The 57293-nt window shown below is 51.1% G+C and carries 60 protein-coding genes, 3 tRNA genes and 5 pseudogenes (2 of these 68 only partly in view); 10 read left to right on the top strand and 58 right to left on the bottom strand.

Annotated elements, in window-relative coordinates; all coding sequences use genetic code 11:
- The 5 genes from CXB77_RS08900 to CXB77_RS08920 form a co-directional block, all read right to left on the bottom strand.
- Window positions 1-3848, bottom strand: partial view of a glycosyltransferase gene (locus CXB77_RS08900; protein WP_105073604.1) — the 5' portion only. The gene continues 1507 nt to the left of window position 1, outside the view; 3848 of the gene's 5355 nt are visible here — the first part of the coding sequence; its start codon is at window positions 3846-3848; the stop codon falls past the left edge of the window.
- 20 nt (window positions 3849-3868) lie between these two features.
- A complete protein-coding gene (locus CXB77_RS08905; protein ID WP_105073605.1) occupies window positions 3869-5215 on the bottom strand; it encodes an ABC transporter ATP-binding protein in 1347 nt (448 codons plus the stop codon).
- Entirely contained in the window at window positions 5205-6008 is an 804-nt protein-coding gene (locus CXB77_RS08910; RefSeq protein ID WP_242445590.1) for an ABC transporter permease, read from the bottom strand. The genes CXB77_RS08905 and CXB77_RS08910 overlap by 11 nt, the downstream gene beginning before the upstream one ends.
- A 4-nt stretch (window positions 6009-6012) precedes the next feature.
- A complete protein-coding gene (locus tag CXB77_RS08915; RefSeq protein WP_105073606.1) occupies window positions 6013-6828 on the bottom strand; it encodes a SapC family protein in 816 nt (271 codons plus the stop codon).
- A gap of 80 nt (window positions 6829-6908) precedes the next feature.
- Window positions 6909-8537, bottom strand: a complete 1629-nt coding sequence (locus tag CXB77_RS08920; RefSeq protein ID WP_105073607.1) for a hypothetical protein — start codon at window positions 8535-8537, stop codon at window positions 6909-6911.
- Window positions 8538-8792: 255 nt separating this feature from the next.
- On the opposite strand from CXB77_RS08920, the gene rluB reads away from it, so the two are divergent.
- The gene (gene rluB / locus CXB77_RS08925) at window positions 8793-9602 is read left to right on the top strand and encodes a 23S rRNA pseudouridine(2605) synthase RluB (protein ID WP_105073608.1); all 810 of its coding nucleotides are present in this window, start codon (window positions 8793-8795) and stop codon (window positions 9600-9602) included.
- Window positions 9603-9645: 43 nt separating this feature from the next.
- On the opposite strand, the gene pdxJ is transcribed toward rluB, so the two are convergent.
- The 50 genes and pseudogenes from pdxJ to bchF all read right to left on the bottom strand — a co-directional run bounded on the left by pdxJ (window position 9646) and on the right by bchF (window position 44897).
- Window positions 9646-10377, bottom strand: a complete 732-nt coding sequence (gene pdxJ / locus CXB77_RS08930; RefSeq protein ID WP_105073609.1) for a pyridoxine 5'-phosphate synthase — start codon at window positions 10375-10377, stop codon at window positions 9646-9648.
- A 53-nt stretch (window positions 10378-10430) separates the two neighbouring features.
- Window positions 10431-10967 (bottom strand): zinc ribbon-containing protein, encoded by a 537-nt coding sequence (locus tag CXB77_RS08935; RefSeq protein ID WP_105073610.1) that lies wholly within the window; start codon window positions 10965-10967, stop codon window positions 10431-10433.
- Window positions 10968-10991: 24 nt separating this feature from the next.
- Window positions 10992-12569 (bottom strand): annotated as a pseudogene (locus tag CXB77_RS08940) (peptide chain release factor 3).
- Window positions 12570-12696: 127 nt separating this feature from the next.
- Window positions 12697-12772: transfer RNA gene (locus CXB77_RS08945), tRNA-Lys, on the bottom strand.
- A 117-nt stretch (window positions 12773-12889) separates the two neighbouring features.
- A complete protein-coding gene (gene rplQ / locus CXB77_RS08950) occupies window positions 12890-13282 on the bottom strand; it encodes a 50S ribosomal protein L17 (RefSeq protein WP_105073611.1) in 393 nt (130 codons plus the stop codon).
- An 80-nt stretch (window positions 13283-13362) separates the two neighbouring features.
- A pseudogene (locus tag CXB77_RS08955) lies at window positions 13363-14371 on the bottom strand (DNA-directed RNA polymerase subunit alpha).
- A 22-nt stretch (window positions 14372-14393) separates the two neighbouring features.
- On the bottom strand, window positions 14394-15014 hold the full coding sequence (rpsD, locus tag CXB77_RS08960) for a 30S ribosomal protein S4 (RefSeq protein ID WP_105073613.1): 621 nt from the start codon (window positions 15012-15014) through the stop codon (window positions 14394-14396).
- 26 nt (window positions 15015-15040) lie between these two features.
- On the bottom strand, window positions 15041-15430 hold the full coding sequence (gene rpsK, locus CXB77_RS08965) for a 30S ribosomal protein S11 (protein ID WP_105073614.1): 390 nt from the start codon (window positions 15428-15430) through the stop codon (window positions 15041-15043).
- A 37-nt stretch (window positions 15431-15467) separates the two neighbouring features.
- On the bottom strand, window positions 15468-15824 hold the full coding sequence (gene rpsM, locus CXB77_RS08970; protein WP_105073615.1) for a 30S ribosomal protein S13: 357 nt from the start codon (window positions 15822-15824) through the stop codon (window positions 15468-15470).
- A gap of 82 nt (window positions 15825-15906) precedes the next feature.
- The gene (gene rpmJ / locus CXB77_RS08975; protein ID WP_105073616.1) at window positions 15907-16020 is read right to left on the bottom strand and encodes a 50S ribosomal protein L36; all 114 of its coding nucleotides are present in this window, start codon (window positions 16018-16020) and stop codon (window positions 15907-15909) included.
- 31 nt (window positions 16021-16051) lie between these two features.
- On the bottom strand, window positions 16052-17404 hold the full coding sequence (gene secY, locus CXB77_RS08980; RefSeq protein WP_105073617.1) for a preprotein translocase subunit SecY: 1353 nt from the start codon (window positions 17402-17404) through the stop codon (window positions 16052-16054).
- Window positions 17405-17424: 20 nt separating this feature from the next.
- Window positions 17425-17859 (bottom strand): 50S ribosomal protein L15, encoded by a 435-nt coding sequence (gene rplO / locus CXB77_RS08985; RefSeq protein WP_105074010.1) that lies wholly within the window; start codon window positions 17857-17859, stop codon window positions 17425-17427.
- On the bottom strand, window positions 17849-18052 hold the full coding sequence (gene rpmD, locus CXB77_RS08990; RefSeq protein WP_105073618.1) for a 50S ribosomal protein L30: 204 nt from the start codon (window positions 18050-18052) through the stop codon (window positions 17849-17851). The genes rplO and rpmD overlap by 11 nt, the downstream gene beginning before the upstream one ends.
- 3 nt (window positions 18053-18055) lie before the next feature.
- The gene (gene rpsE, locus CXB77_RS08995; protein ID WP_105073619.1) at window positions 18056-18562 is read right to left on the bottom strand and encodes a 30S ribosomal protein S5; all 507 of its coding nucleotides are present in this window, start codon (window positions 18560-18562) and stop codon (window positions 18056-18058) included.
- Window positions 18563-18572: 10 nt separating this feature from the next.
- The gene (rplR, locus tag CXB77_RS09000; protein WP_105073620.1) at window positions 18573-18929 is read right to left on the bottom strand and encodes a 50S ribosomal protein L18; all 357 of its coding nucleotides are present in this window, start codon (window positions 18927-18929) and stop codon (window positions 18573-18575) included.
- 13 nt (window positions 18930-18942) lie between these two features.
- Window positions 18943-19476: a 50S ribosomal protein L6 gene (gene rplF / locus CXB77_RS09005; RefSeq protein ID WP_105073621.1), complete on the bottom strand. Its 534-nt coding sequence runs from the start codon at window positions 19474-19476 to the stop codon at window positions 18943-18945.
- Between the two features lie 16 nt (window positions 19477-19492).
- Window positions 19493-19888, bottom strand: coding sequence for a 30S ribosomal protein S8 (rpsH, locus tag CXB77_RS09010; protein WP_105073622.1), 396 nt, complete (start codon window positions 19886-19888; stop codon window positions 19493-19495).
- Window positions 19889-19984: 96 nt separating this feature from the next.
- Window positions 19985-20290: a 30S ribosomal protein S14 gene (rpsN, locus tag CXB77_RS09015; RefSeq protein ID WP_105073623.1), complete on the bottom strand. Its 306-nt coding sequence runs from the start codon at window positions 20288-20290 to the stop codon at window positions 19985-19987.
- A 24-nt stretch (window positions 20291-20314) separates the two neighbouring features.
- Window positions 20315-20854, bottom strand: a complete 540-nt coding sequence (gene rplE, locus CXB77_RS09020) for a 50S ribosomal protein L5 (RefSeq protein WP_105073624.1) — start codon at window positions 20852-20854, stop codon at window positions 20315-20317.
- Window positions 20855-20868: 14 nt separating this feature from the next.
- The gene (gene rplX / locus CXB77_RS09025) at window positions 20869-21186 is read right to left on the bottom strand and encodes a 50S ribosomal protein L24 (RefSeq protein ID WP_105073625.1); all 318 of its coding nucleotides are present in this window, start codon (window positions 21184-21186) and stop codon (window positions 20869-20871) included.
- A 12-nt stretch (window positions 21187-21198) separates the two neighbouring features.
- A complete protein-coding gene (gene rplN, locus CXB77_RS09030) occupies window positions 21199-21567 on the bottom strand; it encodes a 50S ribosomal protein L14 (protein ID WP_014780406.1) in 369 nt (122 codons plus the stop codon).
- A 99-nt stretch (window positions 21568-21666) separates the two neighbouring features.
- Window positions 21667-21933 (bottom strand): 30S ribosomal protein S17, encoded by a 267-nt coding sequence (gene rpsQ, locus CXB77_RS09035; RefSeq protein ID WP_105073626.1) that lies wholly within the window; start codon window positions 21931-21933, stop codon window positions 21667-21669.
- Window positions 21930-22130 (bottom strand): 50S ribosomal protein L29, encoded by a 201-nt coding sequence (rpmC, locus tag CXB77_RS09040; RefSeq protein ID WP_105073627.1) that lies wholly within the window; start codon window positions 22128-22130, stop codon window positions 21930-21932. Before rpmC ends, rpsQ begins: the two co-directional genes overlap by 4 nt.
- Window positions 22130-22543, bottom strand: a complete 414-nt coding sequence (gene rplP / locus CXB77_RS09045; protein WP_105073628.1) for a 50S ribosomal protein L16 — start codon at window positions 22541-22543, stop codon at window positions 22130-22132. The genes rpmC and rplP overlap by 1 nt, the downstream gene beginning before the upstream one ends.
- Before the next feature lie 3 nt (window positions 22544-22546).
- A complete protein-coding gene (gene rpsC, locus CXB77_RS09050; RefSeq protein ID WP_105073629.1) occupies window positions 22547-23224 on the bottom strand; it encodes a 30S ribosomal protein S3 in 678 nt (225 codons plus the stop codon).
- 18 nt (window positions 23225-23242) lie between these two features.
- Window positions 23243-23575 carry a 50S ribosomal protein L22 gene (gene rplV / locus CXB77_RS09055; protein ID WP_105073630.1) on the bottom strand — a complete coding sequence of 111 codons (333 nt, stop codon included), beginning with the start codon at window positions 23573-23575 and terminating at the stop codon, window positions 23243-23245.
- A 14-nt stretch (window positions 23576-23589) separates the two neighbouring features.
- Complete coding sequence (gene rpsS / locus CXB77_RS09060; RefSeq protein ID WP_014780400.1) at window positions 23590-23868, bottom strand: 30S ribosomal protein S19; 279 nt, start codon at window positions 23866-23868, stop codon at window positions 23590-23592.
- Window positions 23869-23886: 18 nt separating this feature from the next.
- Window positions 23887-24714, bottom strand: a complete 828-nt coding sequence (gene rplB, locus CXB77_RS09065; protein ID WP_105073631.1) for a 50S ribosomal protein L2 — start codon at window positions 24712-24714, stop codon at window positions 23887-23889.
- A gap of 32 nt (window positions 24715-24746) precedes the next feature.
- Entirely contained in the window at window positions 24747-25043 is a 297-nt protein-coding gene (gene rplW / locus CXB77_RS09070) for a 50S ribosomal protein L23 (RefSeq protein WP_105073632.1), read from the bottom strand.
- Window positions 25040-25651 (bottom strand): 50S ribosomal protein L4, encoded by a 612-nt coding sequence (gene rplD, locus CXB77_RS09075; RefSeq protein ID WP_105073633.1) that lies wholly within the window; start codon window positions 25649-25651, stop codon window positions 25040-25042. Before rplD ends, rplW begins: the two co-directional genes overlap by 4 nt.
- 6 nt (window positions 25652-25657) lie before the next feature.
- The gene (rplC, locus tag CXB77_RS09080) at window positions 25658-26308 is read right to left on the bottom strand and encodes a 50S ribosomal protein L3 (RefSeq protein WP_105073634.1); all 651 of its coding nucleotides are present in this window, start codon (window positions 26306-26308) and stop codon (window positions 25658-25660) included.
- 10 nt (window positions 26309-26318) lie between these two features.
- Window positions 26319-26630: a 30S ribosomal protein S10 gene (rpsJ, locus tag CXB77_RS09085; protein WP_014780395.1), complete on the bottom strand. Its 312-nt coding sequence runs from the start codon at window positions 26628-26630 to the stop codon at window positions 26319-26321.
- Between the two features lie 6 nt (window positions 26631-26636).
- Window positions 26637-27827 (bottom strand): elongation factor Tu, encoded by a 1191-nt coding sequence (tuf, locus tag CXB77_RS09090; RefSeq protein WP_105073635.1) that lies wholly within the window; start codon window positions 27825-27827, stop codon window positions 26637-26639.
- 19 nt (window positions 27828-27846) lie between these two features.
- Complete coding sequence (gene fusA, locus CXB77_RS09095) at window positions 27847-29943, bottom strand: elongation factor G (RefSeq protein ID WP_105073636.1); 2097 nt, start codon at window positions 29941-29943, stop codon at window positions 27847-27849.
- A gap of 45 nt (window positions 29944-29988) precedes the next feature.
- A complete protein-coding gene (gene rpsG / locus CXB77_RS09100) occupies window positions 29989-30459 on the bottom strand; it encodes a 30S ribosomal protein S7 (RefSeq protein ID WP_105073637.1) in 471 nt (156 codons plus the stop codon).
- A 56-nt stretch (window positions 30460-30515) separates the two neighbouring features.
- Window positions 30516-30890, bottom strand: coding sequence for a 30S ribosomal protein S12 (gene rpsL, locus CXB77_RS09105; RefSeq protein WP_014780392.1), 375 nt, complete (start codon window positions 30888-30890; stop codon window positions 30516-30518).
- Window positions 30891-31298: 408 nt separating this feature from the next.
- Window positions 31299-32057 carry a queuosine precursor transporter gene (locus CXB77_RS09110; RefSeq protein WP_105073638.1) on the bottom strand — a complete coding sequence of 253 codons (759 nt, stop codon included), beginning with the start codon at window positions 32055-32057 and terminating at the stop codon, window positions 31299-31301.
- Window positions 32054-32272, bottom strand: a pseudogene (locus CXB77_RS21705) (dCTP deaminase); the annotation flags it as partial. The pseudogene CXB77_RS21705 and the gene CXB77_RS09110, both read right to left, overlap by 4 nt.
- A gap of 6 nt (window positions 32273-32278) precedes the next feature.
- Window positions 32279-32974: pseudogene (locus CXB77_RS21710) on the bottom strand (hypothetical protein); the annotation flags it as partial.
- Window positions 32975-32983: 9 nt separating this feature from the next.
- A pseudogene (locus tag CXB77_RS21715) lies at window positions 32984-33331 on the bottom strand (dCTP deaminase); the annotation flags it as partial.
- A 45-nt stretch (window positions 33332-33376) separates the two neighbouring features.
- Window positions 33377-34153, bottom strand: a complete 777-nt coding sequence (puhE, locus tag CXB77_RS09120; RefSeq protein ID WP_105073640.1) for a putative photosynthetic complex assembly protein PuhE — start codon at window positions 34151-34153, stop codon at window positions 33377-33379.
- Window positions 34154-34246: 93 nt separating this feature from the next.
- A complete protein-coding gene (gene puhC, locus CXB77_RS09125; protein ID WP_105073641.1) occupies window positions 34247-34705 on the bottom strand; it encodes a photosynthetic complex assembly protein PuhC in 459 nt (152 codons plus the stop codon).
- Window positions 34706-34731: 26 nt separating this feature from the next.
- A complete protein-coding gene (gene puhB / locus CXB77_RS09130) occupies window positions 34732-35355 on the bottom strand; it encodes a photosynthetic complex putative assembly protein PuhB (RefSeq protein WP_105073642.1) in 624 nt (207 codons plus the stop codon).
- Entirely contained in the window at window positions 35352-36131 is a 780-nt protein-coding gene (puhA, locus tag CXB77_RS09135; RefSeq protein WP_105073643.1) for a photosynthetic reaction center subunit H, read from the bottom strand. The genes puhB and puhA overlap by 4 nt, the downstream gene beginning before the upstream one ends.
- A 60-nt stretch (window positions 36132-36191) precedes the next feature.
- Window positions 36192-36896: a magnesium protoporphyrin IX methyltransferase gene (gene bchM, locus CXB77_RS09140; RefSeq protein WP_105073644.1), complete on the bottom strand. Its 705-nt coding sequence runs from the start codon at window positions 36894-36896 to the stop codon at window positions 36192-36194.
- Between the two features lie 36 nt (window positions 36897-36932).
- Window positions 36933-37829: a ferredoxin:protochlorophyllide reductase (ATP-dependent) iron-sulfur ATP-binding protein gene (gene bchL, locus CXB77_RS09145; protein WP_105073645.1), complete on the bottom strand. Its 897-nt coding sequence runs from the start codon at window positions 37827-37829 to the stop codon at window positions 36933-36935.
- The gene (locus CXB77_RS09150; RefSeq protein ID WP_105073646.1) at window positions 37829-41557 is read right to left on the bottom strand and encodes a magnesium chelatase subunit H; all 3729 of its coding nucleotides are present in this window, start codon (window positions 41555-41557) and stop codon (window positions 37829-37831) included. Before CXB77_RS09150 ends, bchL begins: the two co-directional genes overlap by 1 nt.
- Window positions 41532-43103: a ferredoxin:protochlorophyllide reductase (ATP-dependent) subunit B gene (gene bchB, locus CXB77_RS09155; RefSeq protein ID WP_105073647.1), complete on the bottom strand. Its 1572-nt coding sequence runs from the start codon at window positions 43101-43103 to the stop codon at window positions 41532-41534. Before bchB ends, CXB77_RS09150 begins: the two co-directional genes overlap by 26 nt.
- 4 nt (window positions 43104-43107) lie before the next feature.
- Window positions 43108-44376, bottom strand: coding sequence for a ferredoxin:protochlorophyllide reductase (ATP-dependent) subunit N (locus tag CXB77_RS09160; protein ID WP_105073648.1), 1269 nt, complete (start codon window positions 44374-44376; stop codon window positions 43108-43110).
- On the bottom strand, window positions 44373-44897 hold the full coding sequence (gene bchF / locus CXB77_RS09165; protein WP_105074011.1) for a 2-vinyl bacteriochlorophyllide hydratase: 525 nt from the start codon (window positions 44895-44897) through the stop codon (window positions 44373-44375). The genes CXB77_RS09160 and bchF overlap by 4 nt, the downstream gene beginning before the upstream one ends.
- Before the next feature lie 706 nt (window positions 44898-45603).
- Between bchF and ppsR the strand changes: the two genes are divergently transcribed.
- The 4 genes from ppsR to CXB77_RS09190 all read left to right on the top strand — a co-directional run bounded on the left by ppsR (window position 45604) and on the right by CXB77_RS09190 (window position 49292).
- Entirely contained in the window at window positions 45604-47043 is a 1440-nt protein-coding gene (gene ppsR / locus CXB77_RS09175) for a transcriptional regulator PpsR (protein ID WP_242445591.1), read from the top strand.
- Between the two features lie 12 nt (window positions 47044-47055).
- On the top strand, window positions 47056-47967 hold the full coding sequence (gene chlG / locus CXB77_RS09180) for a chlorophyll synthase ChlG (RefSeq protein WP_105073650.1): 912 nt from the start codon (window positions 47056-47058) through the stop codon (window positions 47965-47967).
- Window positions 47968-47998: 31 nt separating this feature from the next.
- The gene (locus tag CXB77_RS09185) at window positions 47999-49192 is read left to right on the top strand and encodes a geranylgeranyl diphosphate reductase (protein WP_105073651.1); all 1194 of its coding nucleotides are present in this window, start codon (window positions 47999-48001) and stop codon (window positions 49190-49192) included.
- A gap of 23 nt (window positions 49193-49215) precedes the next feature.
- Window positions 49216-49292: transfer RNA gene (locus tag CXB77_RS09190), tRNA-Arg, on the top strand.
- 57 nt (window positions 49293-49349) lie between these two features.
- Here CXB77_RS09190 and CXB77_RS09195 read toward each other — a convergent pair.
- A tRNA-Ile gene (locus CXB77_RS09195) sits at window positions 49350-49425 on the bottom strand.
- Between the two features lie 16 nt (window positions 49426-49441).
- The gene (rpoD, locus tag CXB77_RS09200; protein WP_105073652.1) at window positions 49442-51298 is read right to left on the bottom strand and encodes an RNA polymerase sigma factor RpoD; all 1857 of its coding nucleotides are present in this window, start codon (window positions 51296-51298) and stop codon (window positions 49442-49444) included.
- A gap of 84 nt (window positions 51299-51382) precedes the next feature.
- Between rpoD and CXB77_RS19705 the strand changes: the two genes are divergently transcribed.
- The 4 genes from CXB77_RS19705 to CXB77_RS09215 are packed head-to-tail and all read left to right on the top strand — an operon-like array spanning window position 51383 to window position 55474.
- Window positions 51383-51550, top strand: a complete 168-nt coding sequence (locus tag CXB77_RS19705) for a hypothetical protein (protein ID WP_172452610.1) — start codon at window positions 51383-51385, stop codon at window positions 51548-51550.
- Window positions 51551-53710 (top strand): alpha-amylase family glycosyl hydrolase, encoded by a 2160-nt coding sequence (locus tag CXB77_RS09205; RefSeq protein ID WP_105073653.1) that lies wholly within the window; start codon window positions 51551-51553, stop codon window positions 53708-53710.
- Entirely contained in the window at window positions 53707-54633 is a 927-nt protein-coding gene (locus CXB77_RS09210; RefSeq protein ID WP_242445592.1) for an alpha/beta fold hydrolase, read from the top strand. The genes CXB77_RS09205 and CXB77_RS09210 overlap by 4 nt, the downstream gene beginning before the upstream one ends.
- Window positions 54626-55474 (top strand): HDOD domain-containing protein, encoded by an 849-nt coding sequence (locus CXB77_RS09215; RefSeq protein ID WP_105073654.1) that lies wholly within the window; start codon window positions 54626-54628, stop codon window positions 55472-55474. Before CXB77_RS09210 ends, CXB77_RS09215 begins: the two co-directional genes overlap by 8 nt.
- Window positions 55475-55519: 45 nt before the next feature.
- Here CXB77_RS09215 and CXB77_RS09220 read toward each other — a convergent pair whose 3' ends face one another.
- Entirely contained in the window at window positions 55520-56500 is a 981-nt protein-coding gene (locus tag CXB77_RS09220) for a transglycosylase SLT domain-containing protein (RefSeq protein ID WP_242445593.1), read from the bottom strand.
- 322 nt (window positions 56501-56822) lie between these two features.
- On the opposite strand from CXB77_RS09220, the gene CXB77_RS09225 reads away from it, so the two are divergent.
- On the top strand, window positions 56823-57293 hold the 5' portion of the coding sequence (locus CXB77_RS09225; RefSeq protein WP_105073655.1) for an IS607 family transposase. The gene runs 144 nt beyond the window's last position; the window shows 471 of its 615 coding nt (coding positions 1-471); its start codon is at window positions 56823-56825; its stop codon lies beyond the right edge, outside the window.

A 57293-nucleotide genomic window follows, 5' to 3' on the forward strand; every position in this document is an offset into this window, starting at 1 on the left:
GCCCAAATAATGCCGCCCGCTTCCTGTAATCGTCCGTCAGGATAAATCAGTTTGCTGCCAACTAAACCAGCATCAGGAAAATCAACGAAAGTCTGCACCAGCGCATCTAGCCAGCCGCTCAAAACCACCGTGTCGTTATTGAGAAAGAATAAAAACTCACCTCGCGCCTCGGCAGCAGCGCGATTGCAAGAGCCGACAAAACCGAGATTGTGCGGATTGCGCAGATAACGAATGTCGTCGCGGGCGGAAAGCTCGCGCTCGGTGTCATCGCTCGAACCATCGTCAATCACTAACACTTCAATTGCCACTTGCGGCAACTGTTCTGCAATCGAATCTAAACATGCCAGCGTGTAATCAAGTTTGTTAAAAACCGGAATAATTACCGACACTTGCGGCGTTATGGCGTTGCCACCAGCAATGCGCAGATTTTTTACCAGCGGCGCGGCGTCCATTTGTTGAAGCGGCGAGATTAACGGGGATTGTTCCGCCCAGCGGGATTGCTCGATCCACGCGGTATATGCAGTCGTTCCGCGAAACAGCGGCGCAGCGGCACGAAATATCGCGCTTTTCAACCGATACCGCGCTGCAGTCGGAACTGGCAACCGCTGCCAAATGCGTTGCAACATCGCCACCCAATCTGCTCGAGTTGCCCGCAATGCCCGCCCCAAACCGCGCACCGGTCGCGTCAGTCGCCACGACCGTGAACGGTAAATTTGCGCAATTTCAGCATCACGCCGCGCTACTTCCGCTGTTAATTCAACATGTTCAGTGCGATGTTGTCCGATCACATCGCCCAGCTCGGTGCGATGGTGCGCCAGCAGTTCCTCCCGCTCGGCGCGAGATTGCGCAATGACGTCATTTAATTCAGCGCGGTGGTGCGCCAGCAGCGTATGCGTGCGATCGCGATGGTTTGCCAACTCACGCCAAGCGCGATCCGCATCGGCAAGTTGTTGAGAAATAACGGCATCGCGTTCTGCTAACCCGCCGTGCAGCGCAATATTGGCATCGCGCAGGCGCACGAGTTGGTCAGCGAGCGGTTGACCGCTGCTTTGCCACAGTGCGAACGGGCGCGGACGCGGACTGCGATCAATCAGTAATTCTGCTGCAAGCAACGGTGCGCCCGGTTCCCAGCGCGGAGTTGGAATCGCGCTGCGCGGCAGGAAATAGTCGGTTTGGTAAAAAAAGTTGTCAGTTAGCAGTTGGCAGTTGCCAGTGGGAACGTCGGCGCTGAGTTGGGACGGACTGACAATTTGCAGCAGCCGTTCGTTAATCGCTGCCGCACTCAAACCAAGTGGCAGCAGCGTCGCATCGGTTCGCGTCGCCAGCCGTTCGGGAAATGCACCGAGAGTTGGCGCGACTACTGGCAAGCCAGCAGCGAGACAGGCGCTGAGGGTGTAACTCCATGTTTCCGGGCACTGCGCCGGAAACCACGCCAAATGCGGCGCTAAAAAATGCAGCCGCGCCAGCAATTCCGTCTCGGCATACGCGCCGTGCACAAATAGCGGAATCTCGGCGGACGACGGCACTGGCTCCAGCGGTTCGCCGAGTAGATGGAACTCCAGTGGTAACTGGCGCTGTGCAGCATCTTTTGCGCATTCAACCAATAAATTCAAACCTTTCGCCGCTGATAATTGACCGAGCACAACCACGCGCCGCTGCATTTCGGAATGCCAATGCCGAGGATTTGGCGGCGGAAAATCGCTGGGTTTGAGCAGTTGATCGTGTGCAGCAATCCGCACTTCCAATGTCGACCAAATTCGCTGAAGACGGCTGGCGCTGTCGTGGCTGGGCGCGAGCACTCGCGCTGCGCCGCGCAGCCAGCGTTCCTGCTCCGCTCGCCACGCCACAATGTCCCGACTCCGCGCCAGCCGATCCATCGCCAAACAGCGAGTGCATTCGGCTTCCAGCGGTTGATCGCAAAAATAACCGGCGCTGTGCATCAGCGTGATGCGTGGACAAATGAAGAAAAAATCGTGCACAGTCAAATCGTAAGGTACGTTGAGCGCGTCTAAAATTTGCTGCGCAACGTCCGCAATGCCGAGCAAATGTTGAATGTGGATGCGGCTGATGCGCAGCGCCCGCAGCAGTGAACGCAAACGCGGAAAATCCTGCTGGCGCTGAAAATTCAGGCTGGCGTCCTCGCCGCGTCGCTGCCAGTTGAGCGTTAAACCGTCGTCACCGTCCGGGCGCAACACCAGCACTTCTGCTGTGGATTCAAGCCATTGCGCCAGCTCGCGGAGATGTCGCTCCACGCCACCGCCGAGATCGTGGCTGATAAATAACAGACGCGGCAGCGGCGACCGCGCCAGCCGTTGCCAACTGACGCGGTTGCGCAATTCACGCGCCGGATCGTGGCGAATATGTGCTGCAACCATTAAATCGTAGGCGGGATGACGTTCGCGGACGGTGATTTGCGCCTGCGCGATGCGCTCGGCTTTCTCCGCGCCAAAACTGACGCCGCCGTGATGCAGTACGAACACGTCAGCCGCCAGCCGATGTCGCCAGCCGCGATAGTGCGCCCGCAGGCTGAAATCGTTTTCTTCGCCGTAACCGTGCCCGAACGCAACCGCGTCAAACAGCCCGACTTGCGCCAAACAAGCGCGGCGAATGTAGGTGCAATAACCGACTGAAGTCGGCAAATCGACGCCAGCGCCGGCGTTGACGCTCGCTAGCAGCGCATCGAGCGCAGCAACGTCCCAGCCATTTGGCAGCGGATTATCTTGGCAAAACAACGGGTAACTGCAAATCGTCGCGCCGCTATTGGCGAACGGTGTGACGGTGCCGACATCTGGCGCGAGGTACGCAGCAGCACGAAGGCGGTCGAGCCAATCGTTGGCAACTTCAGTGTCGCTATTCAGCAACACGACATCGCGGTCGGGATGCAACGCCATGCCGCGATTGACGGAAACGACGTAGCCAACATTTTCTTCATTTTCTAATAAAGTGAATTGATTATGCGCAGTAAGCTGGCGCAACCACTCGCGCAGCTCCGGTTCGGGGCTGGCGTCATCAATCACGATTAATTCAAACGGCGTTTTCACTGGCGCAGATAACACACTTTCAATACAACGTTGCGTCAGCGCGAAATTGGCATAAACCGGAATGATCACATCAATCGGCAAATTCGCAGCATTCAACTCGTCGGTTATTGCCGCTATTGATGGTTGGCTGGCTGCCAATTGGCAGACGACAATGAATTGATAAGTGTCTGCATCTGCATTCGTTAATAAATAATCGCGTACTGGCGCCGCTAAATTGTCCAAAATCACCGGCGAAAATTCGCTATCTTCAATCGGCACGAGCACTCGGTCGAAATGCACGATGTCCCAGCCGCATTCACGCAATAGCCGCTCCAGCGTGGCGCGGGTGAAAAAACGCAGGTGCGTTTGATCCAGCAATCCTTCTTCGCGGTAACGCCATTCGCCGTTTATCAATTCCGCGATCAACCCTGCGTGGGCGACATTTGGTACTGACAGCAACAATTGCCCTTCCGGTTTTAATAATCCGCTAATTTGTTTTAATAAAAGTGCTGGCGCGATTAAATGTTCCAAAATATCAGCACAAATAATCGCGTCATAACGCGCCGCCCCGACCAATGTTGCTGGATCAGTTTGGTTTAAATCTGCCACCCACAATGACCGAAATGCCAATTGCCCAACTTGCGCTGCGGTTGGATTCAACTCAATTCCATCTACTGCGCAGCCGCATTCAGTCGCAAGATATGTTGCCAGCACACCCGGGCCAGCACCTAAATCAAGTACTTCCGATCCAAAGTGAATGAAACGCGCAAGTTGAGCGAGTGAATCGTTAGCGGCTGGATTGAAATGGCGATGATAATGATGTGACATGAATGATGAACTGTGAATAATTAACTGAGGCGTTCCAATGCAATCTGTAGCATTGGAATTCCCACCAAACCGGTGGTTACGCTGCTGGTGTGGGCGCGAAACAATAGCGCGTCGTGCGCCCAATGATGATGAATGTGCGCTGCCTGTACGCCTTCGGCAACGCCGATGTCAATTGAATACTCGCCCGGTGGTAAAATTGGCAGCGCAAATAAAAACTTCGCTTCAAACCGTTCACCGGCGTTGACCGCCAGCGGATTGTCAGCGCGAGTTAAAAAAGTGTTGTCGCCAAATAGCATTTGTCCCAGCCGGTCTTTAACAAAAAAGCCGACAATAACGCGCTCCATCGCAATTAATGCCTCGACCACGACCATTAATTGCACCGTGTGACCGCCGACCGCCCAGCTCAAAGTTGCGCCGTGTTCATCGGCAAGCACCACGTCAATGACTCGTGCGCCGCCTGTGCCATGTGCTGCGGCATCGGGTTGAAAATCAAACAGTTCAATGTCATTGCGGAAGCGACTGTGGTTGAGATAAGGCAGGCGTTGATCGACCGGCGGCAAGGTTGGACGCGGTGGAGTTGGCAGTTTGGGCGCTGGCGCTGCGACGCTGTTCACGCCTAACTCGCGCCGCTGTTGATCAGAAATATCAGCAAGATAGGCTTCACAAACGATTTTTGCTGTGCCTTCTTGCCGCAGTGTTCCGCGCTCCAACCACAGTGCCCGATCGCATAAATTGAGCACGGCGCTAATGTCGTGACTGACAAATAATAGTGTTCCAGTTTCCCGAAATTCGCGCAGAAACCGCATACATTTCTGGGTAAAAAACCCGTCACCAACTGCCAGTGCTTCATCAATAATAAGAATGTCGGCGTCAACATGCGCAATTACGGCAAATGCCAGCCGCACAAACATTCCGCTGGAATAGGTTTTAACCGGTTGGTCAACAAAATCATCAATGTCGGCGAACGCGAGAATTGCGGGCAAACGGGCGTCAATTTCGCTCGGCGTTAATCCCAGTAACGCGGCATTCATCCGCACATTTTCGCGCCCGGTAAATTCAGGATTAAAACCCGCGCCGAGTTCGAGCAACGCCGCGACTCGTCCATTGACATGAATCGTGCCGGCAGTCGGCGTTAACGTGCCGCAAATCATCTGTAATAACGTGGACTTGCCGGAGCCGTTGCGTCCAATCACGCCGACGGTTTCGCCGCGTCGCAAGGTGCACGAAAGATCGCGTAACGCCCAGAATTCACGAAAGAATTTGCGGCGTCCGCGCCACAGCGATTGCTTGAGCCGATCCTGCGGGCGGTCATAAATTTGATAACACTTGCTTAAATGTTCGACGCAAATTGCCAATTCAGAGCACATCAGCAAATCCCCGTCGTGATTTCTGAAACCACGCAAAACCTGCCATTGCTATCATCATTCCCAGCGCCAGCGCCAATAGCCACTGCGACCAATTCGGCGCAATACCAATAATTAAAACGTTGCGCGTTTGCTCAATAAAAAAAGTTAATGGATTGAGATATAGCAAAGTGCGAAATGATTCCGGCAGCGCAGTTGCTGGATAAAATACTGGACTGAGAAACATTAAAATAGTTGTCACCGATCCCATGATTTGCGAAATGTCGCGCAGAAATACACCCAGCGATGCAAGCAGCCACGACAATCCCAACGTTAATAGCGCCAGCGGTAGCCAAATCAATAATACCAAGGGCGCAGTCAATGGCAAATAACCGTTTGAAATAAGAAAGAATAGCAGCAGCACGATAAGGCTAATAAGCGCGTGAAATAATGCCGATCCTAAACTGACCCAGCACAGCAATTCCAATGGAAAAACGACGCGCTTGACGTAGTTGACGTTTTGCAAAATCAATAGCGGTGCACGTTGCAGACATTCCGCCAGCAGCCCGTGTACGATCATTCCGGCAAATAAATTGGTAGCGAAATAAATGCGGCTGGCGTCGGCGCTGTCCCAACGTGCTTTGAAAATAACACTGAATACAAAAGTGTAAATTGCTAGCATTAACATCGGTGTTAGCAGTGACCACAATACACCAAAAGCAGAACCTCGATAACGACTCGCAATATCGCGGCGTACCAAATCACTTAACAGCATTCGCTGCTGCCATGCAGAATTAACGAAAGCGAATGGGCGCAACAACTTATTCCCAGTCAAAACGCAGCGTTTCCTCAGCACTGAATGAAAAACCAATGTCTTTCAACGTGGGGGTGGGCTGGCGAAACAGTGGTGATGGCGGCGGTGGCGCACTGCGCAATTGCTTTTGAGTAACGCTAGCTTGTTCTAATACGCCAATTTGATTCATTGAAAACAATTGCGCGTAAGCAACTGGTAATGCGGCGCTGCGACGCAATGCCAACCATGCAGTTTCATCAAGAGTATTAAGCGTGGCTTCATCAACTCGATAAATACCTGAAACTTGTATTGCGGCTTCATTGTGTTTAACTGTGAGCGCCCATGGTTGAATTAAATTCGCAGATTGCAGTGCATCAACTGTTTTTTGCGTTAATAGGCGATCATGCTCAACTCGCGCTAAAAAATTCATTACATCTTTAATACTTTGCGCTGGCTGTCCATCTTCTTCAAAAAATGCTTCACCAGCGCCCGCAGCCACAATTAAACCGCTCGCTTCATCAATACACAGTACTGCTTCCGTGCCGCCTTCCGGTCGCGCTAAACCAAATGGATGACTGCGCAGCAATGCCGGAACATAACCCGCTAGCCAGCGCCCATCGGGTGCAACGAATAAATTACTATCAGGTTGCAGCGCAGTCAATGCAACCAATTGAAACTGCGCTTCATGTTGAATAAAACCAAGCGGTAATGCTGGGACTAATTTGCTCAATTCAGTGACCAGCGCCGGAATGAAATGCAAATGCGCAGCAAAGGCGTAGCTGTTGTAGCGTTGCCAATTGCGCTGCGCGAAAGCATCTGGAGTAATTGCAGTGAGTTGAGTCATGCTATTGTTTAAAATTCTGTTATTCGTGGATAACCAAACCCCGCAACATCGCGGGGTTTATTGGCGTATTCAAATCTGACTTATTGATACGGATTTGAACGATTCAGAAATTCTTTATACGCATCGGTGTCGTAGGTATTCGGCGGCAGTTGGGTGCTAAACCAAGTGAAGTTGTATTGAGAAGTAATTGCACCATCAGGAACTTCCACTGTTCCGCCAAATTCTGTGCATTGGCAATTTACTGCGCAGGTTGCTTTATCACCACCACCAGTACCGTCAGGACATAACGGATATTGCAGAGTTGGAACTGGCTCTTGTGGATTGGGAATCGTAATGTCGCAACTCGCTAAATTAAATGGACACGCACATTGAATTGGATCATGCCCATCTGTAATACAACCAATTGCTGCACCATTAACATCTGTTGCATCACATTTGCATTTTACAAGACAGGTTGCCGATTTATCAGTTGATCCCGGGCAAGTGGGATATTGTGGTACATCAATTAAACCTGCGGGATTTACAATATCAGTTTTACATGAATAATCACCACCGCTGCAACTGCAATACTGGTCATAGCCTCCATCACCATTTACGTCAGCTTGGTAAACTGCGCAGGGCGCAGAAAACAACCGTTTGTGAAAAACTTGCATGTAATACAAGCCGGGATTTTTCAATCCAAAGCGATAATTAGCAGCTTCCTGATCGCCAGTGTCGGTATTTACGGCTAATAACGGATAAAGCGTTTCGCGGGGTTGACCTGCTTCTAATTGTTTTGCTGTTGCTTCGTCATAGATTTCAACAAACCAGCTTCCGGGACCGCACTTTTCTTTAGCACAAAACGTTAAATCTACAATTTCATTACCCGGCGAACTAAAAACATACCAATCTGGCTCACCTTGTCCCCAAACGAATTGATCACCTTGTGCCACCACACCATTAAACATTAAATTAATCACACCATACATGCTAACGCTGGGTGCTAATGGATTAGATTTGCTGGGTACATCATTCGGTTCCATTTCTGCATCAACAAAACCAACAACTGGTTGTGTAGTTCCTAATCCGCTGTCTTGTAAAACTGCCGCGATTGAATAAGGTGCAAAATTATCTTTAGCGTCTTTTGGTTGTATCATAATGTAGTAGGTTCCAATTAACCCTAAAGTCACGCGATAAGTTCTTGCTTGATCGGTTTCATTGGTTGGCACTTCACCAGCAACTGCGGTATCAAAGGTCGCAAAAATACTACCGGCAGCATCGCGTATTGTAATTAACCAACCCGCTAAATCTCCACTTGACTTAAATGTAATCAACATATTTTGATTAGCAGTTGTAGTTTCGGTATAAAACCAATCTTGGTCATTTACGCTGTAATTTTGTCCCCAAAAACTCGTGTTGGGTAGCAACGGATCGGCAGCAATCATGTTGTCATTCGGTTCAGTTTCGCCGTAGACCGCAGCGGGAATGCAAGAAGCGAGCGTGATATTGCAGCTTTGCGGATCAGAGAAACATTGCGCAGTGCCCGTTGTTGTTCCTTCGCCAATACCACGCAAATAGCCCACTGCATCACCAGCAATTACTCCTGCCTGTTTTTCATCCGCACAAATCGCTGATTTATCGGTATATCCACCCAATGTGGTTTGAGCATTAGCTGTCGTGATAGAACATAAAAAAAACAAACTGAAACCAATATGAATGAGCGTTTTCATCGGAAATTCCTACTCTGTAATTTAGGTGGCAGTGCCAGATGTTTCCGCACTGCTAACACCGGCAAAGTGTAGCTGAATAGCCGTGTGAATCAAGCCAATAATGTATGAATCTTGCCATTAGGCTGTTGCTAAAAAAATACGGCTCTGCGTGTTGTGAATGCAGAAACGACGGCTGATGTTTTCGATGCCAATAGGTCACTCGCGGGCAGAAGCGCATAATGCGCTCAAAATTCGAGTTTAATTAGGAATCAATCAATGAAACATGAGCGCCGTTCACCGCCATTACGTACCACTGAGGAAGCCGTGAGGCTCCAAAAACTGCTGGCTGAAGCCGGTCTTGGCTCGCGCCGTGAGGTTGAACGTTGGATTATCGAAGGGCGAGTGCGCGTGAATGGCAATCTCGCCAAACTCGGCGATCGAGCGACCAGCACCGACCGCATTCGCATTGATAGCCGCGATGTCAAACTCAAACGCCAGCGCGATACTCCGCCGCAAATCATTGCTTATCACAAACCGGAAGGTGAATTGGTGACGCGCCGTGATCCTGAAGAACGCGCCACGGTATTTCGGCGCTTGCCGCGTCCTAAAGATGGGCGCTGGATCGCTGTTGGTCGGCTAGACATCAATACCTCAGGAATTATTCTATTCACTACTGATGGCGAACTGGCGAATCGTTTAATGCATCCATCAGGCGAAATTGAACGCGAATACGCAGTGCGCATTCTCGGCGAACTTCCGCCTAATACATTAGAACGACTTACCACTGGAATTGAATTAGAAGACGGATTAGCCAAGTTTGATCGTGTGAGCGATCAAGGTGGAACAGGCGCAAATCATTGGTTTCATGTGACATTGCGCGAAGGTCGCAATCGTGAAGTGCGGCGATTATGGGAAGCAGCGGGCTGTACCGTGAGCCGACTCATTCGTATTCGTTATGGCAACATTGAATTGGGACGACGGTTATTTACTGGCAATTGGCGTCCATTAACCGATGATGAGCAAGCGACGCTAATGGGATTAGCGGGATTAACTGTTTTGGGAGTGCGTAAACCCGGGTTTAAGTGATACAAAAAATAGTCGCTCGTTATTAATAGCGAGCGACTATATTTTAAATAGGATTGATAAGGCGTTTCATTTCACGCACTGCTTGATCTAAACCAGTAAATAAGGCGCGGGCAATAATGGAATGGCCGATATTCAACTCGCGTAAACCGGCAATTGCGGCGACGGCGCTCACATTATGATAATCAAGACCGTGACCCGCATTGACTTGAAGAGCGAGCGTTTGACCGTGGACAACTGCGTTGCGAATACGCAACAGTTCCGTCGCTCGTGCCTGCGGTGAAGACGCATCTGCATATTGTCCCGTGTGAATCTCAACCACCGGCGCACCAATTGCCTGCGCTGCATCCAGTTGGCGCAGGTCGGCATCAATAAACAGCGAAACACGTACTCCCGCATCAGCAAGATTTGCACAAAAATCAGTCAGATAGGCCTGATTTGCTGCAACATCTAAACCGCCTTCCGTCGTTAATTCCGCCCGACGTTCGGGAACTAAACACACATCCGCCGGTTTTAATTGACACGCCAGCACACCCATTTCGGCAGTTGCCGCCATTTCCAGATTCATGCGCGTGTGCAAAATGTCGCGCAACAGCAACACATCGCGATCTTGAATGTGGCGGCGATCTTCACGCAGATGCAGCGTAATCGCATCTGCGCCTGCCTGTTCCGCAACCAGCGCAGCTTGAATCGGCTCAGGATAACGTGTACCGCGAGCTTGGCGGATGGTGGCGACATGATCGATATTGACGCCGAGCAAAATACAGTTGGTAGACATGAATGTGACTCTTTGCGCAGTGTTATTGAATAACGATGTCGCTAAGTGACTATTTATATTGATTTATCAGCGTGTTCACTATGCCGCCGAAAGCCTGTGTTGCCGCAATCCGCACAAGCTGGGATGCGCCCAGCTTTAACAAAATGGGTCGCAGCACCGCAGCGGTCGCAAATCAACGTCCCAGGCCCGGTGATTTCTCCCGCTTGATACAGGCTCATTTGCCGAGCGTTTTCTGCCCATTGCGCCAGCTGCACACTGGTTTGGTCAGCGACCTGCGTAAACATGTCGAGCATTCGTTTTTCCATCAGTTGCAAATCAAATCGCCACCAGTCACGCATTTCCTGACCAGTTTCAACGATGTAGCTGGCTGCATCTTCAATATCGCGTTTGATGTAATCGGAAACTTTATCCGCTTCTTCGCGGGTTAATTCGCCAAGTGCCACCATGTTGTCGCGGCTTTGTTCGAGCAACTCGCGGAAACGTGGCAGCGATTCCTGCTGCGCCCGCTCAATGGTTGCGTGGGTCTGCTTGAGCATTTGCTCATAAGCCTGAACCAATTTATCAGTGGAATGTTCAGTCACGGGCGTCATCCTCGGTTGATGATGCGATGAAAATTACAGATCGCGGGTAGCGAGAAACCGCACTTCCGGCCAACGTTCTTCCGCCAGACTCAGATTAACTCGCGTTGGCGCAAGATAAACAAGCTGTTCGTCACCATCCAATGCCAAATTTTCATAATTCTTTTCTTTAAATCGCTCCAGCATTTTGGCATCTTCACACACAATCCAGCGTGCTGTTTTCACGCTCACTGCTTCCACAAACGCATCGACGCCGTATTCATCTTTAAGCCGATACGCTGCGACATCGAATTGCAAAATACCAACCGCACCCAGAATTAAATCGTTATTTTTTAATGGGCGAAAGACTTGCGTTGCGCCTTCTTCAGAAAGCTGTACGACACCTTTTTGCAATGCTTTGGTACGCAGTGGATCACGCAATACGACACGACGAAATAATTCCGGCGCGAAATAAGGAACGCCTTCGTATTTCAATTCCTCAGTTTCAGTGAATGTGTCGCCAATCTGAATCGTGCCGTGATTATGTAATCCAATAATGTCGCCTGGCCACGCATCTTCGACCTGACGACGCTCATCAGCCTGAAACGTAATGGCGTTGGCGACCTGAACCGTTTTGCCAATGCGCACATGCCGCATCTTCATGCCTTTTTGATAACTGCCTGAACAAACACGCAAAATGCGACACGATCGCGGTGGGCGGGGTCCATATTGGCTTGAATTTTGAATACAAAACCAGTGAACGCAGTTTCGGCAGGATCAACAAATCGCTGGCGCGTTTGGCGCGGGCGCGGCGGCGGCGCGTATTCCACAAAAGCGTCGAGCAGTTCGCGCACACCGAAGTTATTGATTGCAGAACCGAAAAATACTGGCGTCTGTTTGCCAGCAAGATAATCATCGAGATTTAACGGGTGACTCGCGCCCTGCACCAGCTCCATTTCATCGCGCAATTCCTGCGCTTGATCGCCGAGTACAGCGTCCATGCGCGGATTGTCAAGACCTTCAATAACTTCACCTTCGGCAATACGCCCACCATGTTGCGCACTAAATAAATGGGTACGACCGGAGCGTAAATCGAATACACCTTTAAATCGTTTACCCATTCCAATCGGCCAAGTCACAGGTGAGCATTTAATTTTCAGGATATTTTCAATTTCGTCGAGCACTTCAATAGCATCGCGCCCTTCACGGTCGAGTTTATTCACAAAAGTTAGAATTGGCGTATTGCGTAAACGACACACTTCCATCAATTTGATAGTGCGTTCTTCGACGCCTTTAGCGACATCAATCACCATTAACGCCGAATCAACTGCGGTCAAGTGCGATAGGTATCTTCAGAAAAATCTTCATGTCCCGGCGTATCGAGTAAATTGATAATGGCATCGCCATAGGGAAATTGCATCACCGAAGACGTCACTGAAATTCCACGTTCTTTTTCTAATGCCATCCAATCAGATGTGCATGACGCGCTGCTTTGCGTCCTTTAACTGTGCCGGCAAGCTGAATGGCACCACCGAATAACAGCAGTTTTTCGGTGAGCGTGGTTTTGCCAGCATCAGGATGGGAAATAATGGCAAAAGTGCGGCGTTTTTCAAGTTGCTCTGTAAGCGTGCTCATGGATTGAAATTCAAAACAGAAATGCAGTGATTATACAGAGATCAGGTGTTGCAAAGCGGTTGATTAAATGCACAAACAAAAACACCCTGATATTACTGGTTGATAATATCAGGGTGCTTTTATTTAATGGTGGGTCGTGTAGGATTCGAACCTACGACCGATGGATTAAGAGTCCACTGCTCTACCAACTGAGCTAACGACCCAAACAATAACAGTCAATTTTTTATTAACTACTGTTAATAAATAGTATACCCGAAGTTAATTCGGTTGCAACATAGTAAAAACCGCAATCAATTTTAGATTACGCGGTTAAACACTATTCAATCTTCATCATCCTCAACGGCAACCGCAGTTGCAGGACGACCGACAAGTTCAACATAAGCCATCGGCGCCGCATCACTCGCACGATAACCACATTTAAGAATCCGCAAATAGCCACCTGGGCGATCCTGATAGCGCGTGCCCAATTCAACAAAGAGTTTGCCAATGATGGCTTTATCACGCAACCGCGCAAATGCTAAACGCCGCGTATGTACAGAATCAACTTTTGCTAAAGTGATTAAGGGTTCCGCAATTCGCCGTAACTCTTTTGCTTTCGGTAAAGTGGTTTTAATTAGCTCATGACGAAACAGCGAAGCAGACATATTGCGAAACATTGCTTCGCGGTGCGAACTAGTGCGATTAAGTTGTCTTCCAGCTTTGCGGTGACGCATGATGATAATTCCAAGGTTCTTTTATAGTCGAAATTCACATACGTGACAGTCATCTGATATGACTGCCACAGCGAAGTTTGTTACCGAATACTGAGTTCAGCGATTTTCAGGCGGCCAATTTTCAAGACGCATCCCTAATGACAAGCCACGAGTTGCTAATACGTCTTTAATTTCTGTTAGAGACTTCTTTCCCAAATTAGGGGTTTTTAGAAGTTCAACTTCAGTGCGCTGAATTAAATCGCCAATCAGATAAATGTTTTCTGCTTTCAAGCAATTCGCAGAGCGTACTGTCAATTCAAGATCATCAACTGGGCGCAGCAGAATTGGATCATAAGGCGATTCTTCACGAATCTCTGGCATTTGATCTTCTAACGGACTCGTGCCTTCCAGCGCAATAAAACTGGATAATTGGTCACGTAAAATCGCCGCAGAGCGTTGAATCGCTTCACGAGGATCAATGGTGCCATTGGTCTCTAAATCAATGACGAGACGATCAAGATCAGTACGTTGTTCTACACGTGCAGATTGAACTTCAATAGCAACACGGCGAATTGGACTGAAAGAGGCGTCTATTGGTAATTTACCAATAGGTCGATCTTCAGAAACATCAAGTTCACGTTGCGTGGTTGGTTCATAACCAATTCCACGCCGTACAGTTAACGCCATACTGAGAGTGCCTTCCGAAAGATTAGCAATTACTAACCCGGGATTAGCAATTTCAGCAGTATGGTCAATCATAATATCAGCGGCAGTAACAGTCCCAGAACTGCTTTTATTCAGTGTAAAGGTTGCTTCATCCTTGCCTTTCAGGGAAATCGCTAACTGCTTAAGATTAAGGAGAATCTCAAGTACGTCTTCTTGAACGCCGGGAATGGTCGTGTATTCGTGGAGCACACCCTGAATCTCAACTTCAGTGACAGCACATCCATCCATAGACGAAAGCAATATCCTGCGAAGTGCGTTCCCAAGTGTATGTCCAAAACCGCGTTCAAGTGGTTCTAAAGAAATTCTGGCGCGATTCGGGCTGCCAGAAATAAGTTCAACTTCAACTTTTCGCGGTTTTAGAAACTCGCCAATAGCGTCGTTCATTCAGTGCCTCTCAGGAAACTCCTTACTTGGAGTACAGCTCGACAATCAGCGACTCATTGATATCGGCCGGTAAATCTGAACGGTCTGGAACACGCTTAAAAACGCCTTTCAGTCCTTTAGTATCAACTTCGACCCAATCAGAAAAACCGTATTGTTCGGCAAGTGCTAAAGCGTTTTGAACACGCAGCTGCTTCTTTGCTGGCTCGCGGACTTCAATATGGTCTTCTATGCTTACTTGATAGGAAGCGATATTAACGATGCGACCATTAACTAGAATGCTTTTGTGGCTAACCAATTGACGTGCTTCTGCACGGGTTGCCCCAAATCCCATTCGAAACACCACATTATCCAATCGACGCTCAAGAAGCTGTAATAGGTTTTCACCTGTTGCGCCTTTGCTCTGCGCCGCTTTTTTATAATAGTTGCGGAATTGCTTTTCTAGCAGACCGTAAATACGCCGCACTTTCTGCTTTTCACGCAGCTGTACACCGTAATCAGAAAGACGACGACGACGATCAGTTGTTTGACCGGGTTGTTTTTCCAGATTGCATTTCGTATCTAATGCACGAGCGCGGCTCTTTAATGAAAGATCCGTACCTTCACGTCGTGCCAGCTTGCAGGTTGGGCCTGTGTAACGTGCCATATTGCTTCCTGTTGAACCGTCAGATGTCAGACGCGCCGCTTTTTAGGCGGACGGCAGCCGTTATGAGGAATGGGCGTCACATCAGTGATGCTCGTGATCTTAAAGCCGGCATTATTCAATGCACGCACGGCAGATTCACGCCCAGGTCCAGGCCCTTTGATATTGACATCGAGGTTGCGCAATCCGTATTCCTTAACAGCTTGACCGGCTTTATCTGCCGCAACCTGTGCTGCAAAAGGAGTGCTTTTGCGTGAACCACGAAAACCGGAACCACCAGACGTTGCCCAAGACAGCGTATTGCCTTGCCGATCTGTGATTGTGATGATCGTGTTATTAAAAGAAGCGTGAACGTGGGCAACCCCATCGGCGACCTGCTTCTTAACCTTCTTTTTTGTGTTGCGAATTGGTTTAGCCATTCGTCATTATCCAGCTATCTGCAGCGATCAAACATGTTTAACGTTTAATCGGACGGCGCGGCCCTTTACGAGTCCGAGCATTGGTGCGGGTTCGCTGACCACGCAATGGCAATCCGCGCCGATGTCGGATGCCTCGATAACAACCGAGATCCATCAGTCGCTTGATGCTCATCGATACTTCACGGCGCAAATCACCCTCAACCGTGAATTTAGCAACTTCATTGCGCAGCCGATCTATCTCTTCTTCCGTCAGCTTTTGCATTTTAGTTTCACGCGGAATGCCTGCCGCGTCGCAAATCTTGCCCGCACTTGTGCGGCCAATACCATAGATCGCAGTTAATGCGATCACAGCATGTTTTTTATCTGGGATATTGACACCGGCAATACGGGCCATGTTGACGAACCCCTTAGTCCTAATAGCTTAACGGGTAAACCGTGCAGTATAACAAACGTTTTTTTCAGGTCAATCAAAAAGACTAACCTTGACGTTGTTTGTGGCGAGGATCAGCGCAAATAACGCGCACTGTTCCATGCCGACGGATGATTTTGCAATTCCTGCATAACTTTTTTACTGATGCACGCACTTTCATTCTGTAACTCCTAATTCAAACGCCCGTACAATTAGCGCAACATACCTGCGCTAGGCGATTTCAGGTTAGCCTTCTTCATTAAACCCTCGTATTGATGCGACACGAGATGCGCTTGAACTTGAGCCATGAAATCCATCACAACAACAACCACAATAAGCAAGGATGTCCCACCAAAATAAAAGGGTACGTTATAACCAACAATCAAAAACTCTGGCAATAAACAAACTGCCGTGATGTAAATTGCACCAGCAACTGTTAGTCGCGTCATTACTCCATCAATATAGCGAGCAGTTTGTTCTCCCGGACGGATTCCAGGAATGAAGGCGCCAGAACGTTTTAAATTGTCTGCTGTTTCCTTTGAGTTGAATACCAAAGCAGTATAGAAAAAGCAAAAGAACACAATAGCAACTGTGTAAAACAAAACGTAAAGCGGTTCCCCAGGAGCTAATTTCGACGTGATCGTCGCAATCCAACGCAAATTTTCGTTAGCACCAAAAAATTGCCCTAATGTCCCTGGAAACAACAGAATGCTCGACGCAAAAATCGGAGGAATAACGCCAGCCATGTTCAATTTTAATGGCAGATGTGTACTTTGCGCCTGCATCATTTTTCGTCCCTGCTGACGACGCGCATAATTAACAGTAATTCGACGTTGACCACGTTCAACGAAAATCACGAATGCTGTTACTGCAAGTGCCATTGCAAATAGTGCTAACACCGAAAGTGAATTCATTTCACCAGTTCTTGCCAGTTCTAATGTTCCGCCAAGTGCTGATGGCAAACCCGCAACAATGCCGGCAAAGATAATCATGGAGATGCCGTTGCCAATGCCACGTTCAGTGATTTGTTCACCCAGCCACATTAAAAACATGGTTCCAGTAACTAATGAAATAGCAGCAGTAAAAATAAAGCCAACACCTGCATGAGTGACTAATGCTGAACCGCCAGCGGTTTGTCCTTGCAGTGCCATCGAGATACCAATTGCCTGAAAAGTTGCTAAAAACACGGTTCCATAGCGTGTGTATTGGGTAATTCGGCGGCGTCCTGATTCTCCTTCTTTTTTGAGTTGATCAAGATGCGGAATAACCGAAGTCATTAATTGAATAATAATTGATGACGAAATATAAGGCATCACACCAAGCGCAAATAAACTTGCCCGCTGTAAAGCACCACCCGAAAACATGTTAAACATGTCTAGGATTGAGCCTTGGTGCTGGTCGAAAAGGATGGCCAGTGCCTCTGGATTAACACCGGGGACTGGAACAAAGGTACCGATACGATAAACCAGTAAAGCGCCGAGCAGGAATAACAAGCGGTGTTTTAATTCCGTTAGTTGCCCTGTATTGCTCAGTGCGTTTCCTATAGAACCTGTGTTCTTAACCATCCAATTCGCACCTATTAATTCTACTCTTCGACCTTGCCGCCAGCTGCTTCAATGGCAGTTCGGGCACCCTTGGTCATACCAACGCCCTGAATGGTAAATGCACGCGCCACTTCACCTGAAGCGATGATTTTAGCGAATTTAATCGACTGATTAACAATTCCAGCCGCCATCAGTGCTTTCAAATCAATCACGTCGCCTTCAACGCGGTTTAGCTCTGTTAAACGCACTTCAGCACTCACCAGCGATTTCCGTGAACGGAAACCAACTTTAGGGAGACGCCGTTGAAGTGGCATCTGACCGCCTTCGAAGCCAACTTTGTGAAATCCGCCTTTACGGGACTTTTGCCCCTTGTGACCGCGCCCACAAGTTTTGCCCAGTCCGCTGCCGATACCGCGTCCGACGCGCTTGGCTGAAGGTCGACTGCCTTCGTCTGGTTTCAGATCATTAAGCCGCATCATGGGACTCCTCTACGACTTTCACCATGTAATACACGGTGTTAACCATGCCGCGTGTGCAAGGTGTGTCTTCTACTTCAACGACTTGGTGCATCCGTCGCAGACCCAGCCCGCGCACACAAGCCTTGTGTTTTTCAAGGCGACCACTGGCGCTACGCACCAGTTTCACCTTCATCATTTTTTTATCAGCCATCGCTCACCCCAAAATCTGTTCGACGGTTTTTCCACGCTTGGCGGCGATGGTTTGCGCATCGTTCATGGCACGCAGTCCCTGAACGGTCGCTCTTACAACGTTGATCGGATTATTGGTGCCGATACATTTTGCAAGAACGTTTTGCACTCCCAGCACCTCAAACACGGCGCGCATTGCACCGCCAGCGATGATGCCAGTACCGTCTGATGCAGGCTGCATGAACACCTTTGCCGCGCCATGCTCACCTTGCAAGGGATACTGAAGCGTGGTGCCATTCAGCTTGACTTCGATCATATTCTTGCGGGCACTTTCCATTGCCTTTTGAATGGCAATTGGTACTTCACGGGCTTTACCACGACCAAAGCCAACGCGTCCTTTGCCATCGCCAACCACTGTCAGTGCCGCAAAACCAAATTGCCGACCACCCTTAACAACTTTAGCGACGCGATTAACCGCCACCAGCTTTTCCAGAAGATCATCACCTTCTGGTTTGGGATTGAAGTTCGCCATGATCGAATCCTCAGAATTTCAGTCCGTGCTCACGCGCTGCGTCAGCAAGTGCTTTGAGACGCCCGTGATAACGGAAACCGGAACGATCAAACGCCACCCGCTCCACACCGGCAGACAGTGCGCGTTCCGCAATCGCTTTTCCGATTACAGTCGCTGCGTTGATATTGCCCTTGTGACCGTCAATCGTCAGGCGTAGCTCTTTATCCAAGGTCGAAGCACTGGCGACAACCTTATCACCCGTCGGCGCGATGATCTGGGCGTAAGTATGCTGGGGCGTCCGATGAACGCACAACCGAAACTCACCGAGTTCGCGGATTTTGGCGCGTGCCCGCGTTGCACGACGCAGACGAGCCTGTTTCTTATCCATTGCGTGAAACCCCTTATTTCTTCTTAGCTTCCTTACGCAGGACATTTTCGTCTGCGTAACGAACACCCTTGCCCTTGTAAGGCTCTGGCGGACGGAATCCTCGGATTTCCGAAGCAACCTGACCAACCCGTTGTTTGTCGGCACCTGAAACGAGGATTTCAGTCTGACTCGGCGTCTCGATCGTAATGCCCGCTGGCACTGGATAATCGATCGGATGCGAAAAACCGAGGGTCAGATTAAGCACTTCGCCTTTAGCCTGAGCACGATAACCAACACCGATCAGCGTGAGTTTGCGCGTAAAGCCAATGCTGCAACCGACAACCATGTTATTAAGCAAGGCTCGGGTGGTTCCAGCCATCGCCCATGCTGCATCCTGACCCTCAGCGGGTGCGACCCGAATCTCACCAGCATCTTGGCTAACTCTAACTGTGGGATGAACCAACCAGTTAAGACTGCCTTTTGTGCCTGTGACGGTGACATCCTGACCGGCGATTTCAATGCTGACACCCTGCGGTATCGCAATAGGAGCCTTTGCGACTCGTGACATCTCCGTATCCTCTTAGTTAAGCAACATAGGCAATGATCTCACCGCCATGTCCCGCTTGGCGGGCGGCGCGGTCAGTCATCAAACCTTGCGAGGTGGAGATGATCGCAATCCCAAGACCTGCCCAGACTTTAGGGAGCTGATTTTTGTTGCGATAGATGCGTAGCCCAGGACGCGAGACCCGTTTAATGACCTCGATCACTGGCTTACCACGAAAATACTTGAGCTTGATAATCAGCTCAGGCTTGCCATCATTTGGCTCAACGGACGCTTCAGCAATGTAACCTTCTTCTTTCAGTAGGTTAGCGATAGCAACCTTCTGTTTCGACGATGGCATCACGATGGTGATTTTACCGCGCTGCTGCCCGTTACGGATGCGTGTCAGCATATCCGCAATCGGATCCGACATACTCATAGGAAATTCCTCGGGTCAAACCGCCTGATGGCGCGATACCCTTCAGATTAACTTGGATGGATTCGCTATTTAGAAACAAATCCAAATGGGGTGAGCTTACCAGCTCGCCTTCACTACGCCAGGAACATCCCCGCGCATCACGGCTTCACGCAACTTCATCCGCGCCAACCCAAACTTGCGATAAACCGCATGGGGGCGACCGCTCACTCGACAGCGCCGTTGTTGGCGAGTTGGGCTGGCATCACGCGGCAGTTTTTGAATCTTTTGCAATGCCTCATCAATCTGTTCGGCACTCGCACTGCGATCATTAATGATCGCTTTCAAAGCGGTGCGCTTGGCGCTGAATTGCGCTGCAATCTCAGTGCGCTGACGGTCACGCGCAATCATGCTTTTCTTCGCCATAATGGTGCTATCTCAATACGCGATTTAAGTACGAAAAGGGAACTTGAATGCTTCAAGCAACGCACGTCCTTCTTCATCCGTCCGCGCTGATGTGGTGATCGTAATATCAAGTCCGCGAATAACATCAATCTTATCGTAATCGATTTCGGGGAACATAATTTGTTCGCGCACACCCATCGAATAATTGCCACGTCCATCAAATGCTTTCGCACTTAAACCGCGAAAGTCACGAATACGCGGAATGGCAACACTGACCAAACGATCAAGGAACTCATACATCCGCTCGCGGCGCAGCGTTACCTTGCAACCAATTGGCCAACCTTCACGAATCTTAAAACCCGCAACAGATTTGCGTGCATAGGTTACGATAGGTTGCTGACCTGCAATTGCCCGTAAATCAGCAACGGCGTGATCCATCACTTTTTTATCTGCAATCGCCTCACCAACACCCATGTTGAGCGTAATCTTTTCAATTCGCGGAACCTGCATGACGCTCTTAAAGCCAAAGCGTTCCTTTAATTGATTAATGATTTGCTCTTGGTATTCGGTCTGTAATCTGGTCATTTCACTTCCCTAGATCAGACGTCGACAACTTCGCCGTTCGATTTGAACACGCGAACCTTGCGACCATCTTCAAGTATCTTGAACCCAACTCGATCTGCACCACCTTTTTGAGGATTGTACAGTGCCACATTAGAGAGCTGAATTGGCATCACTTTATCAACGATGCCGCCCGGCTCACCGGCTTGCGGATTGGCTTTAACATGCTTGCGGGCAATGTTGATGTTCTCAACAGTGACGTGATTTTCATCGACGACGCGCAAAACAGTACCGCGCTTACCCTTATCTTTACCAGTGATGACAATGACATCATCACCTTTCTTAATTTTTTGCATGGCAGCGATTTCCTATAGCACTTCCGGCGCAAGTGAAATGATCTTCATAAAACGATCACCACGTAACTCACGCGTCACTGGTCCGAAGATGCGCGTACCAATTGGCTGAAGCTGGTTATTCAGCAACACTGCTGCATTACCGTCAAAGCGAATCAGTGAACCATCTGGACGGCGCACACCCTTACGGGTTCTCACCACGACAGCATTATACACATCGCCTTTTTTAACCTTGCCGCGTGGAATAGCATCCTTAACGCTGACCTTAATGACATCGCCGATGCCCGCGTAGCGCCGATGCGATCCGCCGAGCACTTTGATACATTGCACCCGCTTTGCACCGCTATTGTCGGCGACGCCCAGATTGCTCTGCATCTGAATCATCTTTGTTTACCTAAACCTGTTACTGATTCCGAATGAAATCTGGCTGCTCTGCGAATCACCGCTAGTTTGCGGATGACAGAAACGTATTAAAGCGCAGAATTAACGCGCCTTTTCGATAACTTCAAGCAGACGCCAAGTTTTTGTCTTGGAAAGTGGACGGCATTGTTCAACCCGAACAAGATCACCTTCGCCACAACTATTGGTCTCATCATGTGCGTGGATTTTAGTCGAACGACGCATAAACTTACCGTAAAGCGGATGTTTAACTTTGCGCTCGATGAGAACCGTTACGGTTTTATCCATTGCACTGCTGGTGACGCGACCTTCAAGGGTTCGGTTCGTCTTGTTCTCAATCACATCGCTCATGATTTTGCGCCCTTCGTCAATTCCGCCATGACCGTTTTAATCCGAGCAATATCCCTGCGTCCGGTCTTCATCTGCGAGGGCTTTGACAATTGACCTGTACCACGCTGCATTCGCAGATTGAACTGCTCGCGCAGCAATTCCATCAATTGCTTTTGCAGTTCATCGAGACTGCTTTTTCTCAGTTCATTTGCCTTCATCACAGAATTGTCCGCTTTTCAAAGGTAGTTTGTACGGGCAGTTTTGCCGCTGCCAGCTCAAACGCCTCACGGGCTAATTCTTCACTGACGCCTTCAATCTCATAGAGCACAAAGCCAGGTTGCACCAGTGCGACCCAGTACTCAACATTGCCCTTGCCCTTACCCATACGCACTTCCAGTGGCTTCTTAGAAATCGGCTTGTCAGGAAACACACGAATCCAGAGCTTGCCACCACGTTTGACACTACGTTGAATGGCGCGACGCGCTGCTTCAATCTGACGTGCAGTGAGACGCCCACGCTCAACAGCTTTTAAACCAAATTCGCCAAAGCTGACGCGGTTACCACTCTGCGCAAGTCCGCGATTGCGTCCCTTGTGTTGCTTACGGAACTTGGTACGTTTCGGTTGCAGCATAACTTAGCCCTTCTTTCCGGCCGCTTTCGGCGCTGGTTCTTCGGGGAGCTGGTCACCGAATACCTCGCCCTTGAAGATCCAAACCTTGACGCCAAGGATGCCGTAAGTTGTCTTCGCTTCAGCAAACCCATAGTCAATGTCAGCGCGTAATGTGTGCAACGGTACTCGCCCTTCACGCGCCCACTCGCTGCGTGCAATCTCAGCACCATTCAAACGCCCAGCAACATTGATTCTGATGCCTTCAGCACCGAGCCGCATGGTGTTCTGAATAGAACGTTTCATCGCACGGCGAAACATGATGCGTCGTTCGAGCTGCTGCGCAATACCTTCAGCGACCAGTTGCGCATCAAGCTCAGGCTTACGGATTTCCTCGATGCTGATGTGCACCGGAATTCCCATCATCGCCGACACCTTAACGCGGAGCTTGTCAATATCTTCGCCCTTCTTACCAATTACCACGCCCGGACGGGCAGTGTGAATGGTGATATGCGCATTTTTAGCAGGACGATCAATCTGGATGCGACTGACTGATGCCTTGGAGAGCTCCTTCCGTAAGAAGGCGCGTACTGCAAGATCAGTGTTCAGTAGGTTCGCATAATCTTTAGTGTTCGCGTACCACTTGGATGTCCAGTCCTTGACGATGCCAAGTCGGATACCGTTTGGATGAACTTTTTGTCCCATGCAAGTCCCCTGAATTCCCTAGGCTTCAGCCACAATCAAGCTGATGTGACTGGTGCGTTTTTTAATACGGTTCGCACGCCCTTTGGCGCGTGGACGAATTCGCTTCATGGTCGGGCCTTCGTTAACCTGAACGGCAGCGACCTTCAGCACGTCAATATCCGCGCCCTCATTGTGTTCGGCATTCGCAATAGCGGATTCAAGAATTAACTTGATGATCCCAGCGCCTTTCTGAGTACTGAATGCCAATGTATTCAGCGCCTCTTCGACATGACGACCGCGAATTAAGTCCGCGACCAGTCGCGCTTTTTGGGCTGAGATTCGGGCATATTTTAATGTTGCTTCGGCTTGCATCCGAGAATCTCCGACTAGCGCTTCTTCGCCTTACGATCAGCCGCATGACCGCGATAAGTGCGGGTCATGGAAAACTCACCGAGTTTATGGCCGATCATGTTTTCGTTGACGAGCACCGGCACGTGCTGCCGCCCGTTATGAACTGCAATGGTCAACCCCACCATTTCAGGTAACACCATCGAACGGCGTGACCAAGTTTTGATAGGACGCTTACTGTTTTGGGCGACCGCTTCTTCCACCTTTTTAATCAGATGGTGATCCACGAAGGGACCTTTTCGAATCGAACGTGGCACTTGCTAACCTCGCCTTATTTATTTGCGACCACGACGACGCACAATCATGCCGTCAGTACGCTTGTTCTTGCGTGTTTTATGCCCCTTAGTCGGCACGCCCCAAGGTGTCACTGGGTGGCGACCACCTGAAGTGCGACCTTCACCGCCACCATGTGGGTGATCGACTGGGTTCATGACCACACCGCGCACTGTTGGACGCACACCACGCCAGCGCGTTGCACCCGCTTTGCCAAGTTTCTGCAAACTGTGCTCGGTATTGCCGACTTCGCCAATCACTGCACGGCAGTCAGCGTGTACTTTCCGCATTTCACCGGAACGCAACCGCAACGTTGCTGATGAAGTATCACGCGCAATCAACTGTGCTGAAGCTCCAGCTGCTCGCGCCATTTGCGCACCCTTGCCGGGACGCATTTCGATGCAGTGCACCTGCGTACCAACTGGAATGTTACGCAGCGGCATACAGTTACCAACTGCAATTGGAGCCATTTCACCAGACTGAACTTGAGCGCCAGCACTCAATCCTTTCGGTGCGATGATGTAAGTACGCTCGCCATCCGCATATTTCAGCAGCGCCAAATGCGCGGAGCGATTGGGATCATATTCCAGCCGCTCAACCGTTGCCGGAACGCCTTCTTTATTGCGTTTAAAATCCACCAAACGATAACGCTGTTTGTGACCACCACCTTGATGCCGCACTGTGATGCGCCCAAGGTTGTTGCGTCCACCATTCTTTGATTTCTTTTCAATCAGCGGCTTATAAGGCGCGCCTTTATGCAGTTCTGGCGTCGTGACCTTGACGACAAAACGGCGTCCGGCAGACGTGGGTTTAGTCTTTACGATTGGCATCTTGATCTATCCGTTGCTCTCTGCTGCCGCACTTATGCGCCGCCGCCGAAGTCGATGTCATGACCAGCCTGCAGGCGCACATATGCTTTGCGCCAATCCTGCCGCTTGCCGATCCGCTGCCCAAGCCGTTTGTGCTTGCCTTTCACGTTTAATACCTGAACGGCATCAACCTTGACTTCAAACAGAAGTTCAACGGCGCTGGCAATTTCACGCTTGGTAGCGTTCGTCATCACACGAAAGGTGACATGACGAGATTGTTCAGCAATTCTGGTCGATTTTTCAGAAGTGATTGGCGCAAGCAACACCTTCATCAGACGTTCGTTGTTCATGCTAACCGTTCCTCCAACTTCTTCACCGCTGCCTCGGTCGCCAGCATGATGTCGAAAGCGACCATGCTTACTGGATCAACTTCCTGTGCCGACAACACGCCAACATTAGGAAGGTTGCGTGAAGCAAGATACAAAACGTCATCCATGCCATCGGTCAGAATCAGCACGTTTTTCACGTCGAGCGTTTTTAACAACGCGACCAGTTCTTTCGTTTTTGGTGCTGGCAGCGAAAGCTCAGGAACTACAACCAACCGTTCACTGCGTACCAATTCCGACAGAATCGAACGCACCGCACCGCGATACATTTTACGATTCACTTTCTGGCTGTAGTCACGCGGCTTGGCGGCAAAAGTCACACCGCCAGAACGCCAAATTGGACTCCGTGAACTACCAGCACGCGCCCGACCGGTTCCCTTCTGACGCCACGGTTTCGCACCGCCGCCGGAGACTTCCGAACGTGTTTTCTGAGCTTTTGTACCCGAACGTGCACCCGCCATGTAGGCGGTAATCACTTGATGAATGAGGCCAGGTTTATATTCGACACCGAAAACGGCGTCTGAAACCTGCACACTGGCAGCGCCAGCGTGGTTTCTAATGGCGATTTCCATCTGTGCTTAACCTTTATTCTTCTGCTTTACAGACGGCAGCACGATCAATCGTCCGCCGGTTGGTCCCGGAACTCCACCGCGTACCAGTAGCAGGTTACGGTCAGCATCAACCCGTACCACTTCAAGATTCTGCTGGCAACGATTGGCGGCACCATGATGACCGGCCATTTTTTTGCCTTTCCAGACATGCCCAGGGGTCTGATTTTGACCAATGGAACCCGCTGAACGGTGAGAGCGCGAGTTACCGTGCGTCGCATCCTGCATGGAAAAGTGGTGACGCCGGATAGCGCCCGTAAATCCACGTCCTTTGGTGACGCCGCGAACATCCACTTTCTGCCCCATCTCAAAGATGGAGACCGAAATCTCTTGCCCGACTTCCAGATCAGTGCCTTCGTCGGCTTCTAAACGAAATTCACGCAGCACTTCGCCCGCTTCCACACCTGCTTTCGCGTAGTGACCAGCCATTGGCTTGGTGACACGTGAGGCGCGACGGGTGCCAAAGGCAACCTGCACGGCGCGATAACCATCTGTTTCCGTAGACTTAACTTGACTGACACGGTTCGGCGTCACTTCAATTACCGTCACGGGAATGCTTTCACCATCTTCTTGGAACAGGCGGGTCATGCCGGCCTTGCGCCCGATAACTCCGATCGTCATCGTGTTGTCCTCAGCTCAGCTTGATCTGGACGTCAACGCCCGCTGCCAGATCGAGTTTCATTAGCGCGTCAACCGTCTTATCCGTCGGGTCGACAATGTCCATGAGACGCTTGTGCGTCCGTAGTTCGTACTGATCGCGAGCGTCTTTATTAACGTGTGGCGAAATCAGGATCGTAAAGCGTTCCTTTTTAGAAGGCAGCGGAACTGGACCGCGTACCTGAGCGCCGGTGCGCTTGGCGGTGTCAACAATTTCACGGGCAGACTGATCAATTAAACGATGATCAAATGCCTTTAACCGAATACGGATTCTTTGGCTGCTCATCTGTCCTTACTCAATGATCTTCGCAACGACGCCAGCACCAACGGTGCGACCACCTTCACGGACTGCGAAGCGTAATCCTTCTTCCATAGCAATTGGTGCAATCAACTTAATCGTCATCTTCAGGTTATCACCGGGCATCACCATTTCGACGCCTTCAGGTAATTCGCAAGCACCAGTCACGTCCGTCGTGCGGAAATAAAACTGTGGACGATACCCGTTGAAGAACGGTGTGTGACGTCCGCCTTCATCTTTACCCAGAACGTAAACTTCTGCTTCAAAATGGGTGTGCGGATTGATTGATTTCGGCTTGGCTAACACCTGACCACGCTCAACATCTTCGCGTTTGGTGCCACGCAACAGAACACCAACGTTATCACCAGCTTGACCTTGATCGAGCAACTTGCGGAACATTTCAACGCCAGTACAAGTTGTCTTAACGGTGTTTTTAATTCCAACAATTTCAACTTCTTCACCAACTTTGACCACGCCGCGCTCAATACGTCCAGTCACCACTGTGCCGCGACCGGAAATCGAGAACACGTCTTCAATCGGCATCAGGAAAGCGCCATCCACTGCACGTTCCGGCTGCGGAATGTAGCTGTCGAGCGCATCCATTAGCTTATCAATGGACTGCGTACCAATTTCAGAATCGACACCTTCCAACGCGAGCTTGGCCGAGCCAGTCACGATTGGCGTGTCATCACCAGGGAAATCGTACTTAGACAGCAGTTCGCGCACTTCCATCTCAACCAGTTCGAGCAGCTCAGGATCGTCGAGCATGTCGGCTTTGTTGAGATAAACCACGATGTAAGGCACACCGACCTGCCGTGACAACAGAATGTGTTCACGCGTCTGCGGCATCGGACCATCTGCAGCAGAAACGACGAGAATTGCGCCGTCCATTTGCGCCGCGCCAGTAATCATGTTTTTGACATAGTCCGCGTGACCGGGGCAGTCAACATGCGCATAGTGGCGCTTATTGCTCTCGTATTCGACGTGCGCGGTAGCAATCGTAATTCCGCGAGCACGTTCTTCAGGAGCATTATCAATTTGATCGTATGCCCGCGCCTCACCACCAAATTTCTTGGACTGGTGAGTGGTGATCGCTGCCGTCAGCGTAGTCTTGCCGTGATCGACGTGACCGATGGTGCCGACGTTAACGTGTGGCTTACTGCGTTGAAATTTTTCTTTGGACATCCCGCTCTACCCTTAATCGTTACTGTTTCTTGGAGACCGCTTCGGCAATGCTAGCGGGCACTTCGTTGTATTTGCTGAATTCCATGCTGTAAGTCGCCCGACCTTGGGTTGCCGATCGGAGGTCAGTTGAATAACCAAACATCTCCGATAAGGGAACCTCTGCACGGATAATTTTGCCGGACGGCGCATCTTCCATGCCATGAATCATACCGCGCCGACTATTCAGATCACCCATGACATCGCCCATATTGACTTCGGGCGTCACGACTTCGACCTTCATAATGGGTTCCAGCAATACGGGTCGCGCCTTGGCTACAGCTTCTTTAATTGCTATGGAGCCAGCAATCTTAAATGCCATTTCGCTCGAATCGACTTCGTGGTAAGAACCGTCGTAGAGCGTTACCTTGATGTCCACAATCGGAAACCCAGCAAGGATGCCATTCGTCATAGCTTCCTTGATTCCTTTGTCTACCGCCGGGATGTATTCCTTGGGGACGGAACCACCAACAATCGCGTTGACAAACTCGTAACCGGCTCCAGCTTCCTGCGGTTCGACTTTGATATAAACATGACCGTACTGACCACGACCACCAGACTGCCGTGCAAATTTGGTTTCCTGCTGAACCGTTGAGCGAATGGTCTCGCGGTAGCTTACCTGCGGTGCACCAACATTTGCTTCAACCTTAAATTCACGGCGCATTCGATCCACGATGATTTCAAGATGCAGCTCACCCATTCCTGAAATGATGGTTTGACCAGATTCTTCATCAGTGCGTACACGGAATGACGGGTCTTCTTGCGCCAATTTCGAGAGTGCAATGCCCATCCGTTCTTGGTCGCTTTTAGTCTTTGGTTCTACTGCAACTGAAATCACCGGCTCAGGAAATTCCATTCGCTCAAGCGTAATGATGTTATTCAGATCGCATAGCGTATCGCCAGTCGTGACATCTTTTAATCCGACCGCAGCAGCAATATCACCAGCGCAAACTTCTTTGATTTCCTGCCGCTCATTAGCGTGCATTTGCAGAATGCGTCCGATGCGTTCTTTACGACCTTTAACCGGGTTGTAAACCGTATCACCAGATTTTAAGACACCGGAATACACACGGAAAAAAGTCAAAGTACCAACAAAGGGGTCGGTCGCAATTTTGAACGCAAGCGCAGCAAAGGGTGCTGCATCAGATGCTGGACGATCTGCTTCGCTTTCATCCTTATCATCGAGAATACCGCGAATTGCTGGCACATCGACAGGCGAAGGCATGTAATCCAACGCTGCATCAAGCATGGCTTGAACGCCTTTATTCTTGAACGCAGAGCCGCACATCATTGGCACGATTTCACTTTTCAGTGTCCGTGCCCGTAAGCCAGCCTGAATTTCGGTATTGGTTAGCGCAATACCTTCAAGGTATTTCTCCATCAATTCTTCAGAAGCCTCAGCAGCGGCTTCAATCATCTTCTCACGCCATTCATTAGCGACATCAAGCAATTCTTCTGGAATATCGCGCAATTCGTATTCCATACCACGCGAGGCTTCATCCCAATAGACAGCTTTCATTTGCACAAGATCAATGACGCCTTTGAAATCTTCTTCGGCACCAATCGGCACTTGAATCGGTACGGCATTGCCGCCGAGCCGATCTTTAACCTGTTGGACAACACGGAAAAAGTTAGCGCCCATGCGATCCATCTTGTTGACGAATGCAATACGCGGGACACCATACTTATCAGCTTGACGCCAAACTGTTTCAGACTGTGGTTCAACACCACCAACAGCACAAAATACTGCGCAAGCGCCGTCAAGGACGCGCAGTGAGCGTTCTACTTCAATTGTGAAATCGACGTGTCCGGGCGTATCAATGATATTAATTCGATACTCAGGACGTTGGCGACTCATGCCCTTCCAGAAACAGGTTGTTGCTGCGGAAGTGATGGTAATTCCGCGCTCCTGCTCTTGCTCCATCCAGTCCATGGTCGCTGCACCATCGTGGACTTCACCAATCTTATGGGAGACACCTGTATAAAACAGAATGCGCTCTGTCGTAGTGGTCTTCCCAGCATCGATGTGCGCCATGATGCCCAGGTTGCGATACCGCTCGATAGGTGTGCTACGTGCCACGACTGAATCCGCCTTGATGAATCTAAAGAACGCTGAACTTTAAAACTACCAGCGATAATGCGAGAAAGCCTTATTGGCTTCTGCCATCCGATGAGTGTCTTCTTTTTTCTTAACCGCTGATCCACGCGAATCTGCCGCGTCCATCAGCTCACCTGCCAACCGTTGCGCCATTGATTTTTCTGAACGCTTACGAGCAGCATCAATAAGCCAACGCATGGCAAGGGAATTACGCCGCGCCGGACGCACCTCAATAGGCACTTGGTAAGTTGCGCCACCAACACGACGAGATTTCACTTCGACAGCGGGTCGCACGTTTTCCATAGCACTTTCAAGTAATTCAACGGGCTTACCACCCTTCTTCTCAGCGACCTGATCGAGCGCAGAGTAAATGATTTTTTCGGCAACAGACTTTTTGCCGTCTTCCATCATCATGTTAATGAACTTGGTCAACAATTCACTTCCGTGCTTCGGATCTGGGAGGATCTGGCGACGGGCAGCAACGCGTCTTCTCGGCATGTTGTAAGGCTCCGACCTTATTCGTTAAAACGGGTTTACGTTAGCTCAAGACGCCGTTACTTTTTCGGGCGCTTGGCGCCGTACTTGGAACGACCTTGACGCCGCTTTTCGACGCCGGAAGTATCTAGTGTTCCGCGTACTGTGTGATAACGCACACCTGGTAAATCCTTGACACGTCCGCCGCGAATCAGCACCACCGAATGTTCTTGAAGGTTGTGACCCTCGCCACCGATGTAGGTTGCGACCTCAAAGCCGTTAGTTAAACGAACACGCGCAACCTTTCTCAAAGCTGAGTTTGGTTTTTTTGGCGTCGTCGTATAAACGCGGGTACAAACTCCCCGACGTTGTGGGCACGCCTCAAGCGCCGGTACATTTGTTTTCGTCACGTTCCGCTTGCGGGGCTTCCTGACGAGTTGGTTGATCGTTGCCATGCAATCAGTCTCCAGCGGCGACCTCGCGCCATAATTCACGAAAGTCAAACGATACCTGCGTAAAGAACAGCTAGAGGAATCTGACGCTGACGTTCACACTGATGTGGTCGATTGACTCGGGGGTTGGGCGGATTTGCCCAGACCAAGGAACCGGACTAAAAATGAGACTAGCCAGTCATAAAGACCGGCTAGCTAAGACGGATCAGTATAGGGAGCGATTAAAAGTCTGTCAACGTCTGCACCTTAGTGCCTGCCTAACTAATAAACCTTAGCTTGTGCCACGTGTAAATATATTTTTTTATTATTATCAATGTTTTGTGGTTTTAGGGATATGGGCTTACCGATAATACAAGGCATTCTTACAAACTGATTTTTTCCTAAGCATTACGAATTTTGTAAAGCATAGAATTATTTCGCTACATTAGAATCAAGATAGTGATCAATCCATTTGTGTACAAGATAAATCACCGGGGTGAGCAAAATTGCAACCATACCCTTATAAAAATAATTTACAGTGCCAACCGCTAAAAATAAATCAGTTGACCAGTGTTGTGGACCTAACACAAAAGCAATGTAAAGTACGACAAAGCTGTCAATAAATTGTGATACTAAAGTAGACCCTGTAGCTCGTAGCCAAAGATAACGTTGCCCCGTAATACGTCTAATTAACTGAAAAAGCGTAACATCAATAATTTGACCAACCAAAAAAGCAATAAGTGAACCCGCAATAATCCACATCCCTTGACCAAAAATTGCTTGAAATGCTGCCTGCATATCAGGCACACCATTTTCGGATTGAATACTAATCCACCAAGGTGCTGGCACTAGCAAAATTGCCAGATATGCAAAAGCAAAAGCGTAAATAATTAAACAAGCAGTTAAATAAGAAAGAAAGCGTACTCCACGTTGACCATAATATTCATTGATAATGTCCGTCATCACGAATACTATCGGCCATAGCAAAACTCCCGCAGTAAAGCTCAGTGAACCTGACTGTTGAAATAACGTCCAGTTAAAAGGATTTAAGCCAATAGTTCTTTCTAATGCAAAAATTTTAACGCCAATAAATTCAGCGATAAGCGCGTTGCAAACAAAAAAACCACTAAGAACAATAAACAAGCGGGTGGGGCGATCAAATGTTCCCAATCTTGAAACAGTAGTATTCACGACTTTGGTAAGGTGACACCGCGTTGTCCTTGATATTTGCCACTGCGATCTTTATATGATGTTGCGCAAACTTCATCAGATTCAAAGAATAAAATTTGTGCGATACCTTCATTGGCATAAATTTTAGCAGGTAATGGTGTGGTATTAGAAAACTCTAAAGTAACGTGTCCTTCCCATTCCGGTTCTAAAGGCGTTACATTCACAATAATACCGCAATTGTGAACAAAAACACCGTTATCTAGTGCAAAATTACCTGCTTCAGGAACAGTTAAACAAAAAACATCATGATCACCTGCAATCGGTCGTACAGAAACCACTTTATGATTTTGTTTTTCTGCGGTTTTTTGTCCACGAAATGAATCAATGATATGCGGAAAACGTCTGAATACAGTGCGATCACAGCTTAATAGACTGGCAAGTTCAGCCTGACGCTGATGTCTATCTGGACTACGTTCCCAAACCGCTTTCATTCGTTCACCTTGTCGTGCATGTTCTATATGACGATGAGTTTTAGGTTCATCTTGATACAAACCATGACGCAAATTCCATTCATCTGCTAAACGATGCGTAGGATATAAATGACCATTTAACGGCTGATAAACCATTTCATAACCTCGTGCGACTTGCCGATATAATGGCATTAACGAAGCCCCAGGTTTCAGCTCACCAGCAGTAATCCAGCGTCCATCGCGCAACATAAATAAGTGATCGGGTGTTGCAAAGATACTTTTCTCATTATCTAATTTCACTTCAATTAAACTATCGCGTCCAATATAGCGAGGAGCATCGAGTTGCGTTACAATCAAGCGACCATTTGCACCAATGCTATAGCCCCAAAACAATTCTCCTTGTTCAGCACGAATAGCCATTTCTTCTAATGTTGGCGCAGAACCATCTACTAATGCAACGCGAGTATCTCCTCTAAAACAACGTGCATACGTGCTTTTTCCTGTACAGAGGACTAATACATTACGCGGAATACGAAAGTATTCGACCGTGCGCGCCAATACAAATGAATTGGGTGGAATAATGCAAACATCAGCTTTAAGATCAACAAAGCTATTAGGATCAAAGTTTTTTGGATCAATAATTGCGGAATTGATATTTGTAAAGATTTTAAATTCATCAGCGCAGCGCACATCATAACCATAGCTCGATGTGCCATAAGAAATAACGCGCCCATGAGCACCTTCTCGCACCTGAAAAGGTTCAAATGGCTCAATCATCCCTTGTTCAGCCATCCGTCGAATCCACCGATCAGATTTAATCGCCATCGCGTCTTCTCATTACCAAAGTTAAATAGGTGATCAATTGACAATCTAGCGGTGAGGGTTGCTCTGTTTTGTTGGCAGAGCCCAATGCCAAAGTGCTTCATCAGGAATTGGTAACACTAAAAACCAGTGTTCTAAAATTGCCAATGCTAATAGGGTAGCAACCAATGTATATCCCACCATTTCGGCATCCGTAACCTGCAATGCCGTCGCTTTTAGAACAATGAGTACGACAATCACCGTTGCGGTAGTGACTGAAATAGGAAACAACAAATTCATTCCGCGTTTTTTCATATAGGTTTTCAAATAGCGGAGTGGTTCTGGCAGCCAGTCTTCATTGAGATTAGGAACGCCAAAGAATAAATTTAATTTGGCACTCCAGCGCATGAGCCATAGCACAATAAAAGTCCAAGCACCAACTTGATTAGGTTCATCCCAAGAAATGATAACCAATAATAAACCCGTCACCATAATTGCCAATTCGTGATACAAGCTGGTCATAATTGCTAGTCGAAAACGCTGCCATTGCGAACATTTTTCTGGGCAGGCAATTTTACGCGGACCTATCGCATAACCAGTGAAATAACTCATTTCGAGTACACCCCAAACAATAACGCCACAAGTAAATGCAACGTAATTCATGGCAACACTCATAGATGCGCTACTCACGACAAAACCGAAAATTGCGATGGCAAGAACTGCGACACCGCCGAGCATTGTCCAGCGAAAGGTGCGTCCAGGAAGGTTGTCAACGTATAACACCACTCCTGTACTAAACCACCATAAGCCGAGCGCAAATAGAATTGGAAATCCGAAGTCAGACATGAATAAAACCCAGTTTTCGTGCTGCTTCAGAGTCGAATAGACACAAGCGAGAGAAATAAATGCACTAACCTGTAATGATAGCAGTCAATATCATTAGTGAGTGGTCGGAGGTGGCGGTAAAAGTTGAATGAATACTGCTTCGTTGGTTACGCCAAATGCCCTTAGTTCAAGTTGAATACCAGTAATTTTATCTCTTAAAGTGAGATTACCACTTTCACGCCGTGCTAAATGGAATGGCTCTGAAAGTTTTGCATCATAGCCTTTACGTTGTCGTCCCATGCTTCTTAATACGCCACGAATAAAGCCGCCTTCTCCCGGAGGTAAAGTGGTAATTAAAACGCCGGTGTTGAAATCATGAACTGCAAGCGAACCATCAGCATTATCGAGGAACTGAATTTCTCGTGTTTGTATTTCAGGCGTTACCGGCGCTTGATCCATTTTCATTCCGGTTAGACGCGCAATGCTAATCATCAGGATAACAAATCCTAATAAGGTAGCAACAGCGATCAATACGCCCCGTGGAAAAGGGCGACTGTTAAATGCTTCACTCAAGGTGCGACCTCATTGGAATAAAACGACTATTCATTGTCTTGAGATGCTAAATCGTTATCAGCCGTCTTCTGTTCGAGATAGGTCTTTAACGCATCAGCTAAAATCGTTGCAACCCGCCCAGCATCAGGAATAGCGCGGAGCATTGGTTGTGGTGGTGAAAAATGCCAAGGTCGCACGTGTGGCCAGAAAATGATGTAAGAAGGATGTGCTGTTTCAGCCAGCAATAGCGGAACATCACCTGTTCCATCACTATAATGCCGCAAATCTGCGGAACGAATCTGCTTAAACGGCAGATTCATCATCATTTGAATGGCAACGCCAACGCGCATGACAACCCGCTGATTGGTAATAGTATAAACGGTTGCACGAGCCATTGCCCAACCCAATAAAGTGAGTGCACCAACAGCTAATAAACCCAGTACGACAATCCAAGAAACACCCATTAATGCACTTGCTGCCGAAGAGTCCGCAGACCAATCAGCAGCAATACGCCAGACTACGAGCACTGCGAAATACAGCGCGACCGCTCGAATGTGAAAAGCACGTTGCGCCAATGCCGTCCAACGCGGTGCGCCTTGCCAAAGCACCTCCTCACCGGAAGGAAGTTGCTCTGGCAATCCACGAACAGGCTCGAAGTCATATTCTTTCACAGCAGCGGCTCGGCACGTTCCGCAGTGGCATACAGTTTGCCGCCACCGTAGTAAGCGCAAACTTTGTCTTCTTCAAAAAGCGTAATTTGATCAGGATTAGTTAAAGCGGGCACATTAGCAAAATGCGCTGCTTTGATGGCTAATACCTTGATTGTCCGCGCTTTTTTATTGAATTTGCAGAAGTTAATCGGCAACAATGCTTGTTTACCGCCTTGTGCAACTTTCATTTCTAAATAACGAATTTGTGGCTCAGAACGATCTACCCAAACATCAGTCACGGTGCCGCCCACTTCGCCATCCAATCCGATTACGGTCATGCCGCGTGGATCAGGATCACGGGTTGCAATGGAGAAATCAGTGGCAACACGCAGCGGCACGATTTTCGGTGCGCCTTCGTGAGTCAAATCAGGATGTTTTTCCCGATCAGGTGATGCGCCCGGTCCGAATGCAGACAACATTGGATCGCCGTTTGGAATCAGCGGTGCGCCAGAAAATGGTGCTGACGGTGTTGCGTTGACAGCTGCTACTGCTTCCTGACGTGGCACAGAAACGGTGCCAGCGTTGTGAGGCAGAACAAACGTTTTTGGCGTTGGCATTGCGGGGAAACCAACGACCTTCACCCGCCCACCAGACCGATCAGTACGACTGGATTCGAGTGGATACCCTTCGCGTTTGTCTTCGCGATGCAAATAATAGACCAGCCCAGCGAAAAAGAACCAAAACGCCCAAATTGAAAGTTGGGCAACGTCAATATATTCGGTGATGGCAGCAGACACGATATAACCTCCGTAGGATTGAGAATAACTAGCCGCAAATGGCTAGGCCGAACAAATATCTCAACCTTGGCGCACCAGCTCCAAAGCCTGAGACATATAAAAACCCAAAATAATGCGCCGTGTGCGCTGGGCATCCCAACCCTGTAACTCATCATCCGCTGCGATCCGTTTGCGCATCGCCTTCTCGCTCACCGGCTCAATCGCTGGCGAGCGATCGCTGCGCGGAAACAACCGCCCAATCGCCAGCATCAGCGTCAAGGGCACGGTGCGCGGCGCAAAAGTAAACACAATTGAGGAATTGGTGCGCTGCGCCAGCCCAGCGAGCACCTTCACTGCATCCTCCGGGCGATAATGAATCAACGAATCCATCGCCACCACATAATCAAATTGTCCGTGCGCCGGATCAAGCATATCGCCCGCTTGAAAATTGATCGAACCCGCGCCCAAATCGCTCGGCATCCGCTCGCGGGCAATGTCAATCAGCGTCGGCGCAACATCAATGGCGATCACTTCCGCACCGCGTCGCGCCGCTTCAATCGCCAGCAATCCCGTGCCGCAGCCCGCATCCAACAGCCGTTTGCCCGTCAAATCAGCCGGCAGCCAGCTCAACAACGTGCCGCGCATGTCATCGCGTCCGGCGCGAACCGTTTCCCGAATGCGACTGACTTTGGCGTCCGAGGTCAGTTTTGACCACGCATCGGCAGCAGTGCGATCAAAATAGGTTTTGATCTTCGCTTGCCGGTCTTGATAGGAAACTTTGCTCATGTTCGTGTATTTATTTCAATCCTTGTTGTATTGGATTTAATCAAATCCTAGGAAATCAAAGATGTCGCGGTCGCGCATTGGCTGCGCGGTAAGCGGCTCGACGCCTGCCCAGAGCCGTTCAGCAAGCTGGAGATATTGCTGTTTAGCCAGCTCCAAACCCGGATTATCTGATTCCACCATTTCAAACAGCGTGGATTTTTTCAAGCGCGAGCGGCGAATGATGTCCAAATCCGGCAAATGCGCCAACCGTTTCAATCCAATGGCAGCATTAAAACGATCAATTTCATCGGTATTGACGCTGCGATTGGCGATCACGCCGCCGATCCGCACCTTGTAATGTTTCGCTTTGGCGACAATTGCCGCCGCGATGCGGTTCATGGCAAAAATCGAATCAAAGTCGTTGGCCGTGACGATCAACGCCCGCTCTGCATGTTGCAGCGGCGCGGCAAAACCACCGCACACCACGTCACCGAGCACGTCGAAAATCACCACGTCGGTATCTTCCAACAAATGATGCTGTTTCAACAGCTTCACCGTTTGCCCGACCACATAACCGCCGCAGCCCGTGCCCGCTGGCGGTCCGCCAGCTTCCACGCACATCACGCCGTTATAGCCTTCGTAAACGTAATCGCTGGGGCGCAATTCCTCGGCGTGAAAATTGACCGATTCCAAAATGTCGATCACGGTCGGCACGAGGCATTTGGTCAGCGTGAAGGTCGAATCGTGCTTCGGATCGCAGCCAATTTGCAGCACCCGCTTGCCGAGTTTCGAGAACGCTACCGACAGATTCGACGAGGTCGTGCTTTTGCCGATCCCGCCCTTGCCGTACACCGCAAAAACTTTCGCGCCATCAATGCGCAAATCGGGGTCAAGCTGCACCTGCACGCTGCCTTCGCCGTCCAGATGGTTATCGTCCTTAGAAAAAGCACTCATCAGGCTGCCGCCTCCGTCACGCCTTCAAGCCGATCTTCCAATTCCTCACCCGCACGGCGCAGTGCCTCCAGCGTCGCGGCATCGGGCGACCAATAATTGCGCTCGTGGGCTTCAATCAAACGGTTGGCGACTTTTGCCGAAGCCGTCGGATTCAACTGCGCCAGCCGGTCGCGCATTTCCTGATCTAAAACAAAGGTTTCCGTGAGCTGCTGATACACCCAAGGCGCGACCTGACCCGTCGTTGCCGACCAGCCCATCGTATTGGTGACATGCACCTCAATCTGGCGCACGCCCTCATAACCGTGCTTCAACATGCCCTCGTACCACTTGGGATTGAGCATCCGCGTCCGCGTTTCGAGCGCTACCTGTTCGGCCAGCGTCCGCACCACGCCATCGCCGCGAGTTTGATCGCCGATATAAACCGGCACTTCATTCCCTTTATATTGACCGACGGCGCGAGTAATGCCGCCGAGCGTGTCGAAATAATGGTCAACGGTCGTGACGCCCAGCTCAACGGAATCCAGATTTTGATACGCCAACTGCACCGTGCTCAGAACACTTTTCAGCAGCGCCGCCTGTTGCACTGGCTGCCCGGAGCGCCCGTAAGCAAAGCTCTTGCGCCGCGTGTAAGTCTCAGCCAGCTCGTCGCCTTCGTCCCAACTGCTGCTGTCCACCAGATAATTGACGTTCGCGCCGTAAGCACCGTCGGCGTTGCTGAACACGCGCAGCGACGCAGTTTCCAGATCGCAATTCTGCGCGGCTTGATAGTCAAGCGCATGTTTACGAATGAAATTCTGCTCCAGCGGCTCGTCAGCAGATGCCGCTTGAAACGCCGCTTCTGCCAGCAAGCGCGTTTGCAGCGGCAGCAGATCGCGGAAAATACCCGACAGCGTCATCACCACATCGACTCGCGGTCGCCCCAATTCTTCCAATGGAATCAAGGTCGCGCCAGCCAGACGCCCGTAATTATCAAAACGTGGTCGCGCCCCAATCAGCGCCAGCGCCTGTCCAATCGGCGCACCTTCAGTTTTGAGATTGTCGGTGCCCCACAGCACGATGGCGATGGTTTCTGGGAAGGGATTGCCCTCCGCCATGTGCCGCTCAATCACGCGAGCCGCTTGCTGCGCTCCATCTTTCACCGCGTAAATGCTGGGCAGCCGGAACGGATCAAAGCCGTGCAAATTGCGTCCGGTCGGCAAAATCGCCGGCGTGCGCAGCAAATCGCCGCCGGGCGCGGGGCGGATGAAATGCCCATCCAACGCCCGCAAAATCGCTGGCAATTCGCTGTCTTGAATCAACAGCCGGTCGGTTTCCGCCAGCTCGCGGAACAGCGTCACGTTCTCTTCAGAAGTCGCCATGCCACCAGCTTTCAACGCCTTTTCGGGCGATTTACCGGCAACCAACGCCTCAATCGCTTTGCGAGCGGGACGGATGTTTTTCGTTGACTCAGCAACTGCGTCCAGCAAATCAATCCGTTCCTCTTCGGTTGGCGCTTCACCGACGACGTGCAGCCCGTGCGGAATCAACGTGTATTCCAGCTCCAGCATCTTCTCGTGCAGCGTCACAACTTCAGATTCCGCCGTCGCGCCCCACGCCGGTTCGAGCTGCGCCAGCTCCAATTCTGCGGCCTGCGCCTGAATCAACTCGGCAAGCTGACTGCGTTCCTCAACATCTTCGGGCGGCAAACCGCGCCAGCGTTCCATCGACCCTTTCAGATCAATCAAACCTTTATACAACCCGGCATGAGCAATCGGCGGCGTCATGTAGCTGATGAGCGTGGCGGCAGCGCGACGCTTGGCAATCGTGCCCTCGGACGGATTGTTGGAGGCGTACAGATAGATATTCGGCAAATCACCGATTAAACGATCTGGCCAGCAGGTGCTCGCCAAGCCAGCTTGTTTGCCGGGCATAAATTCCAACGCGCCGTGCGTGCCGAAATGCAGCACCGCGTGAGCGCCGAAATCGTCGCGGAGGTAGCGATAAAACGCGCTGAAAGCGTGAGTCGGCGTAAAGCCTTTTTCAAACAGCAAGCGCATCGGGTCGCCTTCGTAACCGAACGCCGGTTGAATGCCGACAAACACGTTGCCGAACTGCGCACCAAGCACAAAGATCGACGCGCCATCGCTCTGCTGTTTGCCGGGCGCTGAACCCCACTGCTTTTCAATGTCGGCCAAATACGGCTCACGGCGGACGTGGTCATCCGCCGGAATGCGGATGTGAACGTTGGCATGAGCGCCAAATTTTGCAGCGTTGCCGTTGACGATGCGCTCGCGCAGATCGTCTAAATCTTCGGGTAAATCAACGCGATAACCGGCAGCGTCCATCGCCAACAAGGTGCGATGCAGCGACGCAAATACCGACAAATACGCCGCAGTGCCGGTGTTGCCAGCATTCGGTGGGAAATTGAACAACACGATGGCGACCTTGCGCTCGGCGCGTTGGCTGCGCCGCAGCCGCACCAGCTTTTCCACCCGCGAAGCCAACGATTCCGCCCGTTCCCGATGCGATTGCATATCACGGGCATCGTTGGAACCGCCGCCGTTGCGCCCGCCGTAAACCATCGAACCGGTCGCGCCGTCAAGTTCAGGAATCGCCACCATCATCGTCGCTTCGACCGGCAGTAGACCCTGATTGGACTCTTGCCACTGATCGAGCGTTTGGAATTCCACCGCCAACGTGGAGAGATAGGGCACATCCAGCCGCGCCAGTATTTCCTCGGCAGCTTTGGAATCGTTGTAAGCCGGGCCGCCCACGAGCGAGAAACCGGTTAATGACACGACGGCATCGACCGTCGCCTGACCGTCTTGCATGAAAAACTTTTCAATCGCCGGACGCGCATCCAAACCGCTGGCGAACGCGGGCACGACATGCAGCCCCCGCGCTTCGAGCGCCTCAATCACGCCGTTGTAATGGCTGGCATTCCCCGCCAACACATACGACCGCATCAGCAACAGCCCGACACGCCCTTTCGGTTTGCCGTTAATGACCGGCAGATGCGCGATCTTCTCGGAAATGTGCCCCTTCATTTTGGGGTGATAAATGCCGACTTCGGGATATTCCGCTGGCGCTGCAACTTTCAGCGTCCCGCGCAGATGGCGACGCGGACCATCGGCGTAGCGATCCACCAAAAAGCGCACCATGTTGCCAAGATTGTCGTCAGTGCCCGCCAGCCAGTATTGCAGCGTGAGGAAATAAGCGCGGACATCCTGCGCCGTGCCGGGAATGAACCGCAGCAGTTTGGGAATCCGCCGCAGCGTGGACATCTGCTGCGCCCCAGTGCTCTGGGTTTTCTCTTTATTACCGCGCAGCCGTTTGAGTAGCGCCATTGGGCCGCCCGGCGTGCCATCCATCGCAAAGCCGCCCATCCGCGTCAGCTTCATCAACTCGCCAGCGGACATGCACACGATCATCGCGTCGCATTGCTCACGGCGAGCAGCCAACGCAGGCAGGATCGGTTTGAAGTGCTCCTCCATCACCAACATGGTCGCCATGATGATGTCGCCAGCGGCGATGTCGGCGAGGCAGCGATTCAGCGCATCAGGTGAATCAGCCCATTCGGTCGCGGCATGGAGACTGAGTTCCAACCCCGGCAGCTCGCGCCGTACTGTTGGCAGTGCCCGCTGGGTCGTCCCCGACAGATGCCCATCAAGATTGATGATGACCACGCGCACGGGCGTCGCCTCGGCAGTTTTAGAACGAATATCAGCGACCGAAGTGCGCTTTGGCATCGTAGAGCGTCTCCACGGTAATGGTGGTAATTCCGCGTTCTTGAGCGAAGCGTTCGGTATTGCGCCGAGCCTTGCCGCGAACGAAAAACGGAATCTTCTTGAGTTCTTGTTCGGCTTCCATTGCCCATGTTGTCGCGGGAGTCTCTTCCGCTGCCGCCTCTTCTGGCACAACTGCCGCAGTCAGCGCCGGGCGCGTTGCCATGCCGCCCAAATGCGATGGCGCTGCGCCTTCGTGAAACTCGAAATCTTCCCGAAACATCGTAATCAAATGTTCCTCAAGTCCCATCATCAACGGATGCACCCAAGTATCAAAGATTACATTTGCGCCTTCAAAACCCATCTGCGGCGCATAACGGGCGGGAAAATCTTGAATGTGCGCTGGCGCTGAAATCACCGCGCAGGGCACACCGAGCCGCTTGGCAATATGGCGCTCCATCTGCGTTCCCAACACCAGCTCAGGATGCGCTTCGGCAACTCGCGCCTCGACTTCCAAATAATCATCAGTAATCAACGGCTCCACGCCGTACCGCTTGGCGGCTTCCCGCACTTCCCGCGCAAACTCGCGGGCGTAAGTGCCCAAACCAACAACCGTCAATCCCAACTCTTCGGTCGCCATCCGCGCTGCGGCAACGGCATGAGTCGCATCACCAAAGATAAATACGCGCTTGCCGGTGAGATAAGTTGAGTCTACTGAACGCGAGTACCACGCCATTCTGGCGGATGACGGCGCAGCGGTTGTGTCGACATCAATGCCCGCAACGCGCCCAATTTCAGCAATAAAATCATGGATCGCACCGATGCCAATTGGCACCGTTTTGATCGTCGGTTGCCCAAAACTGCGCCGCAACCAGTCGCACGTTTGATCGGCGATTTCAGGATACAGGCAAACGTTGAAATCCGCTTCTGGCAAACGCAGCACGTCTTGCGGGCTGGCACCGAGCGGCGCGACCACGTTGACGCCCACGCCAATCGAATCCAACAACCGTGTGATTTCCACCACATCATCGCGGCAGCGAAAACCCAGCGCCGTCGGGCCGAGCAGATTTGCCAGCGGACGCGCTCCCGCGTGACGCAATTCCCGTTCTGTGCCCGGCGCAGGGACGCGACTTTTCAGCAGTCCGCGCACCAATTGATAAAAGGTTTCGCTCGCGCCCCAATTTTCTTTGCGGGTGTAAGCCGGCAGTTCCAGCGCCAGCACCGGAATCGGCAGCTCCATGCCCTGCGCCAACGCGCCCGGCTGATCCTGAATCAACTCCGCCGTGCAGGATTCACCAATCAAAATCAACTGCGGACGAAAGCGATCAAACGTCTCTTGAATCGTGCGCTTCACCAATTCGGCCGTGTCACCGCCCAGCTCCCGCGCTTGAAAACTGGTGTAACTGACCGGCGGACGCTGGCTGCGCCGCTCAATCATGGTGAACAGCAAATCAGCGTAGGTATCGCCCTGCGGCGCGTGTAACACCAAATGCACCCCAGTCATCGAGGTGACAATGCGCATCGCGCCGATGTGTGGCGGGCCTTCGTAGCTCCAAAGCGTCAACTGCATAACATCACACCTGCAACAACGCGCCGCGTACCAAGGGTCGCGCAAAAAGTTCTGCTAAATCGGCAGCTTGATCGAAACCGTGTACCGGACTAAACACCAACTCAATTGACCATTTCGTGCGCAAGCCCTCCGCTTCCAACGGATTTGCCAAGCCCAATCCGCACACCGTCAAATCTGGGCGATCTGTGCGCAGCCGCTCCAATTGCGCTTCGAGGTCTTGTCCTTCGGTCAAGCGCACTCCCGCCGGCAACAGCGCCAGCTCGGGTGCCATCAATTGCCGTTCTAAAAAGGGCGTGGCAACTTCCACCAATTCCATGCCGCATTCCCGCGCTAAAAAACGCGCCAGCGGAATTTCTAACTGTGAATCGGGCAAAAAGGTGATCCGTTTGCCGCTCAACAATGCTCGCTGCCGAGATAACGCCTGTTGTGCTCGCGCAATCGGCGCTGCCGTCACTGCGTCCAAACGCTCCGCCGCAATGCCCCACGCTTCCGTCGCCGCTCGCAGCCAGCCGAGCGTTCCTTCAACGCCAAACGGATAGGGCGCAGTCAGCAGCGTCGCGCCACGTTTTTGCAGAGCGCGGGCAGTCTCGCCGAGAAACGGTTGCGCCAACAGCAGCGTCGTTCCCGCTCCCACCGGCGGCAGTGCCTCGATGCGACGTGGTGGCAAAAAATGCACGGTATTGATGCCCAGCTCGGTGAACAAGCGGGTGAATTGATCCTCAACGACATCGGGCAAAGTGCCCAAAATCAGCAAGTTGCGTTCAGTCGCCGGCAGAGCGGGCAGATGCGGAACCAGCGCCAACAAACAGGTATCTTCGCCCTGCGTGAAGGTGGTATCGAGACCGCTGCCCGAATAATCAAATACCTGCACCCGTCCTTGATACTGCGCGGACAGTCGTTCGGCCGCTTTATTGAGGTCGAGCTTGATAACTTCGGACGGGCAAGAGCCGACTAAAAACAGGCTTTTAATATCGGGACGCCGTCCCAGCACCTCAGCGACTACGCGATCCAATTCCTGATTGCAGTCCGCCATGCCCGCGAGATCGCGCTCTTGCAGAATCGCAGTGGCAAAACGCGGCTCGGCGAAAATCATCACGCCGGCAGCGGATTGCAGCAGATGGGCGCAAGTGCGCGAACCGACGACTAAAAAGAAGGCATCTTGAATTTTGCGGTGCAGCCAGACGATGCCCGCCAAACCACAAAACGCTTGGCGCTGCCCGCGTTCATAAACGACGTTGGCGACATCACAGCCGAAAGTCGTGGAGGCAGTCATTCTTGAACCTCCGCGAGGGTCGTCATTGCTGCGTAATTCCGTCGTTCGGCATCCAGTCGCGCCGCCCGCAGCTTGATTAAAAACTGAGTTGCGTTAATGACATAGGTCGCATAAGCCGCCAGCGCCAGAAACATTTGACCGCGCACATCAAGGCTGGCAGTGAACACGGCAATGAGATAGGCAGTGTGCAGCGCCAGTACCAACATGCTGAACACGTCCTCCCAGAAAAAAGCGGGTGCAAACAGATAGCGTCCGAATACCACTTTTTCCCAGATTGCGCCGGTAATCATAATGGTATAGAGCACCAGCGTTTTAATAACCACTGACCAAGTTGCTGCCATCTCGCCTTCACCAGTGGTGAGATAACGAATGACGAGATAAAGACTGACGAGAAACACCAGAAATTGTACAGGCGCAAGAATGCCCTGAACCAAAGTCCACGGCGACTCATCCCGCCGCTGCCGTTCTTCTGGAGTGTAAAGCGGCTGGTCTGAGATTGGGTGAAGGTGCTGATCAATCATGAGTAAGCCGGACTCGGTGAACATCATCTGAATGATGACGTAAATGACGTAGAGAAATCTAGTCTGCTTTCAGGCAGGCGTCAACCGGGCTTTACGTAAACCTGACTTGACAACTGTGCGCTAGCCACCACAATAGAGTTGACTGGCATCGGAGTTGTCATCATCGCCGGGTGTACAGCAAAACTTTATTTACTGCGCTCGGAACAAAATTCCGACATGACGATCTGATAAGGCTCATTTCATTGCTTGTCCGTTGCGCATCACAGAATCATTATTCATTGAAGCTAGACTCTAGTATTACATTGAGTACGCTGTAGTGCATTTTAGTCCATATAAAAAACACTCTTAGCAGTGACAACAACCTAAAGATTGAGAACATGAAGAGGGGATTTTCTTGTTTTTTAGGCAATGGCTGTCTGACAATAAACCGGTGGATGGTATCCACAAGCGCGAAGGTTTCGCGCCCCGTCGGGCATGAACAACATTGGGTCGCAAAGTCACCTTGCCCAAGGATGAGCAGCAGGGTGATTTTATGGTAACGCCGGGGCGCAATGTTCAGTAGTACTCGATGTTGCCAACACAGGTTGGCCATTCGGTTGAGACTGCCCAACCAAGACTCTAGTTGCAGTGATCACACTATCAACGGAGAGCGAATGACCCAGTTGTGCATAAACACTTATACGCACATTTTTGGGAGCAGGTTTAGTTGCTAAATCCAATACGACAAGGATTGAAACGCAGCCTCAACGCGGAGACCGCTGCCGCTCTCATTGAGGGCATGGCAGATATTGCCGTGGTCGTCGATCCTCAAGGCGTGGTCAGCGATATTGTCTTTGGCAGTGCTGATCTGTTATCCGATTTCAGTGCCGATTGGGTGGGGCAACGGTGGCTGGAAACCGTGTCACCAGAAAGTCGGCTCGATCTCGAAGCACTCCTCGCCGAATCGCACACCGACGGTATGACGCGCTGGCATCAGATTAATCATCCATCAGTGCGTGGTATTGATATTCCCATTCAATACCGAGCGCTGCGGTTAACGGAAAACGGCGCAGTAGTCGCCATTGGACGCAACTTACAAGGTATGACTGCGTTGCAGCAGCAACTCGTTGATGCCCAGCAAGCATTGGAACGCGATTATTGGCGTTTCCGTCAAGTCGAAACCCGTTACCGGCTGCTATTTCGAATGGTTTCTGAAGCCATTCTCATCATCGACGCGCCAACGCAGCGCGTGGTTGAAGCGAATCCTGCTGCCGGTCAACTGCTCGGTGAAACGCCAACTCGCGTTATTGGTCGCCCTTTTCCAGAAGGTTTTGATCCTGAAAGCACACAAGCCATCAATGGTTTACTGGCGGGAGTGCGGGCAGCGGGACGCGCTGATGATGTGCGAGCGCGATTGATTGACGGTGTGCAAGAATTTCTCGTCGCTGCGTCGCTGCTGCGCCAAGAAAATGTGACTTTTTTATTGGTGCGCTTATCGCCGTTATTGACTGGCATGAGTGCCAATGTGTTGCCGGAAGCTAAAACCCGTTATCTACGCATTCTCGAAAATGCTCCCGATTGTGTGGTGATCACTGACGCTGAGGGACGCATTCTCACTGCGAATAGCACCTTTTTAAGTCTCGCCGAAATTGCCACCGAGCAGCAGGCACGCGGCGAGTCGCTGGACCGTTGGCTGGGTCGTCCCGGCGTTGATTTGAATGTGTTGATGGGCAATCTGCGCCAGCACGCCACCGTTCGCTTGTTTGCCACCATGCTGCGCGGTGAATACGGTTCGACCACTGAAGTAGAAATTTCTGCTGTTGCAGTACGCAACGGCGAACGTCCCTATTTTGGCTTTTTCATCCGCGATGTCGGGCGGCGTTTGAGCAGCGAGCAGCCCATCAGCCCCGAACAAACGCGCTGGCTGGATCAATTAACGGAGCGGGTGGGACGCGTGCCGCTGAAGGAATTGGTGCGCGAATCGACCGACACGATTGAGCGTCTGTGCATTGAAGCGGCGCTGAAATTGACCGGCGACAATCGCGCTTCTGCCGCCGAATTGCTTGGCTTGAGCCGCCAAAGTCTGTACGTCAAAATCGACCGTTACGGCATTGTTGCTGACCACACGCCCGATGCGCCCGCACCTGAGCACAAACATCTCCCTTGATAGGTTTTCTGCATGAATCACGTCACCCAGCTACCGCTGCGGCGCTATCCCGCGCCAGCGGCAATTCTCGAAGTGTTGCATCCAATTACATGGTTTCCGCCGATGTGGGCATTTACCTGCGGCGTCGTTTCCTCCGGTCAGCCGATTGCCGCGCAGTGGCTGCTGGTGTTGATCGGCATCGTCTTTGCGGGGCCGCTGATGTGCGCCACCAGTCAGGTCGTCAACGATTGGTATGACCGCGACGTGGACGCGATTAACGAGCCGTATCGCCCGATCCCGTCGGGGCGCATTCCCGGCAAATGGGGCTTTTATCTGTCGCTGATTTGGACGGCAGTGTCGCTGACTTTGGCTTATTTTCTCGGCACTTGGGTATTTGGCGCGGCGCTGATCGGCATGACGATTGCGTGGATTTACAGCGCCCCGCCGCTGCGTCTGAAAGCCAACGGCTGGTGGGGCAATCTCGCGGCGGGCATTTCGTATGAAGGGCTGGCGTGGTTCACCGGCGCGACGTTGATGATCGGCGGCGCGATGCCGGAGTGGCCGATTTTGGCGCTGGCGCTGCTCTACAGCCTCGGCGCTCACGGAATTATGACCCTCAACGATTTCAAGGCGATTGAGGGCGATATTCAAATGGGTGTGCGTTCGCTGCCGGTGCAGCTCGGCGTGGACGGCGCAGCGCGAGTCGCGTGTCTGGTGATGGGACTGCCGCAAGTAGTGGTCATCGCGCTGTTGTATTCATGGGACAAACCCGTTCACGCGCTCGCCGTTGGCATCATTCTGCTGATTCAGGTGGCGCTGATGGTGCGTTTTCTCGGCAGTCCGCGTGAGCGGGCGACGTGGTTTAGCGGCTTGGGCGTGAGCGTGTACGTCATCGGCATGATGATCAGCGCCTTTGCGGTGCGCGGCATGGCGCAAACAGTTTGATTTTTATTGATTTCTAGCAACGGAATCTGTCATGGCAAATGTTGAAACCTTTGATGTAGTCGTGATTGGCGGCGGTCCCGCTGGCGCGACGGCGGCGACCGATCTCGCCAAACTGGGACGCTCGGTGCTGTTGCTGGATCGCGCTGGGCGGATCAAACCCTGTGGCGGCGCGATTCCGCCGCAAGCGATGCGCGAGTTTGAGATTCCCGAATCGATGCTGGCGAGTCAGGTCAATTCGGCGCGGATGGTGTCGCCGACGGATCGTACGGTGGACATGCCCATCAACGGCGGCTACGTCGGAATGGTGGATCGTGAACATTTTGATGAATGGCTGCGCGAGCGGGCAGCGACGGCTGGCGCGACGCGGCGCACCGGCACCTTTGAGCAGATTGAACGCGACACGGACGGCACGGCGCTGGTCTGTTATCGCCCCGGTCAAGGTCGCAGCGGCAGCGATTCCGAGCGGGTGCGGGCGCGAGCGGTGATTGGCGCAGATGGCGCACATTCCTCTGTCGCCAAGCAGTGCATTCCCGGCTCGGAAGGCATGAAATTTGTTTCCGCATATCACGAAATCGTGCGCACCCCGGCGGGTTTCGATGGCACCCGCTGCGACGTTTATTATCAGGGCGACATTTCACCGGATTTCTACGGCTGGGTGTTTCCGCACGGTGCGACCGTCAGCGTCGGCGTTGGCACGGCGGTTGAAGGATTTTCGCTGCGCTCGGCCTGCACCGAATTACGCCGTCGCGCCGGATTAGCCGACGCGGAAACGTTGCGCCGCGAAGGTGCGCCGATTCCGTTGGAGCCGCTGCGCTGTTGGGATAACGGACGCGACATCGTGTTGGCGGGTGACGCAGCGGGCGTGGTCGCGCCAGCGTCGGGTGAAGGCATTTATTACGCACTGGCAGGCGGACGCTTGGCGGGTGAAGCAGTGGCGGAATTCTTGACCACCGGCAAAGCGGCAGCGCTGCAATCGGCGCGAAAAAAGTTTATGAAAGCGCACGGTAAAGTGTTTTGGGTATTGGGCATTATGCAGCGGTTTTGGTATGCGAATGACAAACGGCGCGAGCGATTTGTCAGTTTATGTGCCGATCCCGATATTCAATATCTGACGTGGGAAGCGTATATGAATAAGCGGCTGGTAAAAGCGCGTCCCGGCGCACATTTGCGGATTTTCTTTAAAGATATGGCGCATTTATTAGGGATTGTATCGCCGCGTTCTTGAATCTGTTTTAAGGAATTGGTTTTGCCCTTGTAGCTCAGTTGGATAGAGCGATCGCCTCCTAAGCGGTAGGTCACAGGTTCAATTCCTGTCGAGGGCACCACACCAGCACATTGCGTCCATAAAAAAGGGTTAGCTAAAAAGCTAACCCTTTGTTTTTTGGTAGGCCGTGTAGGATTTGAACCTACGACCAAGAGATTATGAGTCTCCTGCTCTCACCACTGAGCTAACGGCCCAAAATCAGTCATGCCATCAATCTGCATCTAAGAAGCTGCGCAGTTTATCAGAGCGTGTCGGATGACGCAGCTTGCGTAATGCTTTTGCTTCAATCTGGCGAATACGTTCGCGGGTGACATCGAATTGTTTACCCACTTCTTCCAATGTGTGATCGGTATTCATATCAATCCCAAAGCGCATCCGCAGCACCTTTGCTTCGCGGGAAGTCAGGCTGGCAAGCATGTTTTGCGTCGCTTCGCGCAAACCCTCCGCCGTTGCCGAATCCACTGGCGAAATCACTCCTGCATCTTCAATGAAATCACCGAGATGCGAATCTTCGTCATCGCCAATCGGGGTTTCCATCGAAATCGGTTCCTTGGCGATTTTTAATACTTTGCGCACCTTATCTTCGGGCATTTCCATTCGCGTTGCCAATTCTTCCGGCGTCGCTTCGCGTCCCATTTCCTGAATCATCTGCCGCGAAATACGATTGAGTTTGTTAATCGTTTCGATCATGTGTACCGGAATACGAATGGTGCGAGCTTGATCGGCAATAGAACGGGTAATCGCTTGACGAATCCACCACGTTGCGTAAGTAGAAAATTTATAACCGCGCCGGTATTCAAATTTATCTACTGCCTTCATTAAACCGATATTGCCTTCCTGAATGAGATCAAGGAATTGTAAACCGCGATTGGTGTACTTTTTCGCAATGGAAATCACCAAGCGCAAATTGGCTTCTACCATTTCCTTTTTTGCTCGCCGCGCTTTCGCTTCACCAATCGACATCTTGCGATTGACTTCTTTAATTTCACCCACCGTCAAAATGTTTTCGTGTTCAATATCCTGAAGTTTGCGTTGAGCGCGGCGAATATCGGTTGCCAATTCAGTCAAACGCGGAACGTAAGGTTGACCACTGCTCAAATGTTGATCGAGCCAACCCATATTAGTTTCGTTTTTCGGAAAACTATCAATAAATAATTTGCGTGGCATTCCCGCCTGCTCAATACACAGCGCCATCAATTGACGTTCCTGTGTGCGAATGCGTTCAATCGTTTGCCGCAAAATCTCAGTCAATTCTTGAAATACAGAAGCGACTAATTTGAATTGCAAAAACACTTCTGAAACTTCCGCCATTGCAGCACGCGAACGCGCATCATCACGCCCGTGTTCTTCTAATGCAGTGCGCAATACGCCAAAACGCTCGCGTAATAATTGCGCCCGTGCTGCGGCATCTTCTGGATCAGGACCGGTATACACCGGCGCAGCGCTCTCATCTTCATCATCATCTTCATCTGAATCAGTCGTTTCGAGTACAGTTTTATCCAATGGAATTGCAGTATCGACAACCACCACCGGCGGCGGCACTGCTACTTCATCATCGCCATCATTAAATCCAGAAATCACATCGGTTAAACGGGTTTCTTCACGCTCAACCCGATCAAAAATTTCAATGAGTTTTTCAACGGTGCGCGGATAAACTGATAACGCAGCCAATACTTGATTTAATCCATCTTCAATACGTTTGGCGATTTGCAATTCACCTTCACGGGTTAACAATTCAACCGTACCCATTTCGCGCATATACATTCGCACCGGATCAGTGGTGCGACCAAACTCACTATCAACGGTGGCAAGGGCAGCGGCAGCAGCCTCGGCAGCATCATCATCGGAAACAGCGGAATCGCTCAGAGTATGATCAACCACATCAGGCGCAATTTCCTGCACCATGATGCCCATCTCGTTAATCATTCGAATGATGTCTTCGATTTGATCGGTTTCGACAATACCGGAAGGCAGGTGATCGTTGACCTCGGAATAGGTCAGATAACCCTGTTCCTTGCCCTTGGCGATCAGTTGCTTCAGTTGCGACTGCTGCTGTTCTTGATCCATGGGATACCTTAAATCAATAAAAACGCTGGGGGAAGCGGATGAAAAGTTAACTAGAAATTGTAGCACTAATCGCCTGTTTCAACCGTGCGTTTAGTCGCACAACCTGACGCTGAAGGTGATGACCCTTTAACTTGGTCAGTAGCGGCACAACGCGAGAACTTGCAAGCAACAAACTGCTTGCACTATTCGCAACACTGGCGCGAACAGTTCGGCACAATGGGCATTCAGCAAAATCTCGTTGAGGATAAATAGTTGTCAGATTTAATCATTCATTTTGAAAAGCCCTGTGATTGGGCTAAAACGGTTCATGTGCATTATTGGAGTGGTCACAACGACGGCATTGAAAGTGCATGGCCTGGTGTGGCGATGGAGCCAGTTGAAGGCAATTGGTTTCGTTATCGGTTTTCAGGATTAAAAGCACTGCATCTAGTATTTAATGATGCACAAGGACGGCAAACATCTGATCAATTCCGCGCAGTAAATGGTTGGTTTGATGCAATCGGTCATTGGTCGCCCACTAAACCCGCTGCGCGTCTACCAGCACCCACAAAAACTTATCCACCAGCGCCACGTTATCAGGTTGCAGCAGCATTGCGTCCACTGCAAGAACGCACTGATTTTCGTGAAGAAACGATTTATTTTCTATTGACCACGCGCTTTTATGATGGTGATCCATCCAATAATTTTTTCTGCCGAGATCGGATTGAATTTGATGCGAATGGAAAACCAATTGATCCGCACTGGCGCGGCGATTTCAAAGGATTAATTCAGCGTTTGGATTACATCCGCGATCTTGGTTTCACAGCGATTTGGATTACACCACCAGTTGAAAACCGATCTGGATTGGATTATCACGGGTATCATGCGTATGACTGGACGCGTATTGATCCGCGTTTAGAATCGCCCGATGCCACTTATCAAGATTTAATTGATGCTGCGCATTCAAAAGGCATTAAGATCATTCAAGATGTGGTGGTGAATCATTCCTGTCAATACGGAATACGCGGGCAGGTACATATTGATCATTTGCCAATTAAATACTATGTGCCGCACGGTTCAGAACCGCAGCGCGTGAATCACGGTCCGTATCAAGGCTGCCTCGGCAATTACGCATGGGCGAACCACGATGACATTGATAATCCGCTTGCGCCGGAATGGTACCGCGAGCGCCACGTCCGCGATCCAGACGGCATCGAGCCGCTTGTTGATCCGAAAACCGGCGAAACTGTCCCGAAAGCGGGTTATCAGCCGGGGCGTTTTTTCGGCGTTGATGCGCAATCGCTCGATCCAAATTGGTATCACCAAGACGGGTTTATTTGCGGCGGCGATTGGGAAAGTGCGCATCCGTTGCAGCAAAAACATCTCGCTGGCGACTGCATCGACCTCGCCACCGAACGCCAAAATGTGAAGGATTATCTGATTGATGCAATCAATTGCTATTTGGATATGGGCGTTGATGCGCTGCGCATTGACACCGTGAAACACGTTGAGCGCGATAATTTGCTCGAATACGTCAATGCGTGGAAAGCGCACAAACCGGGGCTATTTGTTTTTGGTGAAAATTTGGTGAAGGGCTACGGTTTCGGCGATCTCGGCGGCGGTGATAACGGACCGTCGCAGATTCGTCCGTGGTGGTACACGCGGCTGGGTCACGATCCGCGTGATCCCGAATCCGGCGGTGATTCTGGGTTTCCGCAATTGGATTTTGGGCTGTTTTCAACCTTCCGCGATACCGTCAGCAAAGGCACTTACGCGGGCAGCGCACAAATTCTCGGCATGGATTGGATTTACGGTGACGTGACCCAGCTCGTCACCTTTCTGCAAAACCACGATGTCGGCCCAGATAACGATTTCAAATATCGCTTCAAAGGCGAGCAGTGGATGGCTGCGGCAGCGTATAACCTGATTTGGACGGTGCGCGGCATTCCGTGTCTGTATTACGGCGAGGAAATCGAGTTCATGCGCGGCGCACCGCAAGACGTTGAAGGAGAACGCGATGTGCTCAGTCAAACCGGCCGCGCTTATTTTGGCGACCATCTCTCCGATGAACGCATCAGCCACACGCAAGCGCATCCTATTTATCGCCACATTCAACGCCTCAACTTAATTCGTCGCACCATTCCGGCGCTGCAAAAAGCGCGGATGAGCCATCTGGCCGAATGGGGCAGCGGAATGCGTTTCGTGCGCGATCATTCTGAAACCGGCAGCTACGTCGTGGTCGGGCTGGCGATTGGCAGCGATCAACAAATTGCCATCGAAGGCGTCCCCGCAGGGATTTACCGCGACGCCGTGACTGGCGCCGAAATCCACAGCGACGGACGTTTGGGATTCATGGTGAAGGCAAATTCCGCCGGAATTTACGTGCTCAACGGTCCCGGCAAAATCGGTGAAGATGGAGTGTATTTACGTTGAACAACAATAACTTGCATTTGCCAGAAGCCCTCGCTGCCCCGCGCCAGCATTTCCTCACCGCCAGCGGCGAACGCATCGCTTATTACGCCGACACCAGTGGCACTGGGCGTCCGCTGGTGCTGATTCACAGCATTAACGCCGCGCCGAGCAGCTTTGAATTGCAACCACTGTTTGCGCATTATCAAGGGCAACGTCCAGTTTACAGCCTTGATTTAATTGGCTTTGGTCATTCCGAGCGCCCTGATTGCGCCTACACGCCAGCCCGATTTAGCGCCGTGATTGCGGAATTTCTGACCAAGGTTGTCCAGCAACCGGCGGATGTGCTGGCGCTGTCATTGAGCAGCGAATTTGCGGCCCGCGCCACGCTCGCTGCGCCAGCGTTGGTGCATTCACTGGTGCTAATTTCGCCCACTGGATTTATGACGCGCCCGCTGCCGAGCGCCCGCGCTGCTCGCATCACGCACCGATTGCTGCGTCTGCCCGGATTAAGCCAGTGGCTTTATAACCTCGTCGCCTCGCGGCGCAGCATTCGTTATTTTCTGGGACGTTCCTTCGTTGGCGCAGTGCCGGAGGCGCTGATTGATTACGCCCACGCGACTGCGCATCAGCCCGGCGCTCGCCACGCGCCGCTCACCTTTTTATCCATGCAATTGTTTACACCAGACGCCCCAGCGCAGCTTTACGATCGGTTGGCGCTGCCAGTGTTGGTCATCGCCGATCAAGACCCGTACATCACTTTTGAACGGTTGGATGCGTTTGTCGCTGCGCATTCGACATGGCGTTCGGTCTCGCTCGCGCCACATTTAGGAATGCCCCAGTGGGAAAAACTGCCGGAAGTGGTTGCAGCATTAGCGCAGTTTTGGGAACAGGTTGAAGTCGGGAAATCGTCGTTAAACTCAGATTCGAGGCGCGTTCATGATTAAGCAATATCCATCAAAACCGGAGCTTGAAACGGCGTTCAAAACCATTCGCCAAGCGCAGGTGCCACAGATTCCTGATGTTGTGCTGGCGCTGCGGGCGGAACTCGCTCGCACCGAGCCAAACGTCAAGGCAGTTGCCAATCTCATCGCCCAAGATTTGGCGCTGACCGGTCAAATTTTGAAACGGGTTAACTCGCCGCTGTTTGCGCTCTCAAACAAGATCACCGGTGTTCAGCAAGCCGTGGCATTGATAGGCATCAATCGTCTGGTCAATTTAGTCACTGCCGAAGCAGTCGAACGGTTGCTGGAACATCCGCCGGGCGCAGCGCGAGTCATTTGGGAATCGATCATGGAACAGGCGCAGGTCGCAGTGACCATTGCGCAGAAAGTGACCAATCTCAATTTAGAAGAAGTGTATCTATTCGGCATCATGCACGATGTCGGCAGCTTGATTTTCGCTGAACAATTAGACAATTACGGCTATGAATGGGTGCTGCGTTCTGGTTCGCCACAGTCGTTGCTGGCGCATGAGCAAGCTGCGCTTGGCGTCGATCACACGACTGTTGGCTTTCTGCTGGCGAGCATCTGGCAGCTTCCCGATCACCTCACGCTGGCGATTTACCATCATCACGCAGCGAATTATCAGCAACTGGAAGATTCCCGGGTGCGGGCATTGGTCGCCATCACCCAATTGACTCATGCGCTGATGGCGCTGCCGTTTGGCACGCACGACCAGCCAGAAATGCTGACGTATCGTGATCGCGGACGCTTGGAACTAGATATTTCTGAAGAAGATTGGGCGGGTTTATGCAAACACGCGATGGAAGGAAGTTGGCCGGGCTAAATGACACGCCGAATGCCACTGCATTCGACGCGACCACATACGAAATCAGCCGTTGGTGCGAGAATCGGTAAGTGACATCACCCGTACCTGTTTCGCAACGCTGGCGCTGAGTTTTGCGCCAGTACCGGCAGGCACTTTCAACTGATTGATGTCTTTATTGCCGAACCAGCTAGATTTAATTTCAGGATTCAGGCGCTGAATCTCCGCAAAATCCACGCCGCTGGAAGTGGCAACCCGCACCAGATTCATCGGCTCGCGTGACACCAGCATTTCTGCACGCGGACGATCAGCAATTGCGGGCAGCGTCAAACCGTATTGACGCGCATCGGTGACTAAACGGGCAGTGGCGAGAATTTGCGGCACATATTGTCGGGTTTCTTGCGGCAGATCGAGCGACCAAAAATCGGTGGCTTTTCCTGCACGGCGATTGGCTTCGATCGCAGCATCCACGCGCCCAGGGCCGCAGTTATACGCCGCCATCGCCAGTTCCCAATTGCCATCAAAACGTCGATTTAATTGCGCGAGATAATCCAACGCAGCACGCGTGGAGGCGACGACATCGCGGCGCTCATCGGTATCATGGTCAAGTCGCAACCCCATTTCACGGGCGGTGTAAGGCATAAACTGCCACATGCCGCCAGCCGCTTTGGGTGAAGTCGCCGCTGGGTTATAACGGCTTTCGACGTGTGGCAGCAGCGCCAGCTCCATCGGAAACCCGCGCCGTTCGATTTCATTCACGATGGTTGAGAGATAAGGCGTTGCTTTACCAGACATCTTTTCTAAATAGCGCGGATCACGGCGAAACTGGTTCAGCATGGAGTCGATGCGCGTGTCTGCGTGTAGATCAAGACGCATTCCCGAACGTACTCGATTCCACAAATCAGCGCCGTTCCCAGCGGACACTTCGGTACGAACGACGCGGCGAGTATTAATCGTGTTGCCAGCAATATCGCGGGCGGGTCTGACAAAGCCATATTCACGCGCAGAAACCGCACCAGAATAGGTTTGAAATGTCTGTGGAGACATTCGGCTGACTGGCGCAGCCGGTTAACAGCGGTAATGCAAGGATACCCAGCGCGTAGGCGCTGCGCCCAAAAACGTCGCATCAAGCATGAAAACCCATCTGCTTTTCACTAACTATTTGATTAAATGACATATTATTTTTGCACCACGCATCATACGCAAAGGGCTGGATAATTCCAGACACCGCCACCTGCTGCGACCCGCTAATTTCACGACAACGCTGGGGATCGTGAGTACCATGAATGCTTGATTAAAGGGGTATGATGGCTAGTGCATAGTAAATAAAAAGTTTACAAATACTAACAATTGTTGATAATTGTATTCCATGAAATATGAATCTAGCAGAAAAGCAGCGTTAATACTGGGAGTGCATCCAAACACGCTTAGGAGAATGGCGAATGATGGAGAGATTGAAACCATCAGAATATCAGGACAACGAAAATACAACGTTGAATCCTATTTGGGCGCAATTGAGTCTGCTGTCATCTGTTACTGTCGTGTGTCCAGCTATAAACAAAAAGATGACCTTGACCGCCAAGTTCAATTCATGCGCAATCAATATCCACACGCAGAAATAATTAAGGACATTGGTAGTGGACTCAATTTCAAAAGAAAAGGACTTAACACCATTTTGGAACGCGCAATGCGCGGAACTCACATCACGCTTGTGGTTGCCCACCGAGACCGACTTGCGCGATTTGGACATGAACTCATTCGCTTTGTTATCGAGTCAAATGGTGGAAAACTCGTGGTTTTATCAGAAGACTCACTCAGCCCCGCAGTCGAACTTAATCAA

Source organism: Chromatium okenii (assembly GCF_002958735.1).
Taxonomy (GTDB): Bacteria; Pseudomonadota; Gammaproteobacteria; order Chromatiales; family Chromatiaceae; genus Chromatium; species Chromatium okenii_A.

What these genes read in the sequence shown, in the direction of transcription:
- CXB77_RS08905 (WP_105073605.1), bottom strand. Translation starts at nt 5,215, where the DNA reads ATGTGCTCTGAATTGGCAATTTGCGTCGAACATTTAAGCAAGTGTTAT.
- CXB77_RS08915 (WP_105073606.1), bottom strand. Translation starts at nt 6,828, where the DNA reads ATGACTCAACTCACTGCAATTACTCCAGATGCTTTCGCGCAGCGCAAT.
- CXB77_RS08920 (WP_105073607.1), bottom strand. Translation starts at nt 8,537, where the DNA reads ATGAAAACGCTCATTCATATTGGTTTCAGTTTGTTTTTTTTATGTTCT.
- rluB (WP_105073608.1), top strand. Translation starts at nt 8,793, where the DNA reads ATGAAACATGAGCGCCGTTCACCGCCATTACGTACCACTGAGGAAGCC.
- pdxJ (WP_105073609.1), bottom strand. Translation starts at nt 10,377, where the DNA reads ATGTCTACCAACTGTATTTTGCTCGGCGTCAATATCGATCATGTCGCC.
- CXB77_RS08935 (WP_105073610.1), bottom strand. Translation starts at nt 10,967, where the DNA reads ATGACGCCCGTGACTGAACATTCCACTGATAAATTGGTTCAGGCTTAT.
- rplQ (WP_105073611.1), bottom strand. Translation starts at nt 13,282, where the DNA reads ATGCGTCACCGCAAAGCTGGAAGACAACTTAATCGCACTAGTTCGCAC.
- rpsD (WP_105073613.1), bottom strand. Translation starts at nt 15,014, where the DNA reads ATGGCACGTTACACAGGCCCAACCTGCAAGCTGGCACGACGTGAAGGT.
- rpsK (WP_105073614.1), bottom strand. Translation starts at nt 15,430, where the DNA reads ATGGCTAAACCAATTCGCAACACAAAAAAGAAGGTTAAGAAGCAGGTC.
- rpsM (WP_105073615.1), bottom strand. Translation starts at nt 15,824, where the DNA reads ATGGCCCGTATTGCCGGTGTCAATATCCCAGATAAAAAACATGCTGTG.
- rpmJ (WP_105073616.1), bottom strand. Translation starts at nt 16,020, where the DNA reads ATGAAAGTGCGTGCATCAGTAAAAAAGTTATGCAGGAATTGCAAAATC.
- secY (WP_105073617.1), bottom strand. Translation starts at nt 17,404, where the DNA reads ATGGTTAAGAACACAGGTTCTATAGGAAACGCACTGAGCAATACAGGG.
- rplO (WP_105074010.1), bottom strand. Translation starts at nt 17,859, where the DNA reads ATGCGGCTTAATGATCTGAAACCAGACGAAGGCAGTCGACCTTCAGCC.
- rpmD (WP_105073618.1), bottom strand. Translation starts at nt 18,052, where the DNA reads ATGGCTGATAAAAAAATGATGAAGGTGAAACTGGTGCGTAGCGCCAGT.
- rpsE (WP_105073619.1), bottom strand. Translation starts at nt 18,562, where the DNA reads ATGGCGAACTTCAATCCCAAACCAGAAGGTGATGATCTTCTGGAAAAG.
- rplR (WP_105073620.1), bottom strand. Translation starts at nt 18,929, where the DNA reads ATGGATAAGAAACAGGCTCGTCTGCGTCGTGCAACGCGGGCACGCGCC.
- rplF (WP_105073621.1), bottom strand. Translation starts at nt 19,476, where the DNA reads ATGTCACGAGTCGCAAAGGCTCCTATTGCGATACCGCAGGGTGTCAGC.
- rpsH (WP_105073622.1), bottom strand. Translation starts at nt 19,888, where the DNA reads ATGAGTATGTCGGATCCGATTGCGGATATGCTGACACGCATCCGTAAC.
- rpsN (WP_105073623.1), bottom strand. Translation starts at nt 20,290, where the DNA reads ATGGCGAAGAAAAGCATGATTGCGCGTGACCGTCAGCGCACTGAGATT.
- rplE (WP_105073624.1), bottom strand. Translation starts at nt 20,854, where the DNA reads ATGACCAGATTACAGACCGAATACCAAGAGCAAATCATTAATCAATTA.
- rplX (WP_105073625.1), bottom strand. Translation starts at nt 21,186, where the DNA reads ATGCAAAAAATTAAGAAAGGTGATGATGTCATTGTCATCACTGGTAAA.
- rplN (WP_014780406.1), bottom strand. Translation starts at nt 21,567, where the DNA reads ATGATTCAGATGCAGAGCAATCTGGGCGTCGCCGACAATAGCGGTGCA.
- rpsQ (WP_105073626.1), bottom strand. Translation starts at nt 21,933, where the DNA reads ATGAGCGATGTGATTGAGAACAAGACGAACCGAACCCTTGAAGGTCGC.
- rpmC (WP_105073627.1), bottom strand. Translation starts at nt 22,130, where the DNA reads ATGAAGGCAAATGAACTGAGAAAAAGCAGTCTCGATGAACTGCAAAAG.
- rplP (WP_105073628.1), bottom strand. Translation starts at nt 22,543, where the DNA reads ATGCTGCAACCGAAACGTACCAAGTTCCGTAAGCAACACAAGGGACGC.
- rpsC (WP_105073629.1), bottom strand. Translation starts at nt 23,224, where the DNA reads ATGGGACAAAAAGTTCATCCAAACGGTATCCGACTTGGCATCGTCAAG.
- rplV (WP_105073630.1), bottom strand. Translation starts at nt 23,575, where the DNA reads ATGCAAGCCGAAGCAACATTAAAATATGCCCGAATCTCAGCCCAAAAA.
- rplB (WP_105073631.1), bottom strand. Translation starts at nt 24,714, where the DNA reads ATGCCAATCGTAAAGACTAAACCCACGTCTGCCGGACGCCGTTTTGTC.
- rplW (WP_105073632.1), bottom strand. Translation starts at nt 25,043, where the DNA reads ATGAACAACGAACGTCTGATGAAGGTGTTGCTTGCGCCAATCACTTCT.
- rplD (WP_105073633.1), bottom strand. Translation starts at nt 25,651, where the DNA reads ATGGAAATCGCCATTAGAAACCACGCTGGCGCTGCCAGTGTGCAGGTT.
- rplC (WP_105073634.1), bottom strand. Translation starts at nt 26,308, where the DNA reads ATGACGATCGGAGTTATCGGGCGCAAGGCCGGCATGACCCGCCTGTTC.
- rpsJ (WP_014780395.1), bottom strand. Translation starts at nt 26,630, where the DNA reads ATGAGCAGCCAAAGAATCCGTATTCGGTTAAAGGCATTTGATCATCGT.
- tuf (WP_105073635.1), bottom strand. Translation starts at nt 27,827, where the DNA reads ATGTCCAAAGAAAAATTTCAACGCAGTAAGCCACACGTTAACGTCGGC.
- rpsG (WP_105073637.1), bottom strand. Translation starts at nt 30,459, where the DNA reads ATGCCGAGAAGACGCGTTGCTGCCCGTCGCCAGATCCTCCCAGATCCG.
- rpsL (WP_014780392.1), bottom strand. Translation starts at nt 30,890, where the DNA reads ATGGCAACGATCAACCAACTCGTCAGGAAGCCCCGCAAGCGGAACGTG.
- puhE (WP_105073640.1), bottom strand. Translation starts at nt 34,153, where the DNA reads ATGTCTGACTTCGGATTTCCAATTCTATTTGCGCTCGGCTTATGGTGG.
- bchM (WP_105073644.1), bottom strand. Translation starts at nt 36,896, where the DNA reads ATGAGCAAAGTTTCCTATCAAGACCGGCAAGCGAAGATCAAAACCTAT.
- bchL (WP_105073645.1), bottom strand. Translation starts at nt 37,829, where the DNA reads ATGAGTGCTTTTTCTAAGGACGATAACCATCTGGACGGCGAAGGCAGC.
- CXB77_RS09150 (WP_105073646.1), bottom strand. Translation starts at nt 41,557, where the DNA reads ATGCCAAAGCGCACTTCGGTCGCTGATATTCGTTCTAAAACTGCCGAG.
- bchB (WP_105073647.1), bottom strand. Translation starts at nt 43,103, where the DNA reads ATGCAGTTGACGCTTTGGAGCTACGAAGGCCCGCCACACATCGGCGCG.
- CXB77_RS09160 (WP_105073648.1), bottom strand. Translation starts at nt 44,376, where the DNA reads ATGACTGCCTCCACGACTTTCGGCTGTGATGTCGCCAACGTCGTTTAT.
- bchF (WP_105074011.1), bottom strand. Translation starts at nt 44,897, where the DNA reads ATGATTGATCAGCACCTTCACCCAATCTCAGACCAGCCGCTTTACACT.
- chlG (WP_105073650.1), top strand. Translation starts at nt 47,056, where the DNA reads ATGAATCACGTCACCCAGCTACCGCTGCGGCGCTATCCCGCGCCAGCG.
- CXB77_RS09185 (WP_105073651.1), top strand. Translation starts at nt 47,999, where the DNA reads ATGGCAAATGTTGAAACCTTTGATGTAGTCGTGATTGGCGGCGGTCCC.
- rpoD (WP_105073652.1), bottom strand. Translation starts at nt 51,298, where the DNA reads ATGGATCAAGAACAGCAGCAGTCGCAACTGAAGCAACTGATCGCCAAG.
- CXB77_RS09215 (WP_105073654.1), top strand. Translation starts at nt 54,626, where the DNA reads ATGATTAAGCAATATCCATCAAAACCGGAGCTTGAAACGGCGTTCAAA.
- CXB77_RS09220 (WP_242445593.1), bottom strand. Translation starts at nt 56,500, where the DNA reads ATGTCTCCACAGACATTTCAAACCTATTCTGGTGCGGTTTCTGCGCGT.